Origin of the sequence: Streptomyces sp. NPDC001508, from assembly GCF_040298665.1 — a bacterium.
Lineage (GTDB): Bacteria > Actinomycetota > Actinomycetes > Streptomycetales > Streptomycetaceae > Streptomyces.
The window spans coordinates 1-57,099 of sequence record NZ_JBEPAP010000026.1; the positions used below are offsets into that span (position 1 = coordinate 1).

Sequence of the window (57,099 nt, forward strand, 5' to 3'; positions counted from 1 at the left end):
GGAGACCAGCAGTTGGCCGTGCTTGGCATGCTCGTCGGGTCCACCCGGGTCGGCGGGCACATACAGGCCGGGAATACCGAGCATGCCGGTCGGCCGCACCGTCTCGACGAGCGTGTTCAGGACGACGGCGGGTTCCTCATGGCTGGCGTCATGCGACTGGGCCTGGTACCCGACGGCGTCCACACCCTTGTCGGTGCCCTCGCCCCTGGTCTGCTCCTTGATCTGCTCACTCGGATCGCCCTGGGTGAAGTCGATCGGGACAGCCCCGATCTCCGCCGCCTTGGCGAGCCGTTCCGGCACCCGGTCCACGGAGAACACCTGGGACGCACCGCGCAACAGCGCGGAGTAGGCGGCCATCAGACCGACGGGCCCGGCGCCGAACACGGCCACGCTCTCACCGGGGGACACCTGGGCGAGTTCGCAGCCGTGATATCCGGTCGGGAAGATATCGGCGAGCAGCACGAAGTCGGTCTCGAACTCCTCGCCCGGTGGCAGCTTCAGACAGTTGAAGTCGGCGTACGGCACCCGCAACCGCTCCGCCTGGCCGCCTATGAAGGGGCCCATCGCCACATAGCCGTACGCACCGCCGGCGAACCCCGGGTTGACCGTCAGACAGAATCCGGTCTTGCCGGCGAGACAGTTCTTGCAGAACCCGCACGCGACGTTGAACGGCATCACGACGCGGTCCCCGGAGGACAGGGAGGTCACACCGCTGCCGACCTCCTCGATGACGCCGAGGTTCTCATGCCCGAAGACGATGCCGGCCTCGGCCGCCGTGCGGCCCTCGTACATGTGCAGGTCGGATCCGCAGATCGCGGTCGACGTCACCCGTACCAGCACGTCGTTCGGGTGCTGGATCTGCGGATCGTCGACATCCCTCACAGCCACGCTGAAGGGCTTCTCGTAGACGACGGCTTTCACCTGTACCACCTCCGCGTCGAACGCCGGGCACCGGCGACGGGCCGCCGCATCCGCGAAGACGCGCACCATGACACGGCCTGTCGGCCCGTGTCGCGGGCCCAGGCGCTCTTGCTTCGCCACTCGATACTTCCAGGGAACTCCCGTACGTCAGCACCTGCAACCCGCATCCCCCACACCCCGCCGGCACACCGCCCACCCCCACCACGGCAGCGCCCCAGGGGGCGCGGGGAAGTGCGCGGTCAGCCACGACGACGCCGCTGAAGTGGGGTGTGCCGGGCCCGGTGTCCCCGCGCAGCGGACGGGATCGGGTGGCGCCTCACGCGGGGAAGCGTGTGGTCAGCCACGATGGCGCCGCAGGACGAAAGCCTCCCTGTCCCGGCGGGCCGCCCCGTTCGACAGGCTCGGGTCAATCGGTCGAGCGGGCCGAGCCGGGAGCGGAACCGATCCCGGCCGGCCGTGCCTGGACGGCGCGGCGACCGCCGAGCAGCAGCCGCCGCGCGGGACGCTCCACCTGCTCGTACAGGACCCAGGACAGGCCGAGGGACAGCGCGAAGGCGACGGCGGTCACGGCCAGGCCGGCCAGCGCGCCGAACCGCGGGGAGAGCCCGAGCACATTGGTGCCGGCCCGCAGCACCAGCAGATGCACCATGTAGAACGCGAACGACAGTTCCCCGAGCCGCACCAGCCGGCGGCGCCGCCACAGCGAGGGCAGCCCCCGCAGGTCCGCGACGGCCGCCGCCGGGATGAGCAGGGCGAAGCCCGCGATGGTGCAGGCGGTGGCCGCGTAGCCGGGGGTGATCTGCGGCACGAGGAAGTAGCCGATGACCGCGAGGGCGAGCGATGCCTCAAGTCCGGGGCCGCGCCACCGGTCGAGGAACACCAGCCGGGCGGCGGCGGCGCCGAGGACGAACTCCGGCAGCCGGGCAGCGGGGTTGGCGCTGATCGACTGCGCCGTCCAGTGGTGTGTCTCCGCCCAGGCCAGTACCAGCACGGCCAGCACCGACGCCCCGGCCAGCACCGCGGACCCGCGGGCGCCGAGCCGGCGCAGCAGGAGGGCCAGCAGCGGGAAGGCCGCGTAGAAGAACGCCTCGCAGGCGAGCGACCAGCTGACCGGGTTCAGCGTCTGCCACCAGGGGCGCCACCAGGAGTGCACCAGCAGAACGTTGGCGACCGCCTGGGACGGCTCGGGCTTCGTCTGGTGGGCCAGCGTGAACGCCATGAGCAGCGCGATCGCGGCCGTCACCAGGTGCACCGGATAGACCCGGGCGATCCGCCGCCGCCAGAAGGCGAGCGCGCGGTCCCCGGGCCGCGCGGACCAGGTCAGCACAAAGCCGGACAGCACGAAGAAGAACGACACGCCGCTGGCGCCGGGCCCGAAGGCCCAGGTCGCATAGCGGTCGCCGGCGCCGCCGAAGTAGTGGAAGTTGCGTACGTGCAGTCCGAAGACCAGCAGGGCCGCCACCCAGCGCAGCCCGGTGAGCGACGGCAGCGAGGGCGCGGGCGCGGCGGGTGGCAGCCGGGCGGCGGGGGAGGGGGCGGTGACGGGCGGCGTCCCGGTGGTGCGGGTCGTCCTGGTCGCCGTCGTCATCGGATCACCTTCCGGGGGAGTGTGGGGCGGGCATGAAAGGGAACGTTGCCAGTTCGCCATCTTTCATGCAGGTTGTTCAGGAAACCTCACACCCCTGGCGTGGCCGAGCGTTGACGGCGCGTCTTGGCGGGTAGGGCAGGCCCCCCATATGGCGGACCCGGGACACCCCGCCCCCGGACGCGGCGGTGTCCGCGCCGGGACTTCCCCCGCCCGGGGGAACGGCGGGGCGGCCGGTCATGGCGGGATCCATGGGAGACGGGTCGAGATCGCCAGGGCACCGGTCGGCCACCGTGGTGTCCACCGGGCCGAGCCGGGAGAGCGCCGGCAGCGCGGCGAGCGCGATGTCCTCCCGTACCGAAAGCCCGCGGACGACCCCCTCGGCCTTGCGGTCCTGAGGCAGCAGACCGACGCTCGCGCGGATTTGCATCGTTGGAAGGGCGCTGTGAACCCCTCCGTCCGAAGTCCCGGCCGGCCCGCCCGGTCCTGCGGTCAGCGCCGGCCCAGTGTGCTCTCCCGCTCCACCAGCCGGAATTCGGCGGTGAGTTCACGTCCGCCGGGGCCCTGCCGGCCGGACAGGCTGCGCAGCAGCGAGGCCACCGCGAGCCGGGCGATCGCCTGCTTGTCGGGCGAGATCGTGGTCAGCGAGACGGCTCCGAAACGGCTCTCGGCGATGTCGTCGAAGCCCACCACGGCGATGTCCCACGGCACCCTGAGCCCGCGCTCGTGCAGCACCCGCATGGCGCCGATCGCGATGAGATCGTTGAACGCGAAGACCGCGTCGGGCCGCACGCCCGCGTCCAGCAGCCGCGCCATGGCCCGCGCGCCGTCGTCCCGGTCCCAGCCGCCGACCGGCACGACCAGGTCGTCCGGGGCCGGGACCCCGGCCGCCGCCAGCTCGGCCCGCCAGCCGTCCAGACGCAGATGGGCGGGGCGGTTGGCGGAGTCCGTGCGGACGCCCAGATAGGCGATCCGGGTCCGGCCGCGGCCGAGGAGATGGCGCACCGCGGCGCGGGCCGCCGCCACATTGTCGATCGCGATGTGGTCGAACGGCAGGTCGTACTCCCGCTCGCCGAGCAGCACCAGCGGCACATCGTCGGCCCGGCCGCGCAGATCCTCGGCCTCCAGCTCCAGCGGGCTGAGGATCAGCCCGTCGATCACCCGGGCCCAAAACCCCTGGCTGACCAGCAGTTCCCGTTCGCGTTCACCGCGCGTGTGGTCGAGCAGAACCGTGAACTCATGCTCGGCGGCGGCGTCGATCACGGCGCCCGCCAGCTCGGCGAAGTACGGGTTGCCGAGTTCCGGTACGGCCAGCGCGATGATGCCGGTACGGCCCTTGCGCAGATGGCGCGCGGTGAGATTCGGCCGGTAGCCCAGCTCGTCGATGGCCTGCTGCACCCTGGCCCGCATGGCCGGGGCGACGTGCGGATAGTTGTTGACGACGTTGGACACGGTCTTGATCGAGACGCCCGCACGTTCGGCCTGGGCCTGATGGTGTGGCAGGACATGCCGGCCATGACCGCGGGCCGGAACCCGGACACGGCCTCCCGCACCCGGTACGAGCGCGAGATGAAGCAGATGATCGACGAGCACATCAGCAGCCCGTCGATCGTCATGTGGGTCACCTTCAACGAGGGCTGGGGCCAGTACGACATGGCCCGCATCGCCGACCAGGCCAAGGCATGGGACCCGACCCGGCTGGTCGACAGCATGTCGGGCCTCAACCTCGGCGCGGACGGCGGCACCGGCGACATCATGGACGAGCACGGCTACCCGAGCCCCGCACTGCCCCCGCACCCGGACGGCGAACGGGCCCTGGTCAGCGGCGAGTACGGCGGCCTCGGCCTCGCCGTGCCCGGCCACGCCTGGTCGGTGCAGCAGTCGTACGTCGACGTCGACCCGGCCACCTACACCGACGACTACCTCACCAAGCTCGCCGAGGTGCACGCCCTGGCCTGCCGGGGCGGCAACGGCGCCGTGTACACCCAGATCACGGACGCCGAGGGCGAGCTGAACGGGCTGATCACCTACGACCGCAAGGTCGTCAAGCCGGAGGTGCGACGGCTCAAGGCCGCCCACGAGGCACTGATCGGCGACGCGTCCCGGGCCACCCCCGCGGGCTGCGCGTGACACCCCGGCCGCCCGGCGCGCACCTCCCCGCCCGCCGGGCGGCCCCGGCGTCCCGCCCGAGCACGGGCGTACGACTCGCCGGAACCCGAGCCGATGAACCCTCTTCGGCCAGGGCCCGCTTTGCCGAAACGGCAAAGATCATTGCCGTGTCCGGCCGGATCGGCGCAGGCTCTCCCCGGGTGGCGCCATGACCACCCACCGCGGCCCGGACCGCGCCGAACCCAGGGAGGCACCATGACCGAGATGCCCACCATGCGACCCGAGGAGTTCTGGGAGACCAGGTACCGCACCAACGACCGGGTCTGGAGCGGTAGGCCCAATCCGCTGCTCGTCCGTGAGACCGCCGGGCTGCGCCCCGGCACCGCCCTCGACCTCGGCTGCGGCGAGGGCGCCGACGCCGTGTGGCTGGCCACGCACGGCTGGCGGGTCACCGGCGCCGACATCTCGGCCACGGCCCTCGACCGCGCCGCCGCGCATGCCGCCGAGGCGGGAGTCACCGACCGCACCTCCTGGGAGCGCCACGAACTGGGCCCGAGCTTCCCCCGGGGCCGGTTCGACCTGGTGAACGTCCAGTATCTGCAGTCCCCGGTGGCACTGGACCAGCGTGAGGTGCTGCGCCGTGCCGCCGACGCGGTCGCCGCCGGCGGCACGCTCCTCGTCGTCCTGCACGCCGGCTGGCCGTCCTGGCAGACCGAACCGCCCTTCGACCACACCTTCCCCACGCTGCGCGGCGTCCTCGACGACCTCGCGCTGCCCGAGGAGCACTGGACCGTCCAGACGCTGGAGTCGGTACGGCGCACAAGCACCTCACCCGACGGCACGGAGGGCTTCCGCGACGACCATGTGTGGCGCGCGCGCCGCACCGACTGACCGCAGCCGGCCCGGGTCAGCCCGCCGGCTCCCGCTTCCGCCGGCTACGCGCGGCGGCCGTCCGGGCCGTCCGGTCGCCCGCCTGTGACCGGTTGCGGCGGCCGTCCAGCTCGACGGCCAGGGGCGTGGCGGTGAACACCGAGGAATAGGTGCCCACCGCAAGACCGATCAGCAGCGCCAGGGCGAAGTCGGTGAGCGAGTCGCCGCCGAGCACCGCCAGCGCGGTCAGGATCAGCGCGGCGCCCATCCCCGTGTTCACCGTGCGCGGCAGGGTCTGCACGATCGCCCGGTCGGCGATGTCCGGCAGCGCCGCCCGGTCGCGGCGCAGCAACTCCCGGACCCGGTCGAAGACGACCACCGAGTCGTTGACCGAATAGCCGATGACGGTGAGCAGCGCCGCGAGGAACACACCGTCGACGGGCTTGCCCAGCCAGGCGAAGACACCGACCAGGATCAGTACGTCGTGGGCCAGCGCGACCACCGCCGCGGTGCCGAGCAGCCAGCGGAAGCGGGCGGCGAGATACAGCAGTTGGGCACCGAGGGCCACGGCCAGCGCGATCAGCGCGTTGCGGCGCAACTCGTCGCCCAGGCTGGGGCCCACCAACTCGTCGCGGACCCGCTGCGCCCTGCCGCCGAGGTCACCGACGGCCGCGGTGACCTCGGCCGCCTGCGCATCGGTCAGTTCACCGGTGCGCACCGTCAGCCGGGCGTCGCCGGAGGACTGCACGACGGCCTGCGGGAAACCGGCGTCGGCCAGCGCGGCACGGGCCCGCTCCGGGTCGACCGGGGTGCCGGTGGCGTACTCGATGAGCCGTCCCCCGGTGAACTCGATGCCGAGGTCGAGGCCGCGGAACGCGATGCCCGACCCGGCGAGGACGAGGGCCACGCCGGAGACCGCCAGCCAGCGCCGCGGACGACGCATCAGCCGCGGATCGCGCCGCGCCAGCCGGTCGCGGACCGTGCCGGTGGTGGCGATGCCGGTCAGCCCGGGGCGGCGCCGCACCCAGGCCCGGCCGGCCGCGTACTCGGCGAGCACCCGCGTGATGACCAGGGCGCTGACCATGGACGCGAGCACGCCGATGCCGAGGGTGACGCCGAAGCCGCGCACCGGCCCGGAGGCGAGGAAGAACAGCAGTGCCGCGGCGATCAGCGTGGTGATGTTGGAGTCGGCGATCGCGCTGAAGGCGTTGCGGCAACCGGCGGCGAGCGCCGACCGCGGGCCGGACCGGAGCCGGGCGGCGCTCTCCTCCCGGGCGCGTTCGAAGACGAGTACGTTGGCGTCGACGGCCATGCCGATCGCCAGGACGAAACCGGCGAGACCCGGCAGCGTCAGGGTGGCGCCCAAGGCGGCCAGGGCGGCGTAGGAGATCAGCCCGTAGCAGAGCAGTGCCACGGTCGCCAGCACGCCCATGAGCCGGTACACGCCGATGATGAACAGCGAGGTGAGTACGGTGCCGAGGGCTGCGGCCCAGGCGCTCGCGGTGATGGCCCGGGCGCCCAGGCTGGGGCCGACCGTGTGCTGCTCGACGGTCTCGACCGGCACCGGCAGGGCGCCGCCGCTGATGAGCAGCGCCAGTTCACGGGAGTCGGCGTCGTCGAACGCCCCGGTGATCCGGGTCGAGCCGCCGGGGATGCCCGTCCCGCAGGAGACCGAAGGGTCGACCTGCGGCGCCGAGATCATCTTGTCGTCGAGGACGATCGCCACGCGGCGCGCTGGATCACCGACGGGACGGCAGGCCGCCTCGCCGGTCAGCCCCGTCCACCGGTCGCGGCCCGAGCGGTTGAAGTCGACGGTGACGCCCCAGCCGGCGCCTGACTCCTGGTCGAAGCGCGCGGCGGCACCCTTGACGTCCTGCCCGGCCAGGGCCGCGGCCCCGAGCCGCAGCAACTGTCCCGACTCGTCGGGCAGGACCCGCTCCCCGGACGTCCCGGACCGCGACCGGGGCGCCTCGGCGGCGCTGTCGAGCACCGGGTGGACGGTCAGCTGGGCGGTTCGGCCGAGCACGTCGGCGGCCTTCTTCGGGTCCTGCACGCCCGGCAGTTCCACGATGATCCGGTTGCTGCCGGAACGGACGAGGGTGGGTTCGGCGACGCCGAGCGCGTCGACGCGGCCCCGCAGCACCTCCAGGGTGCGGTCGGTGGCGGCGCGGTCGGCGTCGACGGTCTCGGTCGAGCGGGTCTCCAGCACGATCTGGGTGCCGCCGCGCAGATCGAGCCCGAGGCGGACCGGCACGGTCAGGGCGATGTACAGCGATACGGCGATCACGGCGAGGGCGAGCAGCGCGCGGCCGCGCGCCGAGCGGGAACGCGAGCGGGTGGGGGGACGGTAGCGGGAACGGGTCAACGGTGCCTCCGGCGGGCACGCCGCGGCTGCGGCCGGCGCGGTCGCGGCGGACGGTCAGGACGGAAAGGTCAGGAGCCGGAGGACAGGGGAGGCGCCCGCCCGCGCTCGGGGGGCGCGTCGGACCCCGAGGGCCCGGGAACGTCCGCACCCCACGGCGCCCGCGCGGAGCCGGGAACCGGGAGGGACGCGCCGACGGTCAGGGCCGCCGCGTGCTGACCGGGCGGCCCCGGACGCTCGGCATGATGCTCATGACGCGTCCCGGCCCGGCTGACCCCACCGGCGTCGCGCTCCACGTCGGCGTGGGGGTGGGGCTGGGCCCGGTGGGTGGGATGGTGCTCGTGGTGTGTGGCGCCTCGGCTGGTGTCGTCGGCGTGGTGGTCCGCGTCGGCGTGGGGGTGGGGCTGGGCCCGGTGGGTGGGGTGGTGCTTGTGGGGAGTGCCGACCGGGCTGGTGTCGTCGGCGAGGTGGTCCGGGCCGGCGTGGGGGCGGGGCGGCTGGGCCCGGTGGGTGGGTTTGTGGTGGTGGCTGTGCGCGGTCGCGCGGTGGCTGGGTGGGCCGGGGTGTTCGTGGTGGTGCTCGTGGTGTGTGGCGCCTCGGCTGGTGTCGTCGGCGTGCTGGTCCGCGTCGGCGTGGGGGTGGGGCTGGGCCCGGTGGACGACGTCGCCTCGGTGGACGACGCTGCCTCGGCGGAGCGCATCGGTCGGGGTGGTGACGTTGCCTCGGCGGAGCGCATCGGCCGGGGTGGTGCCGGTGGTGTGGTGGGCTGCGTGGGCCGGGGTGGTGTGGGCGGTGTCGGTCTGGTGGGTGTTCGTGGTTGCCGGCGCGGGGGCCGGGGCTGGTCGGGGGGCCGCCGGGGTGGACGCCGTTGTCAGCAGGGCCAGCAGGGCCAGCAGGACGGCCGCGAGCACGGTGAGCCGGCGGGTCGGCCGCTCGGCCACGGCCCGGGGGCGGGCCATCGGCCGGCCGGCCGCCGCCCCGGGGACGGCGTGCGGACGCACGGACATGCGCCGTCCCCTTTCCTGGTGGCGGTCGTGATACGGCAGGCGGGTCCGAGGCCCGGGCCCCGGGAGAGCGGAGGATCAGGGTTCGACGAGCCCGGCCCGGATCGCATAGCGGGTGAGGTCGAGCCGGTCGCGCAGACCGAGCTTCTGCAACAGGTTGGCCCGGTGCCGCTGCACCGTCTTGATGCTGATGAAGAGCAACTCGGCGATCTCCTTGGACGACCGCCCCTCGGCCACCAGCTTGAGCACCTCCTCCTCGCGGGGCGTGAGGATCTGGTCCGGGGTCTCCTCGCCGTGCCGCACCCGCTCCAGGTAGTTGCGGATCAGGGCGGTGACCGCGCCCGGGTAGAGGAAGGGCTCGTCGCGCATCGCGGCCCGGCAGGCGGCGACCAGATCACGGTCGGCGACCGACTTCAGCACATAGCCGCAGGCGCCCGCCTTCAACGCCTGGAAGAAGTACTGCTCGTTGTCGTGCATCGTGAGCATCAGGATCCGCAGCCCCGGCTTCAGCCCGGCGAGTTCCCGGGTGGCCTGCAACCCGGTCAGCCGGGGCATGGCGATGTCCAGGACCGCGAGGTCCACCTCGTGGCTGCGGGCCATCTCGATGGCCTCCGCCCCGTCACCCGCCTCGGCGACCACCTCCAGGTCGGGCTCCCCGTCGAGAATGAGCCGCACACCGCGCCGTACCAACGCGTGATCGTCGGCGAGCAGAATACGGATCTTGGCTGGGTCGGGCATGGTCAGGACTGCTTTCTCGGGACGGGCGCGGCGAGCCGGATCTGGGTGCCGGTACGGGGTGCGCAGACGGGGGAGATGTCAAGGGCGGCACCGATGAGCAGGGCCCGCTCCCGCATTCCGCGGATGCCCGCGCCCTCGCGCGCCGCCTTCATTCCCCGGCCGTCGTCGGTGACGGCGAGGACCACCGCGTCGTCGGTGTGCTGCAACGCCACCACGACCCGCTCGGCGTCCGCGTGGCGGGCGGCGTTGGTCAGGCTCTCCTGGGTGACCCGGTAGAGCACCAGCTCGGTCTCCGGCTCCAGCGCGGGCAGGTCGGCCGCGAAGCGGCGTTGCACCCGCAGCCCGGTGTGGGTGGCGAAGTCATGGGTGAGCGAGGTCAGCGCGCTCACCAGACCCAGGTCGTCCAGCACGCCCGGCCGCAGCCGCCGTGCCAGTCGACGTACCTCGTCCAGGCTCTCCCGGGTGATCTCCTGCACCTGGCGCAGCTCCCCGCACAGCGGCTCCTCCGCCTCGTCCGCGGCCCGTTTCAGGGCGAGCAGCACGGCGGTCAGGCTCTGCCCGACCTCGTCGTGCAGCTCCTGCGCGATACGGCGGCGCTCAGCCTCCTGCGCGAGCAGCACCCGGGCACTGCTCGTGGCGCGTTCCTGCTCCAGCCGCTCCAGCATCGCGTTGAAGGTGCGGATCAGGTCGGCGACCTCGGCGCCGCCCCGGGCGGGCAGCCGCTGGCCGGGCCGCAACAGGTCGACAGTCGTCATCAGCCGGGTGAGCCGGTCCAGCGGGGCCAGGCCCCAGCGCAGCAGGGCGGCGTTGGCCGCCAGCAGTACGGCAAGCCCGCCCAGCAGGATGATCGCCTCGGTCAGCACGACCGGCACGGAGACGGTGACGGGAGCCCACAGCAGCAGCGCCGTGGCCGTACCCAGCACCGCGGCGTTGAGCGCGAAGATCCGCCAGAACAGGGACACCGGTGCGTACTCCTCCATGTGTGACGCGGCCTGCCTCTACTGTCGTCCATCGCACCCCGGCACCGGCCCGCGCCCCCCGGGTCCCGATGCGCGCCCGCCCCAGCATGACCGTCGCCCGGTCGCGGGTCGATGGGATCTGACGCCCATTTCGGATGGCTCGGCCTACCCATGCGGGCCCCGGATGGATGCTCCGACCTCGGGGAAATGGGGCCTGCGCCCGATGGGTCCTGGCCGCCCCAGCCAGCAGGCTTGAGGCATGACCGAACCGCTTCGTCCACGCACGGTGTGGCCGTCGGACCGCCCGCCGCCCGTGGCCGTGCGCCGCCGCCCACCATCCGCACCGGCCGTGAAAGGGCCCCCACCATGTCCCTCGACACCCCGCGCGTGCCCCACGACACCTCGCGCACCGCGTCCCGTTCCGCCCGTCTGAGCCCGGACGAGGCGCGCCGCCGTCTCGACCACGCGCGCGCCACCCGGCTGACCCAGCTGGAGGCCCTGGACGAGACCGGTCAGACGGCGGACGACCACCTCATGTCCGCGCAGCGGACCGCCATCCAGGGCGTGCTCGCGGAGATCGACGCCGCGTTCGCCCGTATCGAGGACGGCAGTTACGGCATCTGCCTGGGCTGTGCCCAGCCCGTGCCCCCGGAGCGCCTGGAGATCCTTCCCTACACCCGTCACTGCGTCGCCTGCCGCGCCACCGCCTGAGCCGTCCCCGCGGCCCCTCGTCCTACGGCCCTGCACAAGGGGTGAAGTGGTGAACCCGAACCAGCAGACCATCAGCGACCGCGACACATGTCTCACACCCGAGGACCTTGCCGCGCTCCGCGAGAACCTGACCGAGCAACTCCAGTTCCGCAGGGAGCAGCTTCAGCAGATCACGGCGGACGCCGGGCCCGGCGACGACGACGGGAGCGGGCTGCCGGCGGCCTCGCAGGTGGAGGTCCGGGCGAAACTCGCCACCTCCGCCCGCATGGTGCTCGCCGACATCGAGGCGGCCCTGCGCCGCATGGACGAGCAGCGCTACGGCGACTGCCACCTGTGCCTGCGTCCGATCGCCCGGGACCGGCTGATGATCGTGCCGCAGGCCCGCTATTGCGCGCGCTGCCAGCAGGTGGGGGAAGCCGGACGATGAACCCCGCGCGCAGTTCACTCGCGGTGCCCCGGCATCGGCCCTGGCCGGCCTGCCGGCAGCGCCGGGTGTCGCCCTCGACATGGGCAGCGCCCGTACCCGGGTGTGGCCGGCCGGCCGGAGGACGAACGTCGACGTGCCCAACGGCCACGTTCCCGGGCAACGGCGCCGAGTACCCCATCCGGCGCGGGGCCATCGTCGACACCGCGGGCGGGGCCCGGATGCTCGATGGGCTGCGCGGCCATCGGCTGCCCCGCCTGGCGCGTCCCCCGGTCGTGGTGACGACGCCCGCACTCGACGGGATCGCCCACCGTGCCGCGGCCCGGGCCGCCGTGGCGGTGCTGCGGTCTGCCGAAGAAGGGAGTATCCCCATGCCCGGCGGCATCCCGCGGGCACAGCCGCCTCCCGACGATCTGCCACGCCATCCGCTCTGGCGGTTTCGCCGCAACCCGTTGCGGCGTGCCACCGATGTGGCTCAGGCGTGGATCGGCCTCGGCCTGCTGCTGGCCGTGCTCGCGGCGATGCCGGGTGCCATGTTCCTGATCGGTGACACCGCCTACCGCCACTACACGCACACGGCCCGTCAGCAGGCCGCGACCCGGTACCAGAGCACCGCGGTCCTCCTGCACGACTCGCCGAGGCACCCTGAGCCGGGCTCGGACGAGGAGAAGCGGACCCGTTACCGGGTCGAGGTCCGCTTCACCGACCGGCTCGGCCACTCCCGCACCGGGCGCGTCGATGTCCGCCCCGGACTGCCGGCGGGCAGCACCGTCCCGGTCTGGACCGGGACTCAGGGCGGGATCACGGATCCGCCGATGACCGCCGGGGAGATTCGCAGCCGCTGCATGGGCTGGGCGATCATCGCCGCCCTGGCGGTCGCCCTCGCGGGAGCCGCGGTGTACGGCGTCGCCGAGCGCGCGCTGCACCGGCGCAACCTCGCCGCCTGGGACACCGCCTGGGCGCGCACGGCTCCCCGCTGGACGACCCCCACCTGACCCCCGGCCTATTCGAACCGCCCCTCGACGACCCGCTTGGCCGCCTCGCTCTCGGCCGCGGCGGGGGACAGTTCGCTCAGTGTGTCGAGGTCCGTGTCCTCGCGCAGCTCCTCTTCCCAGGCGGCCGCGAGTCGTTCCTGTTCGTCGTGCGGCTGCTGCCGGACCTGTTCCCGGTCGTGCGGGCTCAGGGCGGCCAGGAAACGCTCCAGGGTGTCGATCGGCATCCACTTCTCCTTGATCACGGGGCGTCGGCGCCCTTGCGGACGCCGTCCCAGAGTGATCGCTGCCGACCGTCACCCGGCGGAGCCGAGGCGTGCTCCGACCCGAATGGAGCACGGCCGGGCCACCCGCCCCCGGTGCGCTCACCGCTCGGTGTGCTGCGGTCAGGGCAGGGTGTCCGGCGGATGCACGGGCGTCGGCCGCACCATGGGCGAGAACACCTGAGCACCCGTCGACCGCCTGGTCGTCCAGCCGCCCCCGGCCGCGGACATGTGTCGTGCGGCCGTACGGAGGTGAGGGCGGCGAACTCCGCTTCGGTCCGTGCGTCTCTTTCCGTGCGTGCGCCGGTCGTGGCCGCTGTGACACCGGAGTGTGTCAGGCGTCGTCCGACGTGTCGCCCTCGGTCTCGGCCGGCTCCGCGGACGTCGGCTCGGCGAGCGAGTACAGCACCGACCTCTGCTGCTTGTGCCGCTGGATGCGGCCCTTGGCGACAAGTGCCTCCAGTGTGTTGCGCACGACCTGCGGGGTCGGGGTCCGCTCGGGGTGTTCCCGGATCAGCTCGTCGCGCAACTCCTTGGCCAGACGGGGCTCGTCGTGCGCGCGGAGCAGATCGAGGAACACATCACCGAGCAGCGGCTGACGCGACGCGGCCTGCGCGGCGACGCCGTCGGCCTTCTTCTTACCGCTCTTGGCAGCGGACTTGGCAGCGGACTTGGTACCCGTCTTGGTGGCGGACTTGGGGCCGGCCACCGCACGTGCCGCACGCCCACGGCGTCGCGGCGCCGCCGGCGTCGCGGCATCGCTGTCGGTGCCGGCGTCCGTGTCGGTGGTTGCGGCGGCCGTGGCGACGGGAACCAGGGTGGGCTCGTCCTGCGCCTGCTGCGGCAGCGGCGCGGCTTCGGTCACCACGCCGTCCGACGGGGTGTCAAAACGCTCGGCGATGTTCAGGATGTCCAGCAGAAGCGCCTCCTCCTGCTTCAACGTGCTGACACGCTCGGAGAGTTCCTGCTGCCGGCGCCGGTTCTCCTGCAGATCCGAGGCGGCCTGCTCCAGATAGCGGGATCGGATCGAGGCATCGGTCGATTGGTCGGACACAATCATTCACTCCTTGAAGACGATGGGTGGTGGTGCGATGGTACCGACCCGCCGACCCGGCATGGCGAGGTGTGCCGGAGCCGGGGCGGAAACACACGTACATCGCACTCGTTCGAGCGACGTCCGGCCCGTGACAGGCATGTGCCGCAGACCGCGGGTTGCGGCGTACCGTACCCGGTCACGACTCCCGCCGACTAGGGTGTGAGCGGGCCGCGAGGGTGCCGAACTGCCGTGCGCGGCACCGCAGGTCACCTCCCGGGGGAAAGGTGTTCCACATGCGCGGAAACCTGTCACGGCTCGCCGTGGCGGTGGCCGCCGCCGTCGGTCTGTCACTCGGCACCGGCACCGCCTTCGCCACCCCGCCCGGCCCGGGTGTCACGGGCACGATCATCGCGCAGACCACGAAGGGCGGGACGGACCGCATACTCCGGCAGACAACCGTGCCGCCGGGCCGGAGCACGGGCCGGCACTGTCACGACGGGCCTCTGTACGCCTATGTGCAGCAGGGCAGGCTCAGTCATTTCGACGCCGGTTGCGCGTTTGACGGCGTCTACCGGGCCGGCAGCCGTCTCACCGAACCGTCCGGCGAGGACCACGTCCACATCGGACGCAACCTCGGCACGACCCCGGTCGTCCTGGACGTGCTGTACGTCCTGCCCCACGGGGCCCCGCTCTTTGAGGACGCCCCGAATCCCGGCTGCGACTTCGCGTAGACGTCTGCGAGGAACCGCCCGAAGACGGGTCAACCGCCCGCCACCGCAGGTGTTTTCGGCGCGGTGTCGGTAGGGCGGTCGCCGGGTGTCGCGGACCGGCTAGGCATGTCACAGGCCGCTCGGCCGGCCCTCGGCGGCCAGCCGGAGTTCGCGGCCCGGCCAGCGGCGGCGCAGCCAACGGTCGTGGCTGGCCAGGACGATCGCGCCGGGACCGGAGCCCAGCGCCTCCTCCAACTCGTCGCACAGCCGCGGCGACAGATGGTTGGTGGGCTCGTCGAGCAGCAGCAACTGCGGTGGGCGGGCCACCAGAAGAGCCAGCGCGAGCCGGCGCCGCTGACCGACGGAGAGGTGTCCCACCGGCTTGTCCAGGTCCGCCTCGTGCAGCAACTCCAGCGAGGACAGCGGGACCGCCTCCGCCCGCTCGGCGCCGAGCGACGCCTCGTAGGTGTCCCGTACGGTGCGGTCGGGCCGGTCGAAGACGGTGTCCTGTTCCAGCAGCCCCACGCTGAGACCGGGCCGCCGTACCGTGCCCCGCGCCCCGAGCCGCCCGGCGAGCACCGCCAGCAAAGTCGACTTGCCGGTGCCGTTGTCGCCGGTGACCAACAGCCGGTCGGCCGCCGACACATCGAGCCGGTGCACGGCGAGCCGGCCCGCCACCCGGACGTCACGCAACGACACCACGGTGCCCTGCGCCGACTCGCCGGCGAGCGCCCGGTGCCCGAAGCGCAGCGGCCGGGGCGGCGGGGCGACCTGGGTGCGTTCCCGTTCGTCGAGCCGCCGGGCGGCGTTGCGGACCCGGCGTGAGATCTGGCTCTGCACCCGGCCGCCCCGGTGGCCGTAGCCCATCTTCTCGTTGTCCCTGCGCCCCCGGTCCGGTGCGACGCGGTGCGCGGTGACCCCGGCCGAGCGGCGCAGCGCCGCCAACTCCTGCTGTTCCTCGGCGTATCGGCGCTCCCAGCGGTCCCGCTCGGCATGTTTCTCGGCGAGGTAGGCGGTGTAGTCGCCGCCGTAGCGGACCGGGCCGTCCACCGCGGGATCGAGGTCGATCAGGTCCGTGCACACGGCGTCGAGGAACGCCCGGTCGTGACTGGCCACCACGACTACCCCGGGCAGCTCGCGCACCTGTTCCTCCAGGAAGGCGGCGGCCCCGTCGTCCAGATGGTTGGTGGGCTCGTCCAGCAGCAGCGCGGCGGGCCGCCGGACCAGCAGCGCGGCCAGGGCCAGCCGGCCGCGCTGCCCGCCGGAGAGCGAGCCGAGCGTGCGGTCGTGCGGCACCTCGCCCAGACCGAGCCCGGTGAGCATGATCGCGGCACGCCGGTCCGCGTCCCACGCCTCGCGCTGCTGCGCCTGTTCGAGCCGTCGGCCGTACTCCTGGAGCAGATCGGCGTGGCCGGGGTGGGACGGTGGGATGTCGGCGAGCTGCCCGGTGAGGTGTTCGAGCCGCGCGAGGTCGGCACGGGCCTCGCGCAGGGCGTCGTCGAGCACACCGGCGATCGTCGACGTGGCGTCGTACGGCATCTCCTGGGGCAGATGACCCAGATCGGCGGGGCGTACGACGCTGCCGGAGTCGGGTTCGTCGGCTCCGGCGAGCAGGCCGAGCAGGGTCGACTTGCCGACGCCGTTCTCCCCGATCAGGCCGATGCGCCGGCCGGGGGAGGCGGTGAGGGAGACGCCGTCGAGCACACGGCGGCTGCCGAGGGTGTGGACGAGGTCGTGGGCGAGCAGGGCCGGCTGAGCGGACATGGGTTTCCACCGAACGTGAGGGGTGCTGGGCCCGCCGGGCTGCCGCCTCGGGCGCGGGCGTGGTCGGCACATCGGCGGGTCACACCTCGGGCGCCGCCGTCTCCACCAGCGCACCCCGCTCCAGCCGCAGCCGGCGCCGCACCCCGATCTCACGGAGGAACCGCTCGTCATGGCTGACGACCACGAACGCGCCCCGGTAGGAGGCGAGCGCGCTCTCCAACTGGCCGGTGCTGACCAGGTCCAGATTGTTGGTCGGCTCGTCCAGGAGCAGCAGATGCGGGGCCGGTTCGGCACACAGCACACAGGCCAGGGTGGCCCGTAGCCGCTCTCCGCCGGACAGCACCCCGGTCGGCAGGTGGACGCGCGCACCGCGGAACAGGAAGCGCGCGAGCAGGTTCATCCGTTCCGCGTCCGTGCGGTGCGGCGCGTACGCGGCGAAGTTCTCGGCGACGGTCCGGTCGAGGTCGAGCAGGTCGAGGCGCTGCGCGAGATGGGCGATCCGGCCGTCGGCCCGCCGGATCCGCCCGGTCTGCGCCGCCGGATCGCCGTTGATCAGCCGCAGCAGGGTGGACTTGCCCGCGCCGTTGGGCCCGGTCAGCGCGATCCGTTCGGGACCGCGGACCGTCAGGTCGATGCCGTCGCCGGCGAACAGGGCCCGCCCGTCGTGCCGGACCTGGAGGTGTTCGCCCTCGAAGACGGTGCGTCCCGCCGGCACGACGGTGTCGGGCAGATCCAGGCTGATGCGCTGCTCCTCGCGTACGGCCCGCTCCGCCTCGTCCAGCCGGGCCCTGGCCGCGCTGACCCGGGCGGCGTGCTGCCGGCCCGCGCGGCCCGCGGACTCCTGCGCGCCGCGCTTCATGTTTCCGGCGAAGATACGGGGCAGTCCCGCGTTGTTGAGGTTGCGCGCGGCGTTGCTCGCGCGCCGCTCGGCGCGCTCGCGAGCCTGCTGCATCTCCCGTTTCTCCCGCTTCAGTTCCCCTTCGGCGTTGCGGACGTACTTCTCGGCGGCCTCCCGCTCGGCCCGTACGGCTTCCTCGTACGCGGTGAAGTCGCCCCCGTACAGCCGTAGTTCACCGCTGCCGAGTTCGGCGATGCGCTGCATCCGGTCGAGCAGGGCGCGGTCGTGGCTGACCACGAGCAGACACCCGGTGAAGTCGTCGAGCACGTCGTAGAGCCGGTGCCGGGCGGCGAGATCCAGGTTGTTGGTGGGCTCGTCGAGCAGCAGCACATCGGGGCGCCTGAGCAACTGGGCGGCGAGACCCAGCGAGACGACCTGGCCGCCGCTGAGCGTGCCGAGGCCGCGGTCCAGGGCGAGGCCGGTGAGGCCGAGCCGGTCCAGTTGGGCCCGGGTGCGTTCCTCGATGTCCCAGTCGTCGCCGATGATCGTGAAGTGTTCCTCGCTCACGTCCCCGGACTCGACGGCGTCCAGGGCGCGGATCACCTCGGCGACACCCAGCACCTCGGCGACCGTCATCCCGGTGGTCAGCGGGAGGCTCTGCGGGAGGTGGCCGAGTGTGCCGGAGACAGTCAACGACCCGGAATCGGGGCGCAGTTCACCGGCGATCAGCCGGAGCAGGGTGGTCTTTCCCGAGCCGTTGGGCGCGACCAGACCGGTGCGGCCGGATTCCACGGCGAAGGACAGGCCGCGGAAGACCGGGGTGTCGTCGGGCCAGGAGAAGGACAGCTCGGAGCAGACGACGCGGGCGTCGGACATGAAGGGACCTCGGAGAAGGACGGGGCAGGGGCAGAGCGCTGCCCGGGCAGACAGGGGAAGAAGGCGACGACGACCGGGCCACGACGGCGGCGCTCCACGGCGCCGGCCGGTGGCCGATCAGCTCCGGGTATCACCCGGAGATGTCGTCGTCACCTGCCATGTCTGGTTTCCTCCGAAACGGTCAAAGGTCCGGCCGAGTGTAGCAGCCCCCGTGTGCGCGCCTCGCGTCCTTGCGGCCCGTCCGGTGCCGCGCGCCCGGGGGGAATATCCTGCGAGACACCGGAGGTTCGCAGGGACGACCACGGCGGACGGCCGGGACCCGCGCGTGGCGTGCGGCACGGGCGGGGAGCGGCGCGCCGGAGTTCCGGACGCTGAAGAAGGGTGACGTGTGATGAGCGAGAACGAGCAGAAGGCCCTGCTGGCCGGTGGCTGCTTCTGGGGCATGCAGGAACTGATCCGCAGGCAGCCGGGAGTCCTGACGACACGGGTGGGCTACAGCGGCGGCGAGGTGTCCCGTCCGACCTACCGCAACCACGGAAACCACGCCGAGTCGATTGAGATCACCTTCGATCCCACGGTGACCGACTACCGCACCATCCTGGAGTACTTCTTCCAGATCCATGACCCGACCACGAAGGACCGGCAGGGCAACGACGTGGGTGCCAGCTACCGCTCCGCCATCTTCTACCTGGACGACCAGCAGCGGCGGATCGCCGAGGACACCATCGCCGATGTCGAGGCGTCCGGTCTGTGGCCGGGCCCGGTGGTGACCGAGGTGGTGCAGGCAGGCCCGTTCTGGGAGGCCGAGCCGGAGCACCAGGACTACCTGCAGCGCTACCCCAACGGCTATACCTGCCACTTCCCGCGCCCCGACTGGCGGCTGCCCAAGCGCGCCGCGTGAGCGCGGCGGCGCCGCCCGGGCCGCCGCGGCGCGGGTGATGCCGCGCCGCCGGCGCGCTCCCCGGCGATCACGGCCGTGCCGGTCCGGCCGCCGTCGACGTCCACCACCGTCCCGTGCACGAACGCGGCCTCGTCGGCGGCCGGCCGGACGGCGGCCCGGGCGATGTCCTGGGCCGGGCGCCTGCGCCCGGGTCGGCGTCCGGCGGGTGGATCAGTCGCGGACGCGCAGCACGAGCTTGCCGCGCAACCGCTCCGTCTCCATACGGCGGTGGGCCTCGGCCGCCGCGCTCAGCGGCAGCGTCTCGACGGCGCGGGGCCGCAGCCGGCCCGCGCTCAGAAGCATGTTGATGTGGTGCGCGGCCCCGGCGAGCTGCGTGGTGTCGGCATGGGAGATGGCGAACCCGTGCAGTGAGCGGTCCTTGACGTACAGGTCCCGCACCGGCAGGACGGGCCGGGACCGCAGACCGGACATGACGACGATCCGCCCGCAGTCGGCGAGCAGACCCACGGAAGTCTCCAGGTCGTTGCGGCCGGAGGTGTCGACATGGAGGTCGATCCCGTCGGGCGCGGCCTCCCTGATCAGGGCGCCCGTGTCCGGACGGTGGTAGTCGATGACCTGATCGGCACCCAGGGAGCGGACGTAGGCCGCGTCACGGCCGGCGGCGACGGCGATGACCCGGGCGCCGGCGTGCGCCGCCATTGTGACGAGGGCGCTTCCCACATTGCCCGCGGCGCCCAGCACGGCGACGGTCTCCCCGCACCGCAGTTGCCCGTGGGTGAACAGGGCGAGGTGCGCCGTGGCCGCCGCGTGGGCCAGCGCGACGGCCTCGATCGGGTCCGCGCCTTGTGGCAGGCGGTAGAGCCGGTCGGCGGGCACGACCGCCTGCTCCGCGGCTGCGCCCTGCCGGCCCGCGTGCCCGAGGCTGTTGCACCAGACCCGGTCCCCGGGCCGGAAGCCGTGGGTCGCGGGCCCGGCGGCGGCCACGGTGCCCACCAGGTCACGGCCGATGACGAAGGGGAAGGGCAGGGCAGTGGCGTACGCCCCCGAGCGGACGAGGGCGTCGACGGGGTTGACCGCGCTGGCCTCGACATCGACGAGCACGTCATGGGGGCCGGGTGCGGGCGGCGGCAGTTCGCCGTGGCGGATGGCGTCCGGTGGGCCGAGTCCGGTGATGTAGGCGGCACGCATGGACACCGACTGTGGCACGCGAAGGCCGCCCGGGCCGCCGGGCGCGCGCGTAGCGGTGGGACGGTACGCCGAAACGGCACTGCCGCCCGGGCCGTGTGCCCGGGTCGTGTGTCCGGCCCGCCTCGGAGGATCGCGACCGATGTCGATCGGTCGGCGCCGACGCGTGGGGCCGGCCGGCGGGGCGGGACTGGGCGGACGTCCGACGGGGAAAGAGCAGTCCGGACAAGGGCGCCGCGGTTCGGCCGGTGGGAGGCCGCGGGGGCATGACTCGGGGGAGGAGCGCCGCGATGGGCTGGGGGACGAGTGCGCAGGAGGCGGACCGGGCTGCGCGGGACCGGGCGTTCGAGGCGGCCGCGCATCAGGGGCTGGGGGAACATGTGACCACCGTGAACCTGGGCAGCCGGATCCGCGGACTGGGGTGTGTGTCGGCCATGGTCGGGTTGGTGCTGCTGCCGCCGGGCATCGGCCTGCTGTCGGGCCCGGGCGGAGCGACGACGAAGACGGTAGCCGTGATGCTCGTCGTCCTGGGTATCGCCCTGCCCGTCTGCGGCCTTCGGGTCGAGGGCCGGCTCACCCACCGGGACACCCGGCTGTATGTCTTCGACCGCGGTCTCGTCGTCACCGATCACGACCGCATCGTGCCGTGCGCCTGGCCGGACCTGCGGATCGAGGAACGCACGGTGCACGGCACCTACGGCAGCGCCGGACATGGTTACACCGCGCACTGGCTCCACCTGTCCGCGTACGGCGTCCCCCTGTGCCGACTGAACGCGAACAACTCCGCCGCCCGGCACATCCCGCGCTCCGCCTCGGACGCGGGCCTGTCCTAGCCGTGCCGTATCCGACCGGGCACGTCAACCGGGTCTTCTGCGGCGTCCGTTGGCTGTGACGTCGGTCGAGGGCCCGCTGGGGGAGCGGAGCGGCGGGGTGTCGCGCGGCAAGGTGGCGGCAACGATCTGGTGCGACCTCGTGAGGTATGCCATCGAAGGGCGGCCGGCCGGGGCGGTGAACCGACGCGCCGGGGTGGGACGGAAGACACCCACCTCCGCGGCCGGGCGGTCGTTGCTCCACGGGGCGGCCGGGTTCCCACCCGGCGCCCGCAGGGCCGCGGCCGTCATCGGATCGCCCAGTACGGGGCCGGGCTCCGCTGGTGCCTCCGTCATCCAGGAACGGATGATGTGGACGAGCGGAAGGCCGAGCAGGCTCGGGAGCGCGACACAGGAGCCGGGCCGCCGGGCCCGGACCAAACGGTGGCCGGTCGCCGCCGGGTACTCCAACGGGCAGCCGATGAACGGGAACTGCTCGTCCCCGCGTACTTCGGCGGTGCGGGTGAGGTGGAAGTCCGCCAGGACAGCGGCGGGTTCGCCCTCGGCCCGTGGGCGACATCCCGTCCGAAGAAGGCGACGCCGGTCGGTGAGTGAGCCTTCGACATGTGTGTGGCGCCGGGGCCGGGTTTCCCGAAGGACAAGCGCTCCCCCGGCCGTCGCCTACTTGCTCTGGAGCTTCCCGAGCGGGTTGGGGTCTTCCTCCAGCGCGGTGGCCGCCGCCTTCCAGGCGGTGTCCTCGGGGTAGAGGGCGCTGCGCAGGAAGGCCCAGGTGAGCTGCTGGATCAGAGCGACGCGCGCGGGATGCTCGTCCGTCGTCTCGGCGGCCTCGTACCCCGGGATGCCGCCGAGCGAGTGCTCCGCGCCGAACAGCGTGAGCAGGCTCTTGTCGCCCGGGCTGTAGGTGTAGGGGTCGGTGAACCAGTCCGGTCCGCGAGTGGAGAGATGGGACTGGTCGTGGTCCCCGGCGACGATGAGAGCCGGGGCGGTCATGGTGTCGAAGGACGGCTTCATGAAGGGGAAGTTCTCGGCGGCGAACGGGGTCAGGTCGTCGCCCAGGCCGATCAGGGCGAGCAGCACACCCGCCGTGACCCGGGGGTCGGACAGGTCCTCGCCGGGAACGCCGTCGGAGCCGAGGACTCGCGCGCCCAGCAGTGTGCTCGCCGTCTGGGCTCCCCAGGAGTGGCCGGCCACGGCGATGCGGCTGCGGTCCAGGCGCCCGCCGAGGCCCGGCACGGAGGCTTCCAGAACGTCGAGGCCGTCCAGTACGCGCTTGAGGTCATCGATACGAATGCGCCAGATCCGCGGTGTGCGGGGGTCCTCGGCGGGGATGCCGAGCGTCCGGGAGTCGAGGTGGGTGGGCTGCACGACCACGAAGCCGTGAGCGGCCCAGAAGTCGGCCAGCGGCGCGTAGCCGTCCATCGACCAGCCGAAGCCGTGCGAGAAGACGATGACGGGCAGATCGGTGCCGGTCGCGGGGGCGGACACACGGACCTGGAGGTCCTCACCGCGGCCCGGGGCGGGCAGGACGACCGGCCTCGCGGATATCACCGTGGTGGGCGCATCCGCGCCCTTCGGCGGGTTCGTGGTGTTCGAGTCGGACATGGACGTGCCTTCCGTTCGGTAGCGGAACCTCGTTCCGCAAAGGAACGATACGGAACCGCGTTCCGATTCGTCAAGCGGTGCGGGAAGGTGTCACGGTCCTGTGTGAGCTTGCTCAGATCCCCTTGCACACCCAGGAGTTGACGGCTCATCAGGGACTGAGAGGTTCCTCCTGCCCGGCCCTGGAGCAAGGCGTGGCATGAGCGCGGCGGAGCATGAGGAACGTGCCGCGCCGCGCCGGGAGTTCGTCGCCCAGGGCCCGGCCCCGCCGCGCCCGGTCAGGCCCCGCAGGTCAGCGCACAGGCGATACGACGCGCGCCCCTGTCCCGCCGCGCCCGGTCAGGTCGCCCGACCCGATCGGGCGCAGGAGCCCACCACTGCGACCCGCAGAATGGTTGCGGACATGTCAAGCAGCGCCTACGGTTTACGCGCCTCAACCAGCCCTTCCGGCAGAGAAGTCGAAGCTCCCCGATCCCCGGGAACCCAGCAGAGGAGATCCTCATGGACACGCGACGTACCCCCGGCCGGGCCCTGGACCGGCGCGCCCTGCTGCGCGGCGCGGCGGGCATGACCGCGGCGGCGGGCATCGCGACGGTCGCCGGCGTCGGCTCGGCGGGCCGGGCCTTCGCCTACGGCTGGAGCCGCACCCTCCAGCAGGGCGCCTCCGGCGCGGACGTGACCGAACTGCAGATCCGCGTCGGCGGCTGGGCCGCCGCCGGTGCCCAGCAGACGTACGTCCCGTGGGACGGGGCGTTCGGCGCCGGCACCGACGGCGCGGTCAGACGCTTCCAGTCCGCGTACGGCCTGACCGCCGACGGCGTCGTCGGACCGCAGACCCAGAGCGTGCTCAACGGCCTGGAGAGCGCCGACGGCTCCACGGCCCACTTCGAATGGAGCGAGTTCTCCTCCAAGGACGGCTCCGGCTTCGCCAACGGCAAGGTGGACTCCGCACAGGTCAAGGAGAATGTGCGACGGCTGATGTACAAGCTGGAAGCCGTGCGCAAGAAGGCCGGGGACAGCGCCGTCACCATCAACTCCGGCTTCCGCAGCGTCGCGCACAACGCCTCCGTGGGCGGCGCGTCCAACAGCATGCATGTCTACGGCGTCGCCGCCGACATCGTCGTCACGGGTCACACCACGCTCCAGGTGTACCGGATCGCCGAGACCTGCGGGTTCTCCGGCCTGGAGGCGTACACCCACTCCTGGCAGCACGTCGACAGCCGGGTCCAGTACTCCTCGTACGGCTCGGGGTCGTGGTGGTGGGAGAGCGGCGTGGTGTGACCCCCGTGCGCCGACCGCCGGCGCCGGCCTGCCCCCACGGGGCGGTCCGGCGCCGTTTGCGTTGCCTCTCGCAAAGGCCGCGGGCCGGTGCCCGCCGGTTCCGGACCGGCCCGAACGGCCCGCCATCCGGGTGATCTACGCCGCGTACCCGGCAGCCCGGGTCGCCAGGAAACACAAGGTCGGCGCGGGTTGCCGGGCCGTCATGGGCCTCGGGCGGAGTGGCAGCCCGACGGTGGCCGACCGAAACTGGCAGAGCGGTTCGTGATCAGGAAAGTGCGCAGGCAAACGTCCTCCAGGAGGTCGATGGTGGAGCAGTCCGCCGACGTCTACATATCCGGGCCGGACGAAGCACCCGCAGCCGGGGGCACCGGCGCGAGGCCGGCGAGTACCGAAACCGAGCGAGGACTCGCCGAAGTCCTGGCCGATGTACTGAAAGCGGAACGCGTCGCAGTCGACAGTCACTTCTTCGACGACCTCGGCGCCAACTCATTGGTCATGGCACAGTTCTGCGCCCGGCTCAGAAAGCGCACGGACCTGCCGTCACCGTCCATGAAGGACATCTACCGCAGCCCGACGGTCCGGGGCCTCGCGGCGGCGCTGGCGCAGGCCGCGCCCGGTCCGGCCGGGGTGTCCCGGCCGGCCGGGACGGCACCGCCGGCGCCCGCGGGCCCGCAACCCGTGCCGGCCGCGCCCCCCAGGGCGAGACACGTCCTGTGCGGCACCGCCCAACTCCTCATCTTCCTGGGCTACTCGTTCGGCGCCGGACTCGTCACCGCCCGGGGCTTCGAGTGGGTCGCCGCCGGCTCCGGTCTCGTCGACGTCTATCTGCGGTCGCTGCTCTTCGGCGGCCTCGGCTTCACGGGACTGTGTCTGTTCCCGGTCGTCGCCAAATGGCTGCTCGTCGGCCGTTGGAAGCCCGGGGAATTCCCCGTCTGGGGCCTTGCCTATCTGCGCTTCTGGCTCGTCAAGGTACTGCTGCACGCCAACCCGATGATCCTGTTCATCGGCAACCCGTTGTACGTGCTCTATCTGCGGGCCCTCGGCGCGCGCGTCGGCAGGGGTGTCACGATCCTCTCGCACTCCTTCCCGGTCTGCACCGATCTGCTGACGATCGGCGACGGCGCGGTGATCCGCAAGGACGCCTACTTCCAGTGCTATCGGGCGCACGCCGGTCGTATCCAGACCGGCCGGGTCACCCTCGGCCGTGATGCCTTCGTCGGTGAGAAGACCGTGCTGGACATCGACACCTCGATGGGCGACGGGGCGCAGCTCGGTCACGCCTCCGCCCTCTACCGCGGCCAGCACATCCCGGACGGCGCACGCTGGCACGGCTCCCCGGCCCAGCCCACCGAGACCGACTATCTGCGGGTTCCGCCGGCCCGGTGCGGCGCACTGCGCCGGGCCTGGTTCGGCCTCGGCGCCCTGCTCCAGCTGTACTTCCTCTACCTGCCGCTGTTCATGGGCGGCACCTACCTGCTGTTCACCGGTGTGCCGGCGATCGGTGACCGGCTGACGACGGACTCCACCGGGCTCTCCTCGGCGGCCCTGTTCACCGACGCGCTGGTGCTGTCCCTCGTGCTGTTCTTCGGCCTCACGGCCGTGGGCCTGGTGGTGCTGTACGTCGTGCCCCGGCTGCTGAACCTGCTCATCGAGCCCGGCCGGGTCTACCCGCTCTACGGATTCCACTACGTGGTGCACCGGGCGATCGCCCGTATGACGAACGTCAAGTTCTTCGCCTGGCTCTTCGGTGACAGCTCCTACGTCGTGCACTACCTGCGCGGGATCGGCTACAACCTCAACCAGGTGGAGCAGACCGGCTCCAACTTCGGCTCCGAGTTCCAGCACGAGACACCGTTCCTCGTCTCCATCGGCAGCGGCACGATGGTGGCCGACGGGCTGTCCGTGCTGAACGCCGAATACTCCAGCACCTCCTTCCGGGTGGCGAAGGCGTCCATCGGGCCGCGCAACTTCCTCGGCAACAACATCGCCTACCCCGCCGGCGGCCGGACGGGCGAGAACTGCCTGCTCGCGACGAAGGTGATGGTTCCTCTCGACGGCGAGATACGCGAGGGCGTGGGCCTCCTCGGCTCCCCGTGCTTCGAGATCCCCCGCTCGGTGGAACGGGACACCCGCTTCGACCACTTGAGGACCGGCGAGACCCAGCGGCGTCTGCTCGCCGCGAAGAACCGCCACAACCTCGGCACGATGGCCCTGATGATGGGCGTCCGCTGGCTGCACGCCTACCTGCTCACGGTCATCGGTCTGGCCGCCGTCGACCTGTACGGCGTGGCCGGATACGTGGTGATCGCCGGATACCTGGCCATCACCCTCGCCGTCACCACCCTCCACTACGTCCTGGCGGAGCGCGTCATCGCCCGGTTCCGCCCGCTGCAACCGCGGCTGTGCTCCATCTACGACCCGTACTTCTGGTGGCACGAACGCCTGTGGAAGGTTCCGGACCAGTACCTCGACATCTTCAACGGGACACCTTTCAAGACCCTTGTGTGGCGGATGCTCGGCGTCCGCGTGGGCCGCGCGGTCTTCGACGACGGCTGCTTCATCACGGAGCGGACGCTCGCCGCCATCGGCGACGGCTGCACCCTGAACGCCGGCACCAAGATCCAGTGCCACTCGCAGGAGGACGGCACCTTCAAGTCCGACCGCTCGACGCTCGGCGAGGGCTGCACGCTCGGTGTCTCCGCCCATGTGCACTACGGCGTGACCATGGGCGACGGCGCGGTGCTGGCGCCCGACTCGTTCCTCATGAAGGGCGAGGAAGTCCCCGCCCACGCGCAGTGGGGCGGGAACCCCGCCGCCGATCTGCCGGTCGCCCCCGAGCCTTCCTCGGGCCCCGGCGCGCCGACGGCGGCCCAGACAACGGCAATGTCGTCGGTCAACGGCGCCACCGCGACGGTGAGTTGAGGAAGGTCATTCGATGGGAGCGCACGTGGAAACGGACCGGGAGTACTGGAGCCGTGTGCTGAGCGCCGGCGGCTGCACCGCCGTGCCCCGCTGGGTCGGCGAGCCCGTGGCGGGCGTGGCCGGGTACGAGACGACGGCACCGGACGATCTGGCGGCGCAGGTCCGCGCGCTGGCACGCGAGCTGAATGTGCCGCTGAGCGCGGTGCTGCTCGCCGCGCACGCCAAGGTGCTCGCCGCCCTCTCCGCCGAGCAGGAGGTGGTGACCGGCTATGCCGCCGGGCCGCGGCGCGCGCCGCTGCCGTGCCGGCTGACCGTCGCACCCACCTCCTGGCGCGCCCTGGTGGCCGCCGCGCATCACGCCGAGTCCGAACTGCTGGCCCACCGGGATTTCCCGGTCGACGGGCTGTGGCGACAGATGCGGGTGGCCGGGCCGTCCTACGAGGTCGTGTTCGACCTGGCCGGGACCGACGGCGGCCTGGTGGACGACGCCGTACTGTGGCTCGGCTGGTCCGAGCGGGGCGGCCGGCTGGCGCTGAGGCTGCGCTACCGCACCCAGGCGCTCGACGCCGGGTACGCGGCCCGGATCGGCGGCTACCACCTGGCCGCGCTGCGCCTGATGGCGGCCGACGCGAACGCCGGGCACGCCGAGCAGAGCCTGGTGTCGGCCGACGAGGCGCACGAGCAACTCGAAGGACTGGCCGGGCCCGGCCGGGTGTTGCCGCAGGCGCGGGCGCACGAACTGTTCGAGCAGCGTGCGCGGGCCCATCCGGACGCGGTCGCGGCGGTGTGCGGCGACCGGTCCTGGACGTACGGCGAGCTGAACGCCCGCGCGAACCGGCTGGCGCGGGCACTCCTGGCGCGCGGGCTGACCCGCGAGGGCGTGGTCGCCGTGGTCACCGAGCGCAACCTCGACTGGCTGGCCTCGGTGCTCGCGGTGTTCAAGGCCGGAGGCGTCTATCTGCCGATCGAACCGCACTTCCCCGCGGGCCGCATCCTGGCAACGTTGTCGCGTGCCGGATGCCGGCTGGTGCTCACCGAGTCCGGCAGCACCGACACCCTGGACGAGGCCCTGACCGGCCTCCCGGATGTGCAGAAGGTGCTGATCGAGGCGGCGTACCGGGAGGGGCACGCCGACGGCGACGTCGGGGTGCGGGTGTCGTCCGACCAACTGGCCTACATCTACTTCACCTCCGGCTCCACCGGCGAGCCCAAGGGCGCGATGTGCGAGCACGCGGGCATGCTCAACCATCTCTACGCCAAGATCGACGATCTGGGGATCACCGAGGGACGCGTGGTCGCCCAGACCGCCCCGCAGTGTTTCGACATCTCGCTGTGGCAGCTGGTGTCGGCGCTGCTGGTCGGCGGCCGGACGCTGCTGGTGGGCCAGGACGTCGTCGTGGACGTGGAGCGGTTCCTCGACACGCTCGTCGCGGGCCGGGCCGGCGTGGTGCAGGTCGTGCCCTCCTATCTGGAGGTCGTGGTCTCCTACCTGGAGCAGCACCCCCGCGAACTGCCGGATCTGCGCTGTGTGTCGGTGACCGGTGAGGCGCTGAAGCGGGAGCTGGTCCAGCGCTGGTTCGCCTGCCGGCCGCGCGTCAAGCTGGTCAACGCCTACGGGCTCACCGAGACCTCCGACGACACCAACCACGAGGTCATGGACAAGGTGCCCGAGCGGGTGCTGCTCGGCCGCGCGATCAACAACGTCCGCGTGTACGTCGTCGACGAGCAGCTGTCCCTGGTGCCGCTGGGCTCCCCGGGTCTGATCGCTTTCTCCGGAGTCTGCGTGGGGCGGGGCTACGTCAACGACCCCGAGCGGACCGCCGAGGCGTACCGCGAGGACCCGTACCGGCCCGGCGAGCGGCTCTACCTGGCAGGGGACTGGGGCCGCTGGCACCCCGGCGGAAAACTCGAGTTCCTCGGCCGCCGGGACAGCCAGGTCAAGATCCGCGGCTTCCGCATCGAGATCGGCGAGATCGAGAACACCCTGCTGCGGGCGGACGGGGTGCGCGACGGCGCGGTCGTCGTCGCCGAACGGGCCGGCCACAGCAAGCACCTGATCGCCTTCTACACGGGCCGGCACCTGCCCACGGACGAGCTGCGCGAGGCGCTGGCCGCCGTCCTGCCCGCCTATATGGTCCCCTCGGCCTTCCACTGGCAAGACGCCCTCCCGCTGACCGCCAACGGCAAGACCGACAGGAAGGCGCTGACCGCGCTGGCCGAACAGACGGCGCCGCCCGCCGAGGACACCGCACCGCCGCGCGACCGCGCCCCGCTCACCCCGACCGAGCGCAAACTGGCGGGCGCCTGGGCGGAACTGCTCGGCGTACCCGAGTCGCAGATCGGCCGCCGCGACCACTTCTTCGACAGCGGCGGCACCTCCCTGACGGCCGTGAAGCTCACCATCGCCCTGGACCGCGCGCTCTCCCTCAAGGACATCACCCGGCACCCGGTGCTCGCCGACCTCGCGGCGCTGCTCGACGGCACCGCCCGGCAGTCCGCCGAACTCCTCCAGCCGCTCACGGAGGCGGACGGCACCGCGGAGTGCGCCCTGATCTGCTTCCCCTACGCGGGCGGCAACGCGGTCAACTACCGGCCGATGGCGAGCGCGCTCGCGGCCACCGGATGCGCGGTGTACGCCGTGGAGCTGCCCGGCCACGACCTCGCCGCCCAGGACGAGCCGTTCGCGCCGCTCGCCCGGGTGGCCGAACGGGTGGCCGCCGAGATCGCCGCGCGCGGCCTGAGCCGGGTCATGCTGTGGGGCCACTCCTCGGGCGCCGCGGCGGCCCTGGCCACGGCCCGGCTGCTCCAGGACCGCGGCGTGGCGGTCGCGCGGGTCTTCCTCGCGGCACAGCTGCCCGGCACCCCCGCCGAACGGCGCGCCGCCGCCGGCGAACTGACCGGGCGCAGCGACGCGGAGATCGCCGCGAGGCTGGCCGAGGACAGCGGCCACCCCGAACTCGCCGAGCTGAACGCCCGGCACACCGAACGCGTCGGCGCCGCCTACCGGCACGACTGTGTGAGCGCGCACCACTACCTCGCCGACGCCCTGGAAGCCCCGCCCGCGAAGAAGCTGGCCGCGCCGGTGACCGTGGTCATGGCCGCCGACGACCCGAGCACGGCCGGCGATCCTGACCGCCACCGGGCCTGGCAGCTGCTGGCCGAACAGGTGGAGCCCCACGAACTCGCCGACGGCGGCCACTACTTCCTGCGGACCCGCCCGGCCGAAGCAGCCCGGGCCGTGCTCGGTGCCACCGCACCACTGGCCTCTTCCTGAGCCGTCCACCGCCCCCACAGGGGCAACCGAAAGGAAACCGAGATGACGTCCTCTCCCCTGGCACCACCGCTCGACGTGGAGCTGGCGCCGGACCGTCCCCCGCTTCTGCAGGTCGACCCGCCCGGCGACGCCCCGAGTTGGGCGGCCGAACACCGCGACGCGCTGCGCGCGCAGGTCGCCGAGCACGGTGCGCTGCTCGTACGCGGCCTCGGGCCGCGCACACCCGACCAGGTCGGCGCCGTCTTCACGGGCCTGGCCGGCGGCCTCATGACCGAGCGGGAGGCCTTCGCCCCCCGGGAGACATACAGCCCGGGGCTGTACTCCTCGTCCACCTGGCCCGCCAACCAGCCGATGTGCATGCACCACGAGCTGAGCTACACGCTGGAGGTCCCCGGCCTGATGCTCTTCGCCTGTCTGATACCCCCCGAAGAAGGCGGGGCGACCGCGGTGGCCGACGCGGAACAGGTGCTCCAGGCGCTGCCCACGGCGCTCAGCGAACGCTTCGAACGCGAGGGCTGGCTGCTCACCCGCAGCTACAACGACGAGATCGGGGCCTCCCTCGCGGAGTCCTTCGGCACCGAGGACCGCGCCGCCGTCGAACGCTACTGCCGCGCCCACGCCATCGACTTCACCTGGCAGCCCGACGGCTCCCTGCACACCCGGCAGCTGCGCAGCGCCGTGGTCCGCCACCCGGTCACCGGACGGCGCTGCTGGTTCAACCAGATCGCCTTCCTCAACGAGTGGACGCTGGCGCCCGAGGTCCGCGAGTACCTGGTGGACGAGTACGGCGCGGACGGACTGCCGTTCAACACCCGCTACGGCGACGGCAGTCCGATCGGCGAGGACGTCGTCCAGCAGCTCAGCAGCACCTACGACAGGCTCACCCGACGCGAGCCCTGGCAGGCCGGCGATGTGCTGCTCGTCGACAACATCCGCACCGCGCACAGCAGGGAGCCGTACACCGGCGAACGCCAGGTGCTGGTCTCCATGGCCGAGCCCCGGCGACTGGCCGACTGCGTCCCCACCACGAAGGCGAGCACGCGATGACGAACGTCCTGTCCCCCGCCACCCGGCGGGCCACCGCCCAGGCGGCGCCGGCGCCGAGCTTCGCGGTGATCTCCGGAGCGCAGGTGCAGCAGGCCCTCGCCGGACGCGAGCGGGAGATCGTGGAACTGGTCGAGGCCACCTACCGGTTGCACGGCGCCGGGAACACCGTCAACCCGCCGTCCTACTTCCTGCGCTTCCCGGACCGCCCCTCGGCGCGCATCATCGCGCTGCCGGCCTCGGTCGGCGGGCCCGACCAGGTCGACGGCCTGAAGTGGATCTCCAGCTTCCCGGAGAACGTCACATCGGGGCTGCCCCGGGCCTCCGCGGTCCTCATCCTCAACGACCACGCCACCGGCTACCCGCTCGCCTGCCTGGAGAGCTCCATCATCAGCGCGACCAGGACGGCGGCCTCGGCCGCGCTGGCGGCCGACTGGCTCAGCCGCAACCGGTCCCGCCCCACCCGCATCGGGTTCTTCGGCACCGGGCTGATCGCGCGCTACATCCACACCTTCCTCGCGGGCACCGGCTGGACGTTCGAGACGATCGGCGTGCACGACGTGTCCGCCGACAGCACCGCCGGGTTCTGCGGCTATCTGCGGCAGTCCGGCGCCACCGCGGAGGTCACCGTGCACGACAGTGCCGAGGACCTGATCCGCTCCAGCGACCTGGTGGTCTTCGCCACCGTGGCCGGCACCCCGCACATCAGCGACCAGGGACTGTTCGCGCACCACCCGCTCGTGCTGCATGTCTCCCTGCGCGATCTCGCCCCGGAGATCCTGCTCGGCGCCGCGAACTTCGTCGACGACGTGGAGCACTGTCTGCAGGCGGACACCTCCCCGCACCTGGCCGAACAGCTCACCGGCAACCGTGACTTCCTGAACGGCACCCTCGACGACGTCATGTGCAAGCGGGTCCTCCCGCCGGCCGACCGCACGGTGATCTTCTCGCCGTTCGGACTCGGCGTCCTCGACCTCGCCGTCGGCAAGTACGTCTACGACGAAGCAGCCCGGGCGGGTGATCTCCGCCTCATCGACGACTTCTTCCACGACCTGCGCCGGTACGGCTGAAGCCCTGTCCCTCAGCCCTGGCACCAGGAGGCCCACCGTGCCCGTCATATCCGCTCCCCACGCCTTCAACGAAGGCCAGCTCTACGTCGATCTGCAGCCGACACTCGGGCGTTCCCTCTACCTGAAGTGCGAGGGCTTCAACTTCGCGGGCTCGATCAAGTTGAAGGCCGCGGTGGAGATGGTGGAGGCCGCCGAGCGCGACGGAGTTCTGATGCCGGACTCGACCCTGGTCGAGTCCTCGTCGGGAAACCTCGGCGTGGCGCTCAGCATCATCGCCGCCAGCAAGGGTTACCGGTTCCTGTGCGTCACGGACTCCCGCTGCAACCTCTCCACCCGGCTCCTGATGGAGGCGCTGGGCAGCGAGGTCCATGTCATCGCCGACACCGACGCCAACGGCGGCTTCCTCGGCGCCCGGATCGACTATGTCCGGGCGCTGTGCGCCTCCGACGATCGGTACGTGTGGCTCAGCCAGTACACCAACCCGGGCAACTGGCGGGCGCACTACCATCGCACGGGCCCGGAGATAGCCCGTCAGTTCCCGCGCCTCGACGTGCTGTTCGTCGGCGCCGGCACCACCGGAACGCTGATGGGCTGCGCCCGCTACTTCCGCCACTGGCACCGGCCGGTGCGGATCGTCGCGGTGGACAGCGCGGGCTCGGTGGCCTTCGGCGGCAAACCCGGCCGCCGGATGATCCCCGGCCTCGGCATGAGCATGCGTCCGCCGCTGCTCGACGAGTCCCTCGTGGACGAGGTCATCTGGGTCGAGGAGGCGGACACCATCCGCATGTGCCACCGGCTGGCCAGACGCGGTTTCCTGTTCGGCGGCTCCACCGGCACGGTGGTCAGCGGCGCGACGGACTGGCTGGACGCGCACGGCACGTCGGACCTCACCGCGGTGGCCATCGCCCCGGACCTCGGCGAGCGCTACCTGGACACCATCTACCAGACGAACTGGCTCCAGGACCTGTACGGCGACCAGATACTCGACTCCGAGCAGGTCGCCGCAGGCCCCCGGCGGACCAAGCCGCTGCCGCCCACACCGGAGCGGGGACAGCGGCCGTAACCGGCGGCGGACCGACTCCGTGCCGGGCCGAACCCCCGGGCCGGCACGGGGCCGGCCCCGTTGTCCAGGCCTCGGCTCACGAAGCCGCCGACCACCGGCGGGCGGACCACCGGCGGGGCCGGCTCGGGGCCCGTGCCGAGCCCGGCATCTCCCGGCCCGCCGTAGCGCAGCATCCGCGGGTGCCGCGCGACGGCGGGCTTCGCCACCGTGCGGGCCGAGGGCCCGCGGCGGCTGAGCGCCGTCGACCGGGCAGCAACACCTGGACGTGCTCGGCGTCGGGCCGGTGCCTGCGCCGCGGACCGCGCGGCGCGAGCCGCGCCACGACGAGAACCGGGACCGGCGGGACCGGGGCGGCGCGGCTGACCGCTCCGCGGCGTCGGCCGCGTGGGCGTGTACCCGGTACGCGCTTTCCTGCCGCGGCCGGCCGCAGGTTTGCCGGTCGGCGCATGCGGTCCCCGGCGGGCTCACGAGGGACCGGGTGATGGCCCAGCCCCCGGGACTCAGCGAGGCCGAGGCGCGGCCTTGGCCACCAGCGAGACCCCAACGCCCGTGTGGCGCACACCTGTTGAGGTGTGCGCCACACGTCGTGGGGGGAACCGGGCGGGGTGGGGCCCGCTACTTGATGCGGACCACCTGTGGGTCGTGGTCGCTGCTCTGGTCGGAGAACTCGGCGTTGATGTGGACGACCTCGTAGCGCGGCTTCTTGATGGCGGGCGAGACCAGGATGTGGTCCAGGGTCTGCGAGTTGCCGTCGTACACGTAGCTGTAGCGCTCGTTCACCGGCAGCGTGTTGATCAGGTCCTTCAGGACCCCGCCTGCCGTCAGCGTGGCCAGCGGCTTGGAGAACTGGTAGTCGTTCAGGTCGCCGAGGACGACGATCTTCGCCTTCCTGTCCTTGGCCAGCAGGCTGCGCACAAAGGTGTTGACCTCCGTAGCCTGGGCGACGCGCTGGGTCTCGGAGCCGAGCACCGGCGGCTGGACGGCGCCGTGCACCGGCTGGTCGCCGCCCTTGGAGTTGAAGTGGTTGCCGACCACGAAGACCCGCTCACCGCGGAAGACGAACTCGCCGACCAGCGGCTTGCGGCTGCTCTTCCAGGCGTTCGAGGCGGGGTTGATCCTGCCCGGCGAGACGGAGAGCCTGACGCCCTTCTTGCCGTCGCCGACGGCCTCGACGCCGGTGGTGGAGCCGCCGCCCGGCCGGTCGACGAAGGTGACGCGCTTCGGGTTGAACAGGAACACGTTGCGGATGTTGCCGCCCGGCTCGCCGCCGTCCTGGTCGTTGACCGGGTCGACGGAGCGCCAGTCGTACGCCGGACCGCCGGCCGCCTTGATGGCGTCGATGAACTGGGCCATCGTCCTGTCGGCCGTGACCGTGCCGTCGTCCTTGGGACCGTTGTCGTCCTGGATCTCCTCCAGGCTCACGATGTCCGGGGCGGCCAGGTTCTTGACGACGCCCTCGGCGAGCCGGTCGAACTTGCTCTGCGGGTCCGTCGGGTCGAGGTTCTCGACGTTGTACGTGGCGACGGACAGCTCGTTCGACTTGGCCTTCTTCGCCACGTCCGGCGTGAGACCGCCGGAGGCGACCGTGCCGACCTGCGTCGCCTGGACGTTGTAGCCGCCGTAGCCGGAGTAGTCCACGGGGCCCGCGGTGGTGCCGGTGAGCGTGTCCCCGACGTTCGCGTGCAGTGGGTCACCGGTCAGCGGGGTGATCAGGAGACGGCCCGAGTTGGGGCTGTCGTAGCCCTTGTAGATCGTGCCGCCGCGCGGGGTCGGGTTCTGCCGGGGCTTGGTGGTGATCCATGTCTCGTTGTACGTGTTGGAGGCGCCCACCACCCGGGAGTCGCCGATCTGCACCCGCATGCCCTCGCGGGACTCCAGCCAGTCCAGCGCGTAGGTGTCGGGCTTCAGCTCCAGGGAGTCGATGCGGCCCCCGTCGGCCTGCGGCGCGTACGCGTCCGGCAGTGTCCGGGCGTCGACGGCCTCCGCCGCCGGCAGCTTGTTGCCGGTGGAGAGCACGGCCGCGGTCGGGCCGGTCAGTTCGGTGACGGACTGCGAGCCGCTGCTCTGGCCGCCGGGGTAGTACTCGCTCACCTTGCCGGACACCAGCACGGAGTCGCCGACCTTGACGAGCGGGGTGGCGGAGCCCGTGAAGACGAAAACGCCCTCGCTGGTGGCGGGGTTCTGGTCCGGCTCGGGGTCCTGGATCCAGTAGCCCTTCGAGCCGGTGCTGCGCACACCGGTCACCACGCCGGGCACGTTGGTGACGGTCCTGCCGTTCTGCGGCGAGATCCGGGTGCTGCCCTGGATGTCGTGGATGCGCAGCGGGCCCGGGGTGGTGTCCGTGGGCGACGGGGTGGGCGTCGGCGACGGGTCGCCGCTGCCGCCGCTGCCGGCCGCGTTTCGGGGGCTCGGGGTGCCGCCGGTGAAGTCGGCCGCGTTGTCGTCCGTGTCGGCGAGCGAGGCGGCGCGCGAGACGGAGGTGGTGTTGCCCGCGCCGGTGGCGGGGCTGCCCTCGCGGACCACGGCGGTGCCGAAGCCGGCCAGGTCCTTCACGGTGCCGTCGGCCGCGCAGTCCGCGGCACTCAGGCAGGTGAGCGCGGTGGTCGAGTGGACCAGCGCGACGGTGCCGCTGGTCGCCGACATGGCGATGGTCCCGGTGGCGTCCGGCGCCGGCAGGGCGGTGTCGCCCGCAGCGCCCTTGGCCTCCTGGACCAGATAGGTGCCGCCCGCGGGAATGGCCCCGTCCAGCGGGGTGACCTGCCACTTGCTGCCGGCGCTGGGCGAGCCGCTGAGGTACTGCACGGACCAGCCGCTCAGGCTGAACGGCGCGCCACCGGAGTTGCCCAGCTCGATGAAGTCGTTGGTGAGGGACGCACCGGAGTTGCCACCGCCGCCGTAGACCTCGGAGATGACGGCGTCGGGAGAGGGGGCCGCCTGGGCGGTCAGGGGAAGGGCGATCAGCGATCCGGCGATGCCGAGGGGAAGGGCGATGAGGCCGGCCTTCGCGCCTCTGCCGCGCAGGCTCAGCGGTATGTGTGCAGACACGTGGGCTCTTTCGTGCGGGAGTCGGGACGACGCGACTGAACCGTGGGAGGTGGCAGAAGGCTTGTGCGTCGGCTGGAAAGATACGCGCGTAGATAGCCGGGTAACAAGATGTGGTGCGGCTCAAGTGCCGAGCGTTTCCACAACCGTTCACCGGACGTAACGTGAGTGCCCTCCGCTTCGCCTCCGCGACATATTCGTACCGAAACAGGGCTGTTCATGCCGATCGCGGGCCGTGAGCCGGGCATGCCGTGGCGGCGGTCAGGTGCCGTGGACCGGGGCCGGAGCGGGCGTGTCGGCGAGCAGTCCGCGCACCGCGGCACCGACCTCCGCCGGGCGCCACCGGCGGTCGCGGACCGCCCGCGGGCCGTGCCGCCAGCCGTCGGCGACCCCGATCGTGCCGCCCTCGGCCTCGAAGACACGCCCCGTCACATCGCCCGAGTCGGCCGACGCCAGCCACACCACAAGGGGGGACACATTGCCGGGGTGCATGGCGTCGAAGCCGGAATCCGGTGCGCGCATCCGGTCCGCGAAGGCCGCGACCGCCTCGGTCATCGGGGTACGGGCCGATGGCGCGATGGCGTTGACGGTCACCCCGTACCGGGCCGTCTCGGCGGCCGCGATCACGGTGAGCGCGGCGATGCCCGCCTTCGCGGCACCGTAGTTGCCCTGCCCGACGCTGCCCATCAGACCCGCGCCGGAGGTGGTGTTGACGATCCGCGCGGCGACCGGCCGGCCCTGCTTGCTCCGCTCGCGCCAGTACGCCACCGCATGCCTGAGCGGTGCCGCATGACCCTTGAGGTCCACCTTCAGCACCACGTCCCACTCCTGTTCGGACATGGACACCAGCATCCGGTCGCGGTTGACGCCCGCGTTGTTCACCAGCGCGTCCAGCGTGCCGAAGGCGGCGACGGCCCGCCCCACCAGCGACCTCGCGTACGCCCAGTCGCTGACGTCGCCCAGGTCGGCGACGGCGGTTCCGCCGGCCGCCACGATCTCCTCGGCCACCCGGTGCGCCGCCTCCCCGAGGTCGTTGACCACGACCCGGGCGCCCTCGGCGGCCAGCGCCAGCGCGTGCTCGCGGCCCAGGCCCCGACCGGCCCCGGTGACCACGACCACCCGGTCCTGACAGATTCCGCTCACCGGTGCGTCCCTTCGCCGAGATCCGTCCCGCTCCCGTCGCCGGCGGGCCCGGTCAACTCCAGCCACCGGGCGACGCGTTCACGGTGGTGCGCCGGGCCGCCCCAGTCGGCGGCCAGCGCCCAGGCCCGCTTCGCGTACAGATGGAGCGGGTACTGCGTGGTGTAGCCGACGGCCCCGTGGCACTGGAGCGCCGTACGGGCCGCAAGCCGTGCCGCGTCCGAGGCGAGGACCTTGGCCATCGAGGTGCGCACCGCGGCCTCGGCGTCGCCGGCCGCCTGCGCCCAGCCGGCCGCGAACACCGCGGGACGGGCGAAGCGCAGCGCCACCTCCACGTCCGCCAGCGCGTGCTTGACCGCCTGGAACGAGCCCACCGGCACCCCGAACTGACGTCGCTCACGGACGTGGGCCACGGTCAGTTCGAGCATCCGCGCACCGAGCCCGACCAGCAGCGCGGCGGTGGCCAGCACTCCGCGCCGCCACACGGCGGCCTGCGCCGTAGGCCCCTCGGCCAGCAGCAGCCCGCCGCCGGCCGGCGCCGACACCCGGGCCGACGCGCGCGAGCCGTCCACCGAGGCGACCGGCTCGGCGTGCACCTCGCCGCGCTCGTACAGCCGCAGCCCATCGCCGGCGCGCACCACGATCAGCGCGGCGCGGGCGGCGAACGGCACCGGGGCGCCCTCCTGTCGGGCCACGGCGACAAGGGACGACCCGGCCAGCACGGCGGTGAGCTGCGGCGCGCCCGCGGCGGCGAGCAGCGGGGCGCCGACGGCCACGGTCTCGGCCGCGGGCACCGGCGGCCCGGCCCGGCCGAGCGTCTCCATCAGCGGCGCCAGCGCGTTCTCGTCGAGGCCGAGACCGCCCGCCGCCTCGGGAACCAGAGCGGCCGGCACACCGACCTGCGCGAGGGTCCGCCACAGGGCGTCCACCCGCGCGACCCGGCCACCGGGCCAGCCGGCCCTGATCAGCTCGGGCCCACACCGATCGGCCAGCACCTCGCCGACCGCCTCGGCCAGTACCGCGTCCCGTTCCGCCACGGCGAACCGCATCGGTTCCGGTCACCTCCTGGGCAGGCCGAGCAGCCGCTCGGCGACGATGGTGCGCTGGATCTCGTTGGTCCCGGCGTAGATCGGACCCGCCAGCGAGAACAGGAAGCCCCTGCTCCAGGGCCCGTCCACCTCGGCCTCGGAACCCAGCAGGTCCATGGCCGTCTCGTGCAGCAGGATGTCCAGTTCCGACCAGTACAGCTTGTTCAGGCTCGACTCCGCGCCCGCCTGCCGCCTCTCGACGGCCGAGGTGACCTGCTCCAGGGTGAACAGCCGGTACGCCTCCGCCTGTATCCAGGACTGCGCCACCCGGTCCCGGTGCGGGCCCGGGCCGCCGGGCCGGGCCCGGGCCAGCTCCAGCAGCCGCCGGGCGGCGTCGAGATAGCGGCCGGGGGAGCGCAGCGTCAGCCCGCGCTCCGCGCCGGTGGTGGCCATGGCGACCTGCCAGCCCTGCCCGACGCCGCCGAGCACATCGGCGTCGGGTACGAAGACATCGTCCAGGAACACCTCGGCGAACCCCTCGTCGCCGTCGAGGCGTTCAAAGCCCCGCACGGTGACACCGGGCGCGTCCAGGGCGACGAGGAAGTAGGTCAGCCCGCGATGCCGCTCGGCCCGCGGATCGGTGCGGAACAGACCGAACAGATGGGTGCAGAACGCCCCACGGGTCGTCCATGTCTTCTGGCCCGACAGCCGCCACCCGCCCGCCGCGGCGTCACGGACCGCCCGGCTGCGCAGCCCGGCCAGATCGCTGCCGGCGTCCGGCTCCGACCACCCCTGCGCCCACAGGTCACGGGCGGCGGCCATCCGCGGCAGGATCCGCCGCCGCTGCTCGGGCGTGCCGAACTCGAACAGGGCCGGGGCGAGCAGGAAGACGCCGTTCTGGGTGACCCGCGAGGGCGCCCCGGCCCGGTAGTACTCCTCCTCGAAGATCAGCCACTGCCACACCGAGGCGTCCCGGCCGCCGTACCGCGCGGGCCAGGACACCACCGCCCAGCGGGCCTCGAACAGCGCGCGTTCCCACTCCAGATGGGCGGCGAACCCCTCACGGGTGTCACCGGAGGGCAGCGGCTCGCGCGGCACATGCGCCGCGAGCCAGGCGCGGGCCTCGGCGCGGAACGCCTCCTCCTCCTGACTCCAGGTCAGGTCCATGCTCACGCCTCCCCGTCCCGGCCGCGGCCGAAGGTGTCGCGGACCCGGCGGGCGGCGCCGCCGAGCCCCAACTCGAAGGTGAATCCCTGCTCATAGCGGTAGCTGCGCCTGACGTCCCACAGGTCGATCCCGTTCAGGGCCTCCTTGGCGGCGCGGATCACCAGCGGGTCCTTCGCGGCGATCTCGGCCGCGACCTCCAGCGCCCGCTCCCGCAGCCGCGCCTTCGGTACGACGTCCAGCACCGAACCGAACGCGTGCAGTTCGGCGGCCGTCGCGGTGGCGCAGGTGTACATCATGGCCCTGGCCCGGTGCGCCGGTACCAGCCGGGACAGATGGGTGGCGGCACCGAGCGCCCCCCGGTCCACCTCGGGCAGCCCGAAGTAGGCGTCCTGCGCGGCCACCACGACGTCCGCGTTGCCCACCAGGCCGATGCCGCCGCCCAGACAGAATCCGTGCACCGCGGCGACGACCGGGACCGGGCAGTCGTAGACCGCGGCGAACGCGGCGAAGCAGCCCCGGTTCACCCCGATCAGCGTGGTCTCGCCGGGGTCGGCCCGCAACTGTCTGATGTCCACACCGGCGTTGAAGCCGCGGCCCTCGGCGCGCAGCACCACGACCCGCACCTCAGGGTCGTCGCCCAGCCGGTCCAGCTCCCGGGCCAGCCGGTACCAGCCCGCCACCGGCAGGGCGTTGACCGGCGGCCGGTCGACGACCAGTTCGGCGATGCCGCGGCCGTCGACGGCGGCCCTGACGATGTCCGTGCCCATGCGTTCTCCCGAGGTGACGGCGGTCGGCCGGGTCGGCCCGGTGGGCCCGGTCACCGGCGTGCCGGGGCGGCGGTGAGCCGGGTGAGGACGGCGTCCGCCTCGGCGACGATCCGTTCGATCAGCTCCGCACAGCTCGGCAGGTCCTCGATGACGCCCACCACCTGTCCCGAGGCGAGGGTGCCGAGGTCGGTGCGGCCGTCGACCATGCTCGCGCGCAGCATCATGGGCGTGTTCGCCGCCATCAGGACCTGGGACCAGCCGAGGTCATGATGGCGGCGCCGCATCGCCAGGCCCTCGCGCACCAGGGCCGTCCAGGTCAGCCCGGACACCCGGCGGAAGGCCACGGCATGCCGCACGGACCGCGCCAGCCGGGACACCGCCCCCTCAGCGAGCAGCCGCTGCACCGGCTCGGTGCGCAGCACGCGCTGCGGGACGCCGTCCAGCACCGAGGTGACCACGGTGTCGGTGACCCCGCGGCGCAGATACTCGGCCTTCACCGCGTCCTGGACGGTGCTGTCACTGGTCAGCAGGAAGCGGGTGCCCATCGCGATGCCGACGGCGCCCTGGGCGAGCGCGGAGACCAGACCCCGGCCGTCCCGGAAGCCGCCGGCCGCGATCACCGGGATGCCGACGGCGTCCACCACCTGCGGGAGGAGGATGGAGGTGGGCACCGCCCCGGTGTGGCCGCCCCCTTCGCGGCCCTGGACGACCACCGCGTCCACGCCCCACGCCTGCACCTTCTCCGCGTGCCGGCGGGCACCGACGGACGGGATGACCACCAGCCCCGCCTCCTTGAGCCGGCGGACGACGCGTTCGTCGGGGGCGAGGGCGAACGAGGCGACCCGGACGCCCTCGCGCACGAGGAGTTCGCCGCGTTCGAGGACGTCGGGGGCATCACCGCGGAAGTTGACGCCGAACGGGGCGTCGGTGCGCTCGCGCACGGCGCGGACGGCGGCGCGGGTCTCCTCCAGGGTGAGCGTCGCACCGGCCAGGATGCCCAGGCCGCCCGCCGCCGCCGTGGCGGCCGTCAGCTCCGGACCTGAGACATATCCCATCCCGGTCTGCACGATCGGGTAGCGGACGCCGACGAGGTCGCACAGCGCGGTGTGCAGGGCGGGATGGACAGTGGCGGTCATGCCGGGCCTCCTTACAGCCGTTCGAGGATGGTCACGTTGGCCTGGCCGCCGCCCTCGCACATGGTCTGCAGGCCGTAGCGCCCGCCCGTGCGCTCCAGTTCGCCCAGCAGTGTGGTCATCAGCCGGGCGCCGGTGGCGCCGAGGGGGTGGCCGAGGGCGATGCCGCCGCCGTTGACGTTCACCTTGTCCGGGTCGGCGCCGGTCTCGGCGATCCAGGCCTGCACGACCGGGGCGAAGGCCTCGTTCACCTCGAACAGGTCGATGTCGTCGATGGACATCCCCGCCCTGCGCAGGGCGTGCCGGGTCGCCGGGATGGGGCCGGTGAGCATCCGGACCGGATCGTCGCCGCGGACCGAGAGATGCCGGATCCGGGCCCGTGGCGTCAACCCGTGCTCCTTGAGGGCCCGTTCGGAGGCGATGAGCAGGACCGAGGCGGCGTCGCAGACCGGGGAGGCGAGCGCCGCGGTGATCCGGCCGCCCTCGACCAGCGGGGGCAGCGCGGCCATCAGCTCCGGCGAGGTGTCGCGCCGCGGGCACGCGTCGGTGTCGAAGCCGCCGACCGGCTCGATCTCGGCCTTGAACCGGCCGGCGTCGATCGCCCGCACCGCCCGCCGGTGGCTGCGCCAGGCGTAGCGCTCCATGTCCTCGCGGCTCAGCCGCCATCGCGCGGCGATCAACTCGGCGGCCCGGAACTGCGAGACCTCCTGGTCGCCGTAGCGGGCGCGCCAGCCGGGCGACTCGGCGAACGGGGTGCTGAAGCCGTAGCCCCGGCCCAGCGTCATGGCGGCCGACATCGGGATGGCGGACATGTTCTGCACCCCGCCCGCCACGATCAGATCGGCGGTCAGCGACATCACTGCCTGCGCCGCGAAGTGCACCGCCTGCTGGCCGGAGCCGCACTGCCGGTCGACCGTCACACCCGGGACATGCTCGGGCAGCCCGGCCACCAGCCATGCCGTACGGGCGATGTCGCCGGCCTGGGAGCCGACGGTGTCGCAGCAGCCCAGGATCACATCGTCGACGGCACCGGGGTCGACGCCCGTGCGGCGCAGCAGCGCGCCGATGGCATGGGCCGCGAGGTCCGCCGAGTGCATCCCGGCGAGGGCACCGCCGCGGCGCCCCACGGGAGTGCGGACGGCGTCGACCACATAGGCGTCGGCCACGGTTGCCTCCTTCTCGGACGTGCCGGTTCGTGCGTGCCGGTGCGTTTCTGCCGGTTGGTGCATGTCGGCGCGTTGGTGCCGCTCTTGCGCGCCGGTGTGTGCGTGCCGCTCGTGTGTGCCGGTGTGTGCGTGCCGGTTCAGGGGTGCCGGCTGCTGACCGACACGACCTCGCCGGTCATGTACGAGGAGTAGTCGCTGGCCAGGAAGACCATGACGTTGGCCACCTCCCAGGGCTCGGCGGGCCGGCCGAACGCCTCCCGTTCCTTGAGTGTGTCGAGGAGTTCCTCGGTCGTGACCTTCGCAAGGAACGGATGCAGTGCCAGGCTCGGGGACACCGCGTTGACCCGGATGCCGTGTCCGGCCAGGTCCAGCGCGGCGCAGCGGGTGAGAGCCATCACCCCGGCCTTGGCCGCCGCGTAGTGCGCCTGCCCCTCCTGGGCCCGCCAGCCCACCACCGAGGCGTTGTTGACGATGACGCCGCGCCGGCCCGCGCGGACCATCCGGTTGCCGGCCGCGCGGACGCACCGGAAGGTGCCGGTGAGGGTGATGTCCAGGACCCGTGACCACTCCGCGTCGCTCAGGTGGAGAACGCTCGCGGTGCCCCCCAGCCCGGCGTTGTTGACCATCACATCGACCCCGCCGAACGCCTCCGCCGCGTCCAGCAGGCCGCCGACCTGGCGCTCGTCGGTGACGTCGCAGACCACCGCGGCCACCCGGTCCGTGCCGAACTCCTCGCCCAGCCGGCTCAGCGCCTCGGTGAGCCGGCGCTCGTGGACGTCGCCCAGCACGACCGCGCCCGCGTCCTCCTCGAGGCAGCGGCGCACCATCGCGGATCCGATGCCCGCGCCCGCCGCGGCGGTGACCACCACGGTCTTGCCCGTGAGCAGGCCGTGCCCGGGTACGTACCCCGGCGCGGGCGGCCCGCCTCCGCTCCAGTTCGGGTCCACGGTGGTCACGGTACCCCACCAAGCATTTGTTTGGTCAATGCCCGTGCCGAGGCGCGATCGGCCGAAGTCGCCTCGCGAGAAGGGACGTTGGGTCTGGTGACGTGGCCAAGCAAGCGCTAGGTTGTAGCACGCCTCGGCTTCCCGGATCCGGTGCGGGACCCCGGGCGAGAGGAGGACTTCATGGGGGACAAGACGATGCCCCTGGACGACTTCGCGGCGACGATCGAGTCGGGCATGACCGTCGGGATCGGCGGCTGGGGATCCCGGCGCAAGCCCATGGCGCTGGTCCGCGCGCTGCTGCGCAGCGATGTACGCGAGCTGACCGTGGTCTCGTTCGGCGGCCCCGACATCGGCCTGCTGTGCGCCGCCGGCAAGGTGCGCAGGCTCGTCCACGGCTTCGTCTCGCTCGACAGCATCGCGCTCGACCCGCACTTCCGGGCCGTGCGGGAGCGGGCCGCCGTCGAGACCGCGGAGTTGGACGAGGGGATGCTCGTCACCGGCCTGCGGGCCGCCGCCCAACGGCTGTCGTTCCTGCCCACCCGGGCCGGACTCGGCTCCGACGTGCTGACCATGAACCCCGGCCTGGTGACGATCACCTCCCCGTACACCGGCGAGGAGTACGTCGCGATGAAGGCGCTCCCGCTCGACGCGGCCCTCGTGCACGTCAACCGGGCCGACGCGGCGGGCAACGCCCAGTACCTGGGGCCTGACCCGTACTTCGACGACCTCTTCGCGATGGCCGCGGAGCGCTGCTATGTGAGCGCCGAGCGGGTCGTGCCGCCGCGGGAGCTGTCGGCCGCGGGCCCCGCGCAGTCCCTGCTGATCAGCCGCATCTTCGTGACCGCGGTGATCGAGACGCCGGGCGGCGCCCACTTCACCTCGTGCGAGCCCGACCACCGGCGCGACGAGGCGTTCCAGGCGCACTACGCCGCGGCCGCCCGGGACCCCGCCGCGTGGCGGCTGTTCCGGCGGACGTTCCTCGACGGGGACGAGGCGGACTACCACAAGGCCGTGGCCGGGTTCCACGCCGGACGCGGCGGAGCGGACGGCACAGGGAGGGCGCGGTGATGACCGGGATCACCCGGGCCGAGGTGTGTGCCGCGGCATGTGCCGACGCCTGGCAAGACGCCGGGGAGGTGCTCGCCCACACGGTCGGCGTCCTGCCCGGCATCGGGGCGCGGCTCGCGCGGATGACGACCGATCCGGACCTGGTCCTCACCGACGGCGAGGCGTACTTCATGAGCGAACCGCCGCCGCTCGGCCGGACCGCCGCGCACGGCGGCGTCATCGAGGGCTGGGTGCCGTTCGGCCGGGTCTTCGACATCGTCGCCGCCGGCCGGCGACGGAGCATGATGGGCGCCGCGCAGCTCGACGCGTACGGCAACCAGAACATCTCCCTCATCGGCGACTGGCGGCACCCCACCCGGCAGCTCATCGGCGTGCGCGGCGCCCCAGGCAACACGGTCAACCACCGCACCGACTACTGGGTGGCCCGGCACTCGCCCAAGGTGTTCGTGGAGAAGGTCGACGTGGTGTGCGGGGTGGGCAACGACCGCGCCAGGGCGCGCGGCGGGCTCCGGTTCCACGACCTCGGCGTGGTGATCACCGACCTGGCGGTGCTCGACTACGGGGACGACGGACGGCTGCGCATCCGCTCGGTGCACCCCGGCGTCACGGTCGCGGAGGTCCGCCGGAACACGGGTTTCGACCTGGCGGCGGCCGGTGCCGCCGAGACCCGGCTGCCGGACGCCGCGGAACTGCGGCTCATCCGCGAGGTGATCGACCCGGAGGGGCTGCGCGACCGGGAGGTGCCCGCCGCCGGGCCCGGACTCACGGGGCGGTGAGCCCGCCGTACAGGACGCGCAGATACTGCTCGGCGACGGCCTCGTGCCGGAACCTGCCGCGCGGCCGGTACCAGCGCACGGTGCACCACACGGTGTCCCGGATGAACCGGTAGGTCAGGCTCGCGTCGACGTCGGCACGGAACACCCCCGACCGCTGGCCGGCGGTCAGGGCGCGCAGCCAGATCTTCTCGATCTTCCTGCCCATCTGGTCGACATACTCGAATCCGGGCTGGCCGCTCAGCGCGCCCGACTCGTTCTGGTAGAGCGCGACGGCCTCCGGTGTCTCGTGGATGACCGTGAACGAGTGCTGGACGAGCTGGTCCAGTACCTGCCTGGGGTCCTGCGCCGCCCGCTCGATCGCGGTGAAGCGCTCCAGCAGCCGCCCTAGGAAGTCGTGGAGGATCTCATGCAGCATCTCCTCCTTGGAACTGAAGTGGTGGTAGAGACTGCCCGACAGGATGCCCGCCTCGTCGGCGATGTCCCGGACGGTGGTCTGGGCGTAGCCGCGGCCGGCGAACAGGCGGGCCGCGATCTGCAGCAGCTCCGCCCGGCGGTCCGAACCGCCGCTGCCCGCCCGCGTACCGTTGCGGGCCGCCGTGCGCACCGGGCGCCGTACCGCCATGTCGTCGTCCCTCCTGCCGGGTTCGGCCCCGGCCGGCCCGGGTGCGCTCCATCGTGCCACAGGGCACCCGGGCCACCGCGGGCCCGAACGGGCCCCGTTCGGCCCCGCACCGGGACACCGACCGCCGCGCACCGTCCCGCGCCGGGACAGCCGCCGCGCACCGTCCCGCCTCGGGATACCGGCTGCCGGTTCGCGTCCGTACACCGGCCGCCGTGCATTGTCCTGCCTCGGGACACCGGCTGCCGTGCATCGGCCGCGCCGGGATACCGGCTGCCGGTTCGCGTCCGTACACCGGCCGCCGTGCATTGTCCCGCGTCGGGACACCGGCTGCCGTGCATCGGCCCGCGCCCGTATACCGGCCACCGCCCACCGGCCTGTGGGTTCGCGTTCACCGTTTGTGCGTGCGGGCGGTCTGGGCCCCGGCGTTCGGTGTGTGCCTTAGGAAGGCCGGCCACTCGCCGCCCCCGTCGACGTTGAGGACGGCACCCGTGATGTGCGCGGCGAGCGGCGAGGCGAGCATCAGACAGGCCGCTCCGATGTCCTCGGGCCGGGCGAAGACCCCGCGCGGGATCGTGGCCGCCACCCGGGCGGTCTGCTCGGCGTCGCCGTAGTGGCCGGCCGCCCCCGGCGTGGCCACCAGACCGCAGCTGACCGCGTTGACCCGCACCCGCGGCGCCCACTCCACCGCCAGGCTCGCGGTCAGGCTCTCCAGGGCGGCCTTGGCCGCCCCGTAGACGGCCGCTCCCGGACTGGGGCGCCGGGCGCCGATGGAGGTGATGTTCACGACGACGCCGCCGTCGTCCTGGCCGTCCATGACCGGGAAGAGCTCGCGGCACACGAAGACCGGGGCGAGGAAGTTGAGGTCGGTGACCCCGCGGTGGAAGCGCGGCGAGGCGGTGGCGAAGTCGGCGAAGGGCGCGCCGCCCGCGTTGTTCACCGCGACGTCGATCCGGCCGTGCCGTCCGGCGGTGTCCGCCACCCAGCGGGCCACGGCGTCCGGGTCGCGGACGTCGACCCGGCTGAAGCGGGCCGCCCCGCCGTGGACCCGCGGGGCGGTGCGGCCGCAGATCTCGACGTGGGCCCCCGCCCGCAGGAACACCGCCGCGATCCCGGCGCCGACGCCCCTGGTGCCTCCGGTGACCAGAACGACCCGGTCCGTCATGTCCAACTGGAGCGGCATGGCGCCACCCTAGCGCCGACAACCAAGCAAACGCTAGGTCGGTGACCGGGATCCGCGCGGACGCGCCGGGCGGCCGTCCGGCGCGGTGCGGACCGGCCGCCCGGTGCGTTCCGCACCGGGGCGAAGCGGCTTCACCAGCGGCTTCACCAGCGGCATCGCCACGCCGCGACGGCACGATGAACAACCACCTGGCCCCCCTGGGACCGAAGGCCGACAAGGCGAGGCGGCCCGGCTGCCGGCGGGCGCAGCCGGGGTCCGTGGCGGGTCGCGGTCGGTATCGGGCGGGAAGGCGAGGCATGGTGGAGGGGTGATCGCACTCGCCGTCGTCTGTGCCGTCGCGGGGGCCGCCAGCAATGCCGTGGGGACGGCCTTCCAGCGCAAGGCCGCCTCCACGGTGTCGCAGGGCGGCGGCCTCGGCCTGATGATCGCCCTCGTGCGACGGCCCGCCTGGTCGATCGGCATCGCCGGTGTCGTGGGCGCCGCGCTCTTCCAGGCCCTGGCCCTGGTCAACGGGCCCCTGGCGCTGGTCCAGCCGCTGTTCGTGCTGGAACTGCCGTTCGCCCTGCTGGTCATCGCACCGCTGATGCACCGCAGGCTGCCCGCCGCCGGCTGGCGGGCCGTCGCGGGCATGGTCGGCGGGCTCGCCCTGGCCCTGGCCGCGGCGGCTCCCTCGGGCACCCGCAACGAGGCGGCCATGGCGCGCTGGCTGCCGGTGCTGGCCCTGACCCTGGGCGCGATGCTCCTCGCCGTCGTCCTGGCCCGCCCGGCGCGTTCCTCACTGTTCCGGGCGGCGGCGCTGGGCACGGCCGCCGCGATCGGCAACGCGCTGACGGCCGCGCTGATGAAGTCGGCCACGGGCGTGCTCGCCGACGCGGGGTTCACCGCCTTCCTGCGCACCTGGCAGACCTACGGCTTCGCGCTGGCCGGCGTCGGCGCGCTCCTGCTGCTGGAGAACTCCCTCCAGGCCGGCGCCCTGGTCGCCTCGCAGCCCGCGCTGACCATCGGCGACGCGACCGTGAGCCTGCTGCTGGGCGTGACGCTGTTCGGGGAGGAGATCTGCACCGGCTGGTGGCTGCCGGTGGAGCTGGCGGGCGTCCTGCTGATCCTGTGGGGCGTGCTGCGGCTGACCCGGGTGGCGCCCCACCTGATCGACCTCAACCGCTGAGACGGGCCGGCGCCGCCTGAGAGGAGACGTACCGGGTCGCGCGGCGCGCGTACGCAGACCGGCGCGTACGCCTCCACCACGGCACGGCACGGCACGGCGCGGCAGGACCGTGCCGCGGTCGGCACGGGACAGGGGCGCCGCCGAGCAGTCTGGTCCGGCGATCTCGGCGTCCTCGATCAGCCGCGCCATCCGCCGGGACGTCAGTCCCGAGCGCGCGCGTGGCGACGCTGCGCCGCGTGCTCCGGCGCACCCGCGTATCGCGCCGGGTGCCGGCCGGTCCGGGGTGCGCCGGTGAGTGAGGGGTCTCCGTATGCGTCGACGGCATTTGACATTAGATCCTCTTATGGCAGATAAAGGACATGCTTTGGCCACTCATTCGCGCAGCGTGATGTCCGCGGGGGTGAGGCCGCCATCCCTGCTACGCGAATGAGTCCGACCGTGTCCCAAGCCACCACCGACCAGCCCGCCCCCGATGCCGTCGCGCGGTGGCACGCCTGGCGCGCCGAGCGCCTGCGGGCCCTGACCGCGCCGACCGGGAACCTCGCGCTCGTCGAGACCCGCTGGCTCCCGGCCGGCGAGAGCCCGGACGCGGAGCGGGACCGGGCCGGCCGGCCGGACACCGTGAGCGTCACCACACTGAGCCGGACCGACCTCGTCACCGGCGAGCCCGAGCACGGTCTGCGGTTCTGGGACGCCGACGCGCCGGCCATCCGCCGCTTCGACCGGGTCGACACCTTCCCGTACGACCCCGCCTGGGTGCTGCACGCCACCTACACCCCCGTACCGGGCGCCCGCCGGATCCCCTTCGAGCACATCCGGGACAACGGCGGCACCCGCGACCTCGTCGTCCCCGGCGACATCACCCTCACCGTCGACGGCCGCGCCTACACCCTCAGCGCCTTCGACGACGACGGCACCCTGCTGCTCGTCTTCGGTGACCCCACCAACGGGGACACCACCTACGGCGCCGGGCGCTTCCTGTTCGTGCGGCGCACGGAGCACGACGACCGGGTGCTGCTCGACTTCAACCGCGCCTTCGTGCCGCCCTGCGGATTCTCCGATCAGTACAACTGTCCGATGCCGCCCCGGCAGAACCGCTTCCACCTGCCCGTCGAGGCCGGCGAGAAGCGCGCCGTCTTCCGCGGCGGCGTCCCCGCACAGCACTGACCCGCAGCCCCCCCCGCACCGCAGCACGAAAGCGCACACCACGTGAACATCAAGAAGACCTCCCTGTACGGCACCGCGACCGCGGCCACCCTCGCCCTCACCCTGACCGCCTGCGGCGGCTCCGGCTCGGGGGGCAGCGCCTCCGGCGGCTAGTGGGACAAGAACGCCACCGTCGACATCGGCTCGCTCTACGAGCCGCAGAACCTCGACAACACCGCGGGCGGCGGGCAGGGCGTGACCGAAGCCCTCAACGGCAACGTCTACGAAGGGCTGTTCAGGCTCACCGACGACGGCAAGGTGGACAAGCTCCTCGCCCGGGACTACAAGGTCAGCACCGACGGGCTCACCTACACCTTCACCCTGCGCGACGGCGTGAAGTTCCACAGCGGAAAGCAACTGACCAGCGACGACGTCAAGTACAGCTTGGAGAAGGTCATCGCGGACGACTCCCAGTCCGCCCGCAAGAGCAACCTCGAGGTCATCAAGGACATCGCCACACCCGACGCGCACACCGTCAAGGTCACGCTGTCGCAGCGGTCCATCTCCTTCGTCTACAACCTCTCCTACGTCTGGATCATCAACTCCCAGGCGAAGAACCTGAAGACGACCGAGGACGGCACCGGCCCCTACACGCTGGACAAGTGGACCCGGGGCTCCGCCCTCGGCCTGAAACGGTTCGCCGGCTACTGGGGCGGCGCCGCCAGCAACCAGAAGGTCGTCTTCCACTACTACAAGGACGCCACGGCGCTCAACAACGCCCTGCTGACCAACGCCGTCGACGTGGTCACCGGCGAACAGTCCCCGGACGCCCTCGACCAGTTCAAGAACAACCAGAACTACAAGGTCAACGACGGGAACTCCACCACCAAGCTGCTGCTCGCCTTCAACGACAAGGCCAAGCCCTTCACCGACGTCAAGGTCCGCCGGGCCGTCTCCGCCGCCATCGACGACAAGAAGCTCCTGGAGTCGGTCTGGGGCGGCTACGGCAAGCTCATCGGCTCGATGGTGCCGCCCACCGACCCCTGGTACGAGGACCTCACCAAGGTCAACGCCTACGACCCGGCCCGCGCCAAGAAGCTGCTCGCCGAGGCCGGTTACGCCAAGGGCTTCAAGTTCACCCTCGACACCCCGAACTACGACCCGCACCCCACCGCCGCGACCTTCATCAAGTCCGAACTCGCCAAGGTCGGCATCACGGTCACGATCAACACGATCACCCCGGACCAGTGGTACACCAAGGTCTACAAGAACCACGACTTCACGGCCACGCTCCAGGAACACGTCAACGACCGCGACCTCGTCTGGTACGGCAACCCCGACTTCTACTGGGGCTACGACAACAAGCAGGTCACGCAGTGGGTGCGGCAGGCCGAGGAGGCCCGGACCACCGCCGGGCAGACCGAACTGCTGAAGAAGGTCAACCGCAAAACCGCCGAGGACGCGGCCAGCGACTGGCTGTACCTGTACCCGCAGATCGTCGTCGCGAGCAGCAAGCTGTCCGGCTACCCGCTCAACGGCCTCAACTCGCAGTTCTACGCCTACGACATCAAGAAGAAGGGCTGATGGCGCGCTACCTGCTGCGCCGCCTGGTCTTCCTCGCGGTGTCGCTGGCCCTGGCGAGCGTGGTGCTGTTCGTCCTGCTGCGCATGCTGCCCGGCGATCCGGCCAACGCGCTCACCTCGGTGGGCGCGAGCCCCGAGCAGATCGCCGCGGCCCGCCACTCCATCGGCTCCGACAGGCCGCTGCCCGAGCAGTTCGCCCACTGGCTCGGGCAGTTGGCGAGCGGCGACCTCGGCACCTCCTTCGTCAGCTCGCTGCCCGTCGGACCCGAGGTCTCCGCCCGGCTGGACGTCACCGTGCCGCTCACCCTCGCGGCCTTCGTACTGGCCGTCCTCATCGCCGTACCCGCCGGGTTCCTCGCCGCCCACAAGCGGCACACCTGGTACGGCGCGCTGCTCAGCGGCGTCTCCCAACTGGGCATCGCCATCCCGGTGTTCTGGCTCGGCATGATCTTCATCGCCGTGTTCGCGCTGAACGCGGGCTGGCTGCCCGCCGGCGGCTTCCCGCAGGACGGCTGGTCCGCACCCGCGGACGCGGTCCGCTCGCTGGTGCTGCCGGTCCTCACCATCGCACTGGTGATGAGCGCGTCCCTGATCCGCTACGTCCGCTCCGCCACCCTCGACGTGCTGGGCAGCGACCATCTGCGCACCGCCCGCGCCCTGGGCTCCTCCTTCGGGCGGGCGATGTGGCGGCACGGGCTGCGCAACGCCGCCGTACCGGTGATCTCCGTGCTCGGCATCGAACTCGCCTCGACCCTGCTGGGCGCGGTCGTCGTGGAGTCCGTGTACGCGCTGCCCGGCCTCGGTTCGATGCTCGCCACCGGCATCGCCCAGCACGACTACCCGGTCATCCAGGGCGTGCTGTTCGTCTCCACCCTCGCCGTGCTGCTCATCGGCTTCGTTGCCGACCTGGTCCAGCGGATCATCGACCCGCGGCTGCGCGACCGACTGACGGGAGGTGCCCGATGACCGGAACCGACGTGCTCGAACCGGCGCCGCCCACGAGCGAGGCACGCGCCGGGCGGCGGGCCCGCGGCTCCGCCACGCTCATCGTCGGCTGTGTGCTGGCGGGCGCCATCGCCCTGCTCGCCCTGGTCTCCCTGTTCTGGCTGCCGTACCCGGCCGACGACACCTCCGGCGGGCGGCTCACCGGCCCCGGCGGCGCACATCTGCTCGGCACCGACAAGCTCGGCCGGGACCTGTTCACCCAGGTGATGACCGGCTCCCGGATCGCCGTCGAGGCGGGCCTCGGCTCGGTGCTCATCGCCGCCGCGATCGGCGTCACCCTCGGGCTGCTCGCCGCGTTCGCACAGGGCTGGCTCGACGACACGCTCTCCGCGTTCCTCGACATCCTCATCGCGTTCCCGACCCTGCTGCTCGCCATGCTCATCGTGGCCGCCCGCTCGGCGACCCTCGGCTCCGCGGTCCTCGCGATCGGGCTGGCGCAGAGCGCCGTCGTCGCCCGGCTGGTGCGCATCCTCGCCAAGCGGGTCCTCGCACAGGACTACATCACCGCCGCCCGCACCTCCGGCACGTCCTGGCCGCGCACCGTGCTCGGCCACGTCCTGCCCAACATCTGGCCCACCCTCGTGGTCAACCTGGCCCTCCAGTTCGGGCTCGCCGTGCTCGCCGAGGCCGGACTGTCCTACCTGGGCCTCGGCGCGCCGCCGCCCAACGCCTCATGGGGCCGCATGCTCCAGGAGGCGCAGGCCACCTTCACCACCGCCCCCGCCGGCGCGCTGGCCCCCGGCATCCTGCTCGTGCTGCTGGTGATCGGCGTCAACCTCGTCGCCGACGGCCTGCGTGACACCCTCGACCCGGCGACCCGCCGGAGGCGCACATGACCCTCCTCGACGTCCGTGGCCTGACCGTCCGCACCGGCGACGGCCGGACCCTGGTCGACGACCTGACCTTCGGCGTGGCGAGCGGCGAACGGCTCGGCCTCATCGGCGAGTCCGGCTCCGGTAAGTCGCTCACGACGCTCGCGGTGCTCGGCCTGCTGCCCGACGGCATGACCGCCACCGGAAGCGTGGAGCTGGCCGGCACCCAGATCGTCGGCGCGAGCGAGAAGCGGCTGACCGCCGTGCGCGGCCGGGACGCCGCCGTCGTCTTCCAGGAGCCGCTGACCGCGCTCGACCCGCTGATGCGGGTGGGCCGCCAGATCGCCGAACCCCTCGGCAGGCGCACTGGTCTGAAGGGCGCCGCCCTGCGGGAGGCCGTACGCGAGGCGCTGGCCCAGGTGCGGCTGCCCGAGCCGGAACGCATCGCGCGGGCCTTCCCGCACGAGATCTCCGGCGGGCAGCGGCAGCGCGTCGCCCTGGCGATGGCCCTGGCCTGCGCGCCCCGGCTGCTGATCGCCGACGAGCCGACCACCGCCCTCGATGTGTCCGTGCAGGCGGAGATGCTGGACCTGATCGACACCCTGGTCCGGGAACGGGAGATGGCGGTGCTGTTCGTCAGCCATGACCTCGCCGTCGTCGCCCGGGTGACCGACCGGGCCCTGGTGCTGAGGGACGGCCGGGCCGTCGAGGAGGGCACGGTCGGCGAACTCGTCCGCGCCCCGCGCGAGCGCTACACCAGGGACCTTGTGACGAGCGCCCGGAAACTGGAGTCCGCCCTGGACCTGAGGAGCCCGCGGTGACGCCCGTACTGGAACTGAGGGATGTGGCGCTGCGCCACCGGGGGAGCGCCGCCGACACCGTGCGGGATGTCTCCCTCGCCGTCGAGGCCGGGCACAGCCTCGCCCTGGTCGGCGAGTCCGGGGCGGGCAAGACGACCCTGCTGCGCCTGCTGCTCGGCCTGTCCCGGCCCACCGCCGGCGGCGTACGCTTCGACGGCGCCGAGTTGTCCCCGCGTGACCGGGCGCAGATGCGCCGCTTCCGGCGCAGCGTGCAGTGCGTCTTCCAGGACCCCTACTCCTCCCTTGACCCGCGCCGGCGCGTCGCCGCCATCGTGGCCGAACCGCTGCGCTCCCTGGGCATCGACACCAGGGCCGGCGCGGCGCCCAAGGTGGCCGCGGCCCTGGAACGGGTGGGCCTGCCCGCCGACGCGGCGGACCGCTATCCGCACGAGTTCTCCGGCGGGCAGCGCCAGCGCATCGCCATCGCCCGGGCCACGGTGTGCGGGCCGCGCGTCCTGCTCGCCGACGAACCCGTCAGCGCGCTCGATGTCACCACCCGGGTGAAAGTCGTCGACCTGCTCGCCGAGTTGCAGCGGGATCAGGGGCTGACGCTCGTGATGGTCTCCCACGACCTGTCGGTCGTCGCCTCCCTGTGCGAGCGCACCGCCGTACTGGAACGCGGCCGCATCGTCGAACAGGGCGACACCGCCCGGGTACTGGGCGCCCCGGCGCACCCGTACACCCGCAAACTGATCGAGAGCGTGCCCCGCCTCCCCACCTGACACACCCAACAGGCGACGCACCGCCGGGAGACCGCCCGCGCAGGATCTGCGGCGACCCGGCCGCGCCACCGATCCGCCCGTCACGCACGGCAGACACCGCGCAGGGGTCCGTGGCGGCGACCCCGCCGGTGGAGTCCGAGGATGCCGCGCACCCGCGGCGCACCGCGCTCGGCCCCAAGGCCGAGGTGTCGGCGCCCACCGCGCCGTGGGCCGGGTTCGCCCGGAACGCCGCCCGTTTGCCCGGCTGTTCCGCGGGTGCGGGTGCGGGTGCTGTGCGTACCTCCCGCCCGTAACAGGTCCGGTGGGCCGCCGTGGCCGCGCGGCGCGCGCTCGCCTTCGTGGGCAACCGGCCGCTCGGTCCCTCGTCGAAGGCGGGGAATCGGTGGCGGGTGGCTCACTCGGTGGGGTGCGGGGCTCTCAGGTGCAGTGACCGTAGTGCCGCCTCCAGGGCGAAGCGGTGGTCGGGGTCGGTGAGGCGGTCGCCGAGCCGGGCGTCCAGATTGCGCAGGCGGTAGCGCACCGTCTGGGCGTGCACGCCCAGCATCTCGCCGACCTGCTCCGCGGGCGCCCGGGTGGAGATGTGCACGCGCAGGGTCTCCATGAGCCGGCCGCGGCGGCTGCTCGGCAGCCCGTCGAGCGGCGCCAGTTCCCTGGCCGCCAGATGGGACACGAGCGGCGGGTCCGACAGCAGCCACAGCGTCACCAGGTGGTCCTCGCAGCGGGTCAGCGGCGCGTCGGCCACGACACCCTCGTCGATCAGCTGGAGCACGCGGCGCGCCCAGCGGATGGAGTCGGCGGCCTGCGCGAGCGGCACCGTCAGGCCCGCGACGGCGTGCGTGCCCGCCGGCGCCGCGTCCAGCATGGCGAGCCGGTCCGGGGTCAGGGCCCCCGGGATGAGCAGATGCGGCTGCGGAATGTCCAGGTCCGCGAGGACGTCACCGGCCAGACCCGCCTCCAGATGGTCGGGCGCGGGCGACCGCAGGGCGACGAGGGTGACCTCGGCGGGCAGCGGCCAGGCGGCCGCCTCGCACAGCCCGGACACGGTCGCCTGCGGCAGCGGCGGCGCGGCCAGGATCAGATGCAGCAACTGTCTTCGTACCGCCGAGACCTCCGACGAGGCCCGCGACTGCACCTCCACATAGCCCTCGCGGGAGAGCGCCTCCAACTCCTCGACGTAGGCGAACAGGGCGTCGGCGAAGGCGAGGATCACGGTGGGCGACAGGTTGTACTGCCGGCCCACGGCCTTGGCACGGCGCAGGGCGATGCGCGCGCCCAGCCGATAGGCCCCCTGAAGGGTGTCCAACTCCCTGCCCTCATAGGCCTCCACGCGCCCGAACTTGCGTAACAGCTCGTCGCGCACCGCCGAGTCCTTGCCCGGTTCGGCGACCCGGTCCACGAAGGCGGCCAGGGCCTCCTCGACGCCCTGCCGGATGGCGTCGGCGTTGGGGCCGTTGAGCAGCCGGCCGTACACGGGATAGGCGCGGGTGACCTCGATGCGTATTTCCTTCATGAGGCCCGGCAACTCCGGCCGCATGAAGGCCGCGAACTCCCTGGGCAGGGGGTCGAGGGGTTCTCCGACCTGCGGCGACCGTACGGTTGAAGGCATGACTGGTCGTCCCTTGCTCTCCGACGCGCCCGGTGGGGGGAGACCGGCCGGGTGCCCCCCGCTGGACCGAGGGGGACACCCGGCCGGCCCTCAGGTGCATACCTGTCTTGGGCTGCTGAAGCTAAATCAAGTTTCACGCGCCGTACACAGGTCGTGCACGGTTTGCCGCAGCGAGACGGGATCGGACTGCCGGGACGGCTGATAATCGCCTTTGTACGGCGCTCACTTGACGGCGGAGTTCCAGTTGCGCGCGAGGATCTTGCCGGCGTCGGGGGCGACGGTGCCGGGTGCCGTCAGACCGGTGAGGTAGGTCTGGGTGTTGTTGAGTGTGAGGCTGTTCTTCCCGGCGGCGGACGGCAGCCCGGTCTTGAGGTTGACCGCCGCGTCGACCAGGCCGAGGCCCAGCCCGCAGCCGCTGGCGCCGGGCACCGCGAAGCCGCTGTCCCTCTGGGTGGCGCCGGTGAGGCCGATCCGGCTCATCTCGCCGTCGTCGGCGGGCGTGCCGTCGCCCTTGAAGAACGACAGTCCGAACGTGGGGTAGGTGAGGTTCGCCGGCCGCAGCACGATCGGGTTGCTCTTCGTGCCGATGTAGCAGTTGGCGCCGAGGAACGGGTTCTCCAGGTGGATGCGGACCGGCAGGGCGACGATGGGCAGGTCGGTGAGGACGCCCGCGCTCTGGTCGAAGTCGGAGGGTGTGCCGACGGACTCCACGGTCGCGGTGATCTTGTTGAGCGTGCTGTTGGCGAGCTGTTCGCAGATGGCCGTGATCCCGGGCAGGTCGCTCGGACACATCAGGCCCAGCAGCCCGCCGGGCACCGACGCGGAGTCGGCGA

Annotated in this window: 48 protein-coding genes and 4 pseudogenes (1 of these 52 only partly in view); 24 read left to right on the forward strand and 28 right to left on the reverse strand. The window is 72.7% G+C overall.

Annotation, left to right across the window (positions count from 1 at the left end; translation table 11 throughout):
* The 4 genes from ABT245_RS23020 to ABT245_RS23035 form a co-directional block, all read right to left on the reverse strand.
* Positions 1–921, reverse strand: a 921-nt coding sequence (locus tag ABT245_RS23020; RefSeq protein ID WP_351736424.1) for a glutathione-independent formaldehyde dehydrogenase, incomplete at its 3' end; no start/stop codon positions are given.
* A 406-nt stretch (positions 922–1,327) separates the two neighbouring features.
* Entirely contained in the window at positions 1,328–2,509 is a 1,182-nt protein-coding gene (locus tag ABT245_RS23025; RefSeq protein ID WP_351736426.1) for an acyltransferase family protein, read from the reverse strand.
* Positions 2,510–2,585: 76 nt separating this feature from the next.
* Positions 2,586–2,936 carry a hypothetical protein gene (locus ABT245_RS23030; protein ID WP_351736592.1) on the reverse strand — a complete coding sequence of 117 codons (351 nt, stop codon included), beginning with the start codon at positions 2,934–2,936 and terminating at the stop codon, positions 2,586–2,588.
* A gap of 62 nt (positions 2,937–2,998) precedes the next feature.
* Positions 2,999–3,958 (reverse strand): LacI family DNA-binding transcriptional regulator, encoded by a 960-nt coding sequence (locus ABT245_RS23035; protein ID WP_502982167.1) that lies wholly within the window; start codon positions 3,956–3,958, stop codon positions 2,999–3,001.
* Between the two features lie 30 nt (positions 3,959–3,988).
* Between ABT245_RS23035 and ABT245_RS23040 the strand changes: the two are divergent.
* Positions 3,989–4,636 (forward strand): annotated as a pseudogene (locus ABT245_RS23040) (glycoside hydrolase family 2 TIM barrel-domain containing protein); the annotation flags it as partial.
* Positions 4,637–4,870: 234 nt separating this feature from the next.
* Positions 4,871–5,506 carry a class I SAM-dependent methyltransferase gene (locus ABT245_RS23045; RefSeq protein WP_351736428.1) on the forward strand — a complete coding sequence of 212 codons (636 nt, stop codon included), beginning with the start codon at positions 4,871–4,873 and terminating at the stop codon, positions 5,504–5,506.
* A gap of 16 nt (positions 5,507–5,522) precedes the next feature.
* Here the strand turns inward: ABT245_RS23045 and secD are convergent, their stop codons facing one another.
* The 4 genes from secD to ABT245_RS23065 all read right to left on the reverse strand — a co-directional run bounded on the left by secD (position 5,523) and on the right by ABT245_RS23065 (position 10,551).
* Positions 5,523–7,850 carry a protein translocase subunit SecD gene (gene secD, locus ABT245_RS23050; RefSeq protein ID WP_351736430.1) on the reverse strand — a complete coding sequence of 776 codons (2,328 nt, stop codon included), beginning with the start codon at positions 7,848–7,850 and terminating at the stop codon, positions 5,523–5,525.
* Between the two features lie 68 nt (positions 7,851–7,918).
* Positions 7,919–8,854, reverse strand: coding sequence for a hypothetical protein (locus ABT245_RS23055; RefSeq protein WP_351736432.1), 936 nt, complete (start codon positions 8,852–8,854; stop codon positions 7,919–7,921).
* Between the two features lie 75 nt (positions 8,855–8,929).
* Positions 8,930–9,589: a response regulator gene (locus ABT245_RS23060; protein ID WP_351736434.1), complete on the reverse strand. Its 660-nt coding sequence runs from the start codon at positions 9,587–9,589 to the stop codon at positions 8,930–8,932.
* Between the two features lie 2 nt (positions 9,590–9,591).
* Positions 9,592–10,551, reverse strand: coding sequence for a HAMP domain-containing sensor histidine kinase (locus ABT245_RS23065; protein WP_351736436.1), 960 nt, complete (start codon positions 10,549–10,551; stop codon positions 9,592–9,594).
* Positions 10,552–10,914: 363 nt separating this feature from the next.
* Here ABT245_RS23065 and ABT245_RS23070 point away from each other — a divergent pair, with 363 nt between their 5' ends.
* From ABT245_RS23070 to ABT245_RS23085, 3 genes are all read left to right on the forward strand, one after another.
* Entirely contained in the window at positions 10,915–11,259 is a 345-nt protein-coding gene (locus ABT245_RS23070) for a TraR/DksA family transcriptional regulator (protein ID WP_351736438.1), read from the forward strand.
* Between the two features lie 49 nt (positions 11,260–11,308).
* Positions 11,309–11,686 carry a TraR/DksA family transcriptional regulator gene (locus ABT245_RS23075; protein ID WP_502982168.1) on the forward strand — a complete coding sequence of 126 codons (378 nt, stop codon included), beginning with the start codon at positions 11,309–11,311 and terminating at the stop codon, positions 11,684–11,686.
* A 218-nt stretch (positions 11,687–11,904) separates the two neighbouring features.
* A complete protein-coding gene (locus ABT245_RS23085) occupies positions 11,905–12,678 on the forward strand; it encodes an Rv1733c family protein (protein WP_502982172.1) in 774 nt (257 codons plus the stop codon).
* A gap of 8 nt (positions 12,679–12,686) precedes the next feature.
* On the opposite strand, the gene ABT245_RS23090 is transcribed toward ABT245_RS23085, so the two are convergent.
* Both ABT245_RS23090 and ABT245_RS23095 read right to left on the reverse strand, forming a co-directional pair.
* Positions 12,687–12,902 carry a hypothetical protein gene (locus tag ABT245_RS23090; protein WP_351736442.1) on the reverse strand — a complete coding sequence of 72 codons (216 nt, stop codon included), beginning with the start codon at positions 12,900–12,902 and terminating at the stop codon, positions 12,687–12,689.
* 370 nt (positions 12,903–13,272) lie between these two features.
* A complete protein-coding gene (locus ABT245_RS23095) occupies positions 13,273–13,992 on the reverse strand; it encodes a hypothetical protein (RefSeq protein WP_351736444.1) in 720 nt (239 codons plus the stop codon).
* Between the two features lie 275 nt (positions 13,993–14,267).
* Between ABT245_RS23095 and ABT245_RS23100 the strand changes: the two genes are divergently transcribed.
* Positions 14,268–14,705, forward strand: a complete 438-nt coding sequence (locus ABT245_RS23100) for a cupin domain-containing protein (RefSeq protein WP_351736446.1) — start codon at positions 14,268–14,270, stop codon at positions 14,703–14,705.
* A 108-nt stretch (positions 14,706–14,813) separates the two neighbouring features.
* Here the strand turns inward: ABT245_RS23100 and ABT245_RS23105 are convergent, their stop codons facing one another.
* Positions 14,814–16,448 carry an ABC-F family ATP-binding cassette domain-containing protein gene (locus ABT245_RS23105; RefSeq protein ID WP_351736448.1) on the reverse strand — a complete coding sequence of 545 codons (1,635 nt, stop codon included), beginning with the start codon at positions 16,446–16,448 and terminating at the stop codon, positions 14,814–14,816.
* A gap of 79 nt (positions 16,449–16,527) precedes the next feature.
* Complete coding sequence (locus ABT245_RS23110) at positions 16,528–18,162, reverse strand: ABC-F family ATP-binding cassette domain-containing protein (protein WP_351736450.1); 1,635 nt, start codon at positions 18,160–18,162, stop codon at positions 16,528–16,530.
* A gap of 391 nt (positions 18,163–18,553) precedes the next feature.
* Here ABT245_RS23110 and msrA point away from each other — a divergent pair, with 391 nt between their 5' ends.
* Positions 18,554–19,063 carry a peptide-methionine (S)-S-oxide reductase MsrA gene (gene msrA, locus ABT245_RS23115; protein WP_351736452.1) on the forward strand — a complete coding sequence of 170 codons (510 nt, stop codon included), beginning with the start codon at positions 18,554–18,556 and terminating at the stop codon, positions 19,061–19,063.
* Between the two features lie 59 nt (positions 19,064–19,122).
* Here msrA and ABT245_RS23120 read toward each other — a convergent pair.
* Positions 19,123–19,227 (reverse strand): annotated as a pseudogene (locus ABT245_RS23120) (short-chain dehydrogenase); the annotation flags it as partial.
* A gap of 46 nt (positions 19,228–19,273) precedes the next feature.
* Complete coding sequence (locus ABT245_RS23125; protein ID WP_351736454.1) at positions 19,274–20,251, reverse strand: NADPH:quinone reductase; 978 nt, start codon at positions 20,249–20,251, stop codon at positions 19,274–19,276.
* Positions 20,252–20,538: 287 nt separating this feature from the next.
* Between ABT245_RS23125 and ABT245_RS23130 the strand changes: the two genes are divergently transcribed.
* The gene (locus ABT245_RS23130; RefSeq protein WP_351736456.1) at positions 20,539–21,081 is read left to right on the forward strand and encodes a hypothetical protein; all 543 of its coding nucleotides are present in this window, start codon (positions 20,539–20,541) and stop codon (positions 21,079–21,081) included.
* A gap of 96 nt (positions 21,082–21,177) precedes the next feature.
* Here the strand turns inward: ABT245_RS23130 and ABT245_RS46145 are convergent.
* Positions 21,178–21,486, reverse strand: a pseudogene (locus tag ABT245_RS46145) (AraC family transcriptional regulator); the annotation flags it as partial.
* A 3-nt stretch (positions 21,487–21,489) separates the two neighbouring features.
* Here ABT245_RS46145 and ABT245_RS23135 point away from each other — a divergent pair.
* A pseudogene (locus ABT245_RS23135) lies at positions 21,490–21,672 on the forward strand (MBL fold metallo-hydrolase); the annotation flags it as partial.
* Positions 21,673–21,738: 66 nt separating this feature from the next.
* Here the strand turns inward: ABT245_RS23135 and ABT245_RS23140 are convergent.
* Positions 21,739–22,680: an alpha/beta hydrolase family protein gene (locus ABT245_RS23140; protein ID WP_351736458.1), complete on the reverse strand. Its 942-nt coding sequence runs from the start codon at positions 22,678–22,680 to the stop codon at positions 21,739–21,741.
* Between the two features lie 498 nt (positions 22,681–23,178).
* Here ABT245_RS23140 and ABT245_RS23145 point away from each other — a divergent pair, with 498 nt between their 5' ends.
* From ABT245_RS23145 to sbnA, 6 genes are all read left to right on the forward strand, one after another.
* Complete coding sequence (locus ABT245_RS23145; protein WP_351736460.1) at positions 23,179–23,958, forward strand: D-Ala-D-Ala carboxypeptidase family metallohydrolase; 780 nt, start codon at positions 23,179–23,181, stop codon at positions 23,956–23,958.
* Between the two features lie 303 nt (positions 23,959–24,261).
* Complete coding sequence (locus tag ABT245_RS23150) at positions 24,262–26,880, forward strand: Pls/PosA family non-ribosomal peptide synthetase (RefSeq protein WP_351736462.1); 2,619 nt, start codon at positions 24,262–24,264, stop codon at positions 26,878–26,880.
* A 13-nt stretch (positions 26,881–26,893) separates the two neighbouring features.
* Complete coding sequence (locus ABT245_RS23155; RefSeq protein ID WP_351736464.1) at positions 26,894–30,154, forward strand: non-ribosomal peptide synthetase; 3,261 nt, start codon at positions 26,894–26,896, stop codon at positions 30,152–30,154.
* Positions 30,155–30,196: 42 nt separating this feature from the next.
* Positions 30,197–31,201, forward strand: a complete 1,005-nt coding sequence (locus ABT245_RS23160) for a TauD/TfdA family dioxygenase (RefSeq protein WP_351736466.1) — start codon at positions 30,197–30,199, stop codon at positions 31,199–31,201.
* Positions 31,198–32,268 carry a 2,3-diaminopropionate biosynthesis protein SbnB gene (gene sbnB / locus ABT245_RS23165; RefSeq protein ID WP_351736468.1) on the forward strand — a complete coding sequence of 357 codons (1,071 nt, stop codon included), beginning with the start codon at positions 31,198–31,200 and terminating at the stop codon, positions 32,266–32,268. Before ABT245_RS23160 ends, sbnB begins: the two co-directional genes overlap by 4 nt.
* A 37-nt stretch (positions 32,269–32,305) precedes the next feature.
* On the forward strand, positions 32,306–33,331 hold the full coding sequence (gene sbnA, locus ABT245_RS23170; RefSeq protein WP_351736470.1) for a 2,3-diaminopropionate biosynthesis protein SbnA: 1,026 nt from the start codon (positions 32,306–32,308) through the stop codon (positions 33,329–33,331).
* Positions 33,332–33,946: 615 nt separating this feature from the next.
* Here the strand turns inward: sbnA and ABT245_RS23175 are convergent.
* The 8 genes from ABT245_RS23175 to ABT245_RS23210 form a co-directional block, all read right to left on the reverse strand.
* Positions 33,947–36,376, reverse strand: a complete 2,430-nt coding sequence (locus tag ABT245_RS23175) for a DUF8508 domain-containing protein (RefSeq protein WP_351736472.1) — start codon at positions 36,374–36,376, stop codon at positions 33,947–33,949.
* 258 nt (positions 36,377–36,634) lie between these two features.
* Complete coding sequence (locus ABT245_RS23180; RefSeq protein ID WP_351736474.1) at positions 36,635–37,516, reverse strand: SDR family oxidoreductase; 882 nt, start codon at positions 37,514–37,516, stop codon at positions 36,635–36,637.
* The gene (locus tag ABT245_RS23185; RefSeq protein ID WP_351736476.1) at positions 37,513–38,562 is read right to left on the reverse strand and encodes an acyl-CoA dehydrogenase family protein; all 1,050 of its coding nucleotides are present in this window, start codon (positions 38,560–38,562) and stop codon (positions 37,513–37,515) included. Before ABT245_RS23185 ends, ABT245_RS23180 begins: the two co-directional genes overlap by 4 nt.
* A 9-nt stretch (positions 38,563–38,571) precedes the next feature.
* Positions 38,572–39,708, reverse strand: a complete 1,137-nt coding sequence (locus ABT245_RS23190; protein WP_351736478.1) for an acyl-CoA dehydrogenase family protein — start codon at positions 39,706–39,708, stop codon at positions 38,572–38,574.
* 2 nt (positions 39,709–39,710) lie between these two features.
* Positions 39,711–40,475, reverse strand: coding sequence for an enoyl-CoA hydratase family protein (locus ABT245_RS23195; protein ID WP_351736480.1), 765 nt, complete (start codon positions 40,473–40,475; stop codon positions 39,711–39,713).
* Between the two features lie 50 nt (positions 40,476–40,525).
* Positions 40,526–41,611: an NAD(P)H-dependent flavin oxidoreductase gene (locus tag ABT245_RS23200; RefSeq protein WP_351736482.1), complete on the reverse strand. Its 1,086-nt coding sequence runs from the start codon at positions 41,609–41,611 to the stop codon at positions 40,526–40,528.
* Between the two features lie 11 nt (positions 41,612–41,622).
* Positions 41,623–42,774, reverse strand: coding sequence for an acetyl-CoA C-acetyltransferase (locus ABT245_RS23205; RefSeq protein ID WP_351736484.1), 1,152 nt, complete (start codon positions 42,772–42,774; stop codon positions 41,623–41,625).
* Between the two features lie 137 nt (positions 42,775–42,911).
* On the reverse strand, positions 42,912–43,721 hold the full coding sequence (locus ABT245_RS23210) for an SDR family oxidoreductase (RefSeq protein ID WP_351736486.1): 810 nt from the start codon (positions 43,719–43,721) through the stop codon (positions 42,912–42,914).
* A 180-nt stretch (positions 43,722–43,901) separates the two neighbouring features.
* Between ABT245_RS23210 and ABT245_RS23215 the strand changes: the two genes are divergently transcribed.
* Both ABT245_RS23215 and ABT245_RS23220 read left to right on the forward strand, forming a co-directional pair.
* Positions 43,902–44,789, forward strand: coding sequence for a CoA transferase subunit A (locus ABT245_RS23215; protein WP_351736488.1), 888 nt, complete (start codon positions 43,902–43,904; stop codon positions 44,787–44,789).
* The gene (locus ABT245_RS23220) at positions 44,789–45,565 is read left to right on the forward strand and encodes a CoA-transferase subunit beta (RefSeq protein ID WP_351736490.1); all 777 of its coding nucleotides are present in this window, start codon (positions 44,789–44,791) and stop codon (positions 45,563–45,565) included. The genes ABT245_RS23215 and ABT245_RS23220 overlap by 1 nt, the downstream gene beginning before the upstream one ends.
* Here the strand turns inward: ABT245_RS23220 and ABT245_RS23225 are convergent.
* Complete coding sequence (locus ABT245_RS23225; protein WP_351736492.1) at positions 45,552–46,187, reverse strand: TetR/AcrR family transcriptional regulator; 636 nt, start codon at positions 46,185–46,187, stop codon at positions 45,552–45,554. The genes ABT245_RS23220 and ABT245_RS23225 overlap by 14 nt on opposite strands.
* A gap of 388 nt (positions 46,188–46,575) precedes the next feature.
* On the reverse strand, positions 46,576–47,367 hold the full coding sequence (locus tag ABT245_RS23230; RefSeq protein ID WP_351736494.1) for an SDR family oxidoreductase: 792 nt from the start codon (positions 47,365–47,367) through the stop codon (positions 46,576–46,578).
* 307 nt (positions 47,368–47,674) lie between these two features.
* Between ABT245_RS23230 and ABT245_RS23235 the strand changes: the two genes are divergently transcribed.
* The 7 genes from ABT245_RS23235 (at position 47,675) to ABT245_RS23265 (ending at position 54,660) form a co-directional block, all read left to right on the forward strand.
* Entirely contained in the window at positions 47,675–48,532 is an 858-nt protein-coding gene (locus ABT245_RS23235) for a DMT family transporter (RefSeq protein WP_351736496.1), read from the forward strand.
* Between the two features lie 426 nt (positions 48,533–48,958).
* Positions 48,959–49,699: a DUF1684 domain-containing protein gene (locus ABT245_RS23240; RefSeq protein WP_351736498.1), complete on the forward strand. Its 741-nt coding sequence runs from the start codon at positions 48,959–48,961 to the stop codon at positions 49,697–49,699.
* Between the two features lie 234 nt (positions 49,700–49,933).
* Entirely contained in the window at positions 49,934–51,262 is a 1,329-nt protein-coding gene (locus ABT245_RS23245) for an ABC transporter substrate-binding protein (protein ID WP_351736500.1), read from the forward strand.
* Positions 51,262–52,227, forward strand: a complete 966-nt coding sequence (locus tag ABT245_RS23250) for an ABC transporter permease (RefSeq protein WP_351736502.1) — start codon at positions 51,262–51,264, stop codon at positions 52,225–52,227. The genes ABT245_RS23245 and ABT245_RS23250 overlap by 1 nt, the downstream gene beginning before the upstream one ends.
* On the forward strand, positions 52,224–53,102 hold the full coding sequence (locus ABT245_RS23255) for an ABC transporter permease (protein ID WP_351736504.1): 879 nt from the start codon (positions 52,224–52,226) through the stop codon (positions 53,100–53,102). Before ABT245_RS23250 ends, ABT245_RS23255 begins: the two co-directional genes overlap by 4 nt.
* Positions 53,099–53,899 carry an ATP-binding cassette domain-containing protein gene (locus tag ABT245_RS23260; protein ID WP_351736506.1) on the forward strand — a complete coding sequence of 267 codons (801 nt, stop codon included), beginning with the start codon at positions 53,099–53,101 and terminating at the stop codon, positions 53,897–53,899. Before ABT245_RS23255 ends, ABT245_RS23260 begins: the two co-directional genes overlap by 4 nt.
* Positions 53,896–54,660, forward strand: a complete 765-nt coding sequence (locus ABT245_RS23265; RefSeq protein ID WP_351736508.1) for an ABC transporter ATP-binding protein — start codon at positions 53,896–53,898, stop codon at positions 54,658–54,660. The genes ABT245_RS23260 and ABT245_RS23265 overlap by 4 nt, the downstream gene beginning before the upstream one ends.
* A gap of 394 nt (positions 54,661–55,054) precedes the next feature.
* Here the strand turns inward: ABT245_RS23265 and ABT245_RS23270 are convergent, their stop codons facing one another.
* Together ABT245_RS23270 and ABT245_RS23275 are read right to left on the reverse strand one after the other, a co-directional pair.
* A complete protein-coding gene (locus tag ABT245_RS23270; RefSeq protein ID WP_351736510.1) occupies positions 55,055–56,266 on the reverse strand; it encodes a PucR family transcriptional regulator in 1,212 nt (403 codons plus the stop codon).
* Positions 56,267–56,488: 222 nt separating this feature from the next.
* Positions 56,489–57,099, reverse strand: partial view of a hypothetical protein gene (locus ABT245_RS23275; RefSeq protein ID WP_351736512.1) — the 3' portion only. It continues 337 nt past the right edge of the window; only the last 611 of its 948 coding nucleotides appear in the window; its start codon lies off the right edge, out of view; it ends in the stop codon at positions 56,489–56,491.

Coding starts and splice junctions, on each gene's coding strand:
- ABT245_RS23060 (WP_351736434.1), bottom strand. CDS start 9,589: ATGCCCGACCCAGCCAAGATCCGTATTCTGCTCGCCGACGATCACGCG.
- ABT245_RS23220 (WP_351736490.1), top strand. CDS start 44,789: ATGACCGGGATCACCCGGGCCGAGGTGTGTGCCGCGGCATGTGCCGAC.
- ABT245_RS23270 (WP_351736510.1), bottom strand. CDS start 56,266: ATGCCTTCAACCGTACGGTCGCCGCAGGTCGGAGAACCCCTCGACCCC.
- ABT245_RS23225 (WP_351736492.1), bottom strand. CDS start 46,187: ATGGCGGTACGGCGCCCGGTGCGCACGGCGGCCCGCAACGGTACGCGG.
- ABT245_RS23130 (WP_351736456.1), top strand. CDS start 20,539: ATGGGCTGGGGGACGAGTGCGCAGGAGGCGGACCGGGCTGCGCGGGAC.
- sbnB (WP_351736468.1), top strand. CDS start 31,198: ATGACGAACGTCCTGTCCCCCGCCACCCGGCGGGCCACCGCCCAGGCG.
- ABT245_RS23090 (WP_351736442.1), bottom strand. CDS start 12,902: ATGCCGATCGACACCCTGGAGCGTTTCCTGGCCGCCCTGAGCCCGCAC.
- ABT245_RS23110 (WP_351736450.1), bottom strand. CDS start 18,162: ATGTCCGACGCCCGCGTCGTCTGCTCCGAGCTGTCCTTCTCCTGGCCC.
- ABT245_RS23255 (WP_351736504.1), top strand. CDS start 52,224: ATGACCGGAACCGACGTGCTCGAACCGGCGCCGCCCACGAGCGAGGCA.
- ABT245_RS23230 (WP_351736494.1), bottom strand. CDS start 47,367: ATGCCGCTCCAGTTGGACATGACGGACCGGGTCGTTCTGGTCACCGGA.
- ABT245_RS23030 (WP_351736592.1), bottom strand. CDS start 2,936: ATGCAAATCCGCGCGAGCGTCGGTCTGCTGCCTCAGGACCGCAAGGCC.
- ABT245_RS23250 (WP_351736502.1), top strand. CDS start 51,262: ATGGCGCGCTACCTGCTGCGCCGCCTGGTCTTCCTCGCGGTGTCGCTG.
- ABT245_RS23105 (WP_351736448.1), bottom strand. CDS start 16,448: ATGTCCGCTCAGCCGGCCCTGCTCGCCCACGACCTCGTCCACACCCTC.
- ABT245_RS23070 (WP_351736438.1), top strand. CDS start 10,915: ATGTCCCTCGACACCCCGCGCGTGCCCCACGACACCTCGCGCACCGCG.
- ABT245_RS23100 (WP_351736446.1), top strand. CDS start 14,268: ATGCGCGGAAACCTGTCACGGCTCGCCGTGGCGGTGGCCGCCGCCGTC.
- ABT245_RS23260 (WP_351736506.1), top strand. CDS start 53,099: ATGACCCTCCTCGACGTCCGTGGCCTGACCGTCCGCACCGGCGACGGC.
- ABT245_RS23200 (WP_351736482.1), bottom strand. CDS start 41,611: ATGACCGCCACTGTCCATCCCGCCCTGCACACCGCGCTGTGCGACCTC.
- ABT245_RS23160 (WP_351736466.1), top strand. CDS start 30,197: ATGACGTCCTCTCCCCTGGCACCACCGCTCGACGTGGAGCTGGCGCCG.
- msrA (WP_351736452.1), top strand. CDS start 18,554: ATGAGCGAGAACGAGCAGAAGGCCCTGCTGGCCGGTGGCTGCTTCTGG.
- ABT245_RS23185 (WP_351736476.1), bottom strand. CDS start 38,562: ATGCGGTTCGCCGTGGCGGAACGGGACGCGGTACTGGCCGAGGCGGTC.
- ABT245_RS23145 (WP_351736460.1), top strand. CDS start 23,179: ATGGACACGCGACGTACCCCCGGCCGGGCCCTGGACCGGCGCGCCCTG.
- ABT245_RS23215 (WP_351736488.1), top strand. CDS start 43,902: ATGGGGGACAAGACGATGCCCCTGGACGACTTCGCGGCGACGATCGAG.
- ABT245_RS23195 (WP_351736480.1), bottom strand. CDS start 40,475: ATGGGCACGGACATCGTCAGGGCCGCCGTCGACGGCCGCGGCATCGCC.
- ABT245_RS23140 (WP_351736458.1), bottom strand. CDS start 22,680: ATGTCCGACTCGAACACCACGAACCCGCCGAAGGGCGCGGATGCGCCC.
- ABT245_RS23240 (WP_351736498.1), top strand. CDS start 48,959: ATGAGTCCGACCGTGTCCCAAGCCACCACCGACCAGCCCGCCCCCGAT.
- ABT245_RS23055 (WP_351736432.1), bottom strand. CDS start 8,854: ATGTCCGTGCGTCCGCACGCCGTCCCCGGGGCGGCGGCCGGCCGGCCG.
- ABT245_RS23155 (WP_351736464.1), top strand. CDS start 26,894: ATGGGAGCGCACGTGGAAACGGACCGGGAGTACTGGAGCCGTGTGCTG.
- ABT245_RS23125 (WP_351736454.1), bottom strand. CDS start 20,251: ATGCGTGCCGCCTACATCACCGGACTCGGCCCACCGGACGCCATCCGC.
- ABT245_RS23150 (WP_351736462.1), top strand. CDS start 24,262: ATGGTGGAGCAGTCCGCCGACGTCTACATATCCGGGCCGGACGAAGCA.
- ABT245_RS23190 (WP_351736478.1), bottom strand. CDS start 39,708: ATGGACCTGACCTGGAGTCAGGAGGAGGAGGCGTTCCGCGCCGAGGCC.
- ABT245_RS23025 (WP_351736426.1), bottom strand. CDS start 2,509: ATGACGACGGCGACCAGGACGACCCGCACCACCGGGACGCCGCCCGTC.
- ABT245_RS23045 (WP_351736428.1), top strand. CDS start 4,871: ATGACCGAGATGCCCACCATGCGACCCGAGGAGTTCTGGGAGACCAGG.
- ABT245_RS23085 (WP_502982172.1), top strand. CDS start 11,905: ATGCTCGATGGGCTGCGCGGCCATCGGCTGCCCCGCCTGGCGCGTCCC.